General features: G+C 26.8%; 50 protein-coding genes, 1 pseudogene and 2 CRISPR repeat arrays (2 of these 53 only partly in view). Of the genes and pseudogenes, 8 read left to right on the plus strand and 43 right to left on the minus strand.

The features are described 5' to 3' along the window. On the minus strand, positions 1 to 481 hold the 5' portion of the coding sequence (locus BTM21_RS07075) for an endonuclease/exonuclease/phosphatase family protein (RefSeq protein ID WP_079481280.1). 308 nt of this gene lie to the left of the window's left edge; the window shows 481 of its 789 coding nt (coding positions 1–481); it begins with the start codon at positions 479 to 481; its stop codon lies off the left edge, out of view. A gap of 155 nt (positions 482 to 636) precedes the next feature. On the opposite strand from BTM21_RS07075, the gene BTM21_RS07080 reads away from it, so the two are divergent. Next, on the plus strand, positions 637 to 1,767 hold the full coding sequence (locus BTM21_RS07080; RefSeq protein WP_021875400.1) for a DUF4139 domain-containing protein: 1,131 nt from the start codon (positions 637 to 639) through the stop codon (positions 1,765 to 1,767). 57 nt (positions 1,768 to 1,824) lie between these two features. Here BTM21_RS07080 and BTM21_RS07085 read toward each other — a convergent pair whose 3' ends face one another. The 21 genes and pseudogenes from BTM21_RS07085 to BTM21_RS07185 form a co-directional block, all read right to left on the minus strand. Next, positions 1,825 to 2,700, minus strand: coding sequence for a TcaA 3rd/4th domain-containing protein (locus BTM21_RS07085; RefSeq protein ID WP_079481279.1), 876 nt, complete (start codon positions 2,698 to 2,700; stop codon positions 1,825 to 1,827). A gap of 213 nt (positions 2,701 to 2,913) precedes the next feature. After that, the gene (locus tag BTM21_RS07090; protein WP_021875398.1) at positions 2,914 to 4,695 is read right to left on the minus strand and encodes a DUF4091 domain-containing protein; all 1,782 of its coding nucleotides are present in this window, start codon (positions 4,693 to 4,695) and stop codon (positions 2,914 to 2,916) included. Positions 4,696 to 4,729: 34 nt separating this feature from the next. Beyond that, positions 4,730 to 5,377 (minus strand): hypothetical protein, encoded by a 648-nt coding sequence (locus tag BTM21_RS07095; protein WP_021875397.1) that lies wholly within the window; start codon positions 5,375 to 5,377, stop codon positions 4,730 to 4,732. Between the two features lie 172 nt (positions 5,378 to 5,549). Then, positions 5,550 to 6,086 carry a DUF4825 domain-containing protein gene (locus tag BTM21_RS07100; RefSeq protein WP_096145388.1) on the minus strand — a complete coding sequence of 179 codons (537 nt, stop codon included), beginning with the start codon at positions 6,084 to 6,086 and terminating at the stop codon, positions 5,550 to 5,552. A gap of 302 nt (positions 6,087 to 6,388) precedes the next feature. Continuing rightward, complete coding sequence (locus BTM21_RS07105) at positions 6,389 to 6,628, minus strand: hypothetical protein (protein ID WP_079481277.1); 240 nt, start codon at positions 6,626 to 6,628, stop codon at positions 6,389 to 6,391. Positions 6,629 to 6,829: 201 nt separating this feature from the next. Continuing rightward, positions 6,830 to 7,212: pseudogene (locus BTM21_RS13930) on the minus strand (IS3 family transposase); the annotation flags it as partial. Positions 7,213 to 7,373: 161 nt separating this feature from the next. Then, a CRISPR array of direct repeats spans positions 7,374 to 8,063; the repeat unit is 30 nt; unit sequence ATTTAAATACATCTCATGTTAATGTTAATC. Positions 8,064 to 8,279: 216 nt separating this feature from the next. Continuing rightward, on the minus strand, positions 8,280 to 9,506 hold the full coding sequence (locus BTM21_RS07115) for an IS256 family transposase (protein ID WP_172000993.1): 1,227 nt from the start codon (positions 9,504 to 9,506) through the stop codon (positions 8,280 to 8,282). 120 nt (positions 9,507 to 9,626) lie between these two features. Then, a CRISPR array of direct repeats spans positions 9,627 to 11,824; the repeat unit is 30 nt; unit sequence ATTTAAATACATCTCATGTTAATGTTAATC. 167 nt (positions 11,825 to 11,991) lie between these two features. Further along, positions 11,992 to 12,282: a CRISPR-associated endonuclease Cas2 gene (gene cas2 / locus BTM21_RS07120; RefSeq protein WP_079481275.1), complete on the minus strand. Its 291-nt coding sequence runs from the start codon at positions 12,280 to 12,282 to the stop codon at positions 11,992 to 11,994. Between the two features lies 1 nt (position 12,283). Continuing rightward, positions 12,284 to 13,282, minus strand: coding sequence for a type I-B CRISPR-associated endonuclease Cas1b (gene cas1b / locus BTM21_RS07125; RefSeq protein WP_021875392.1), 999 nt, complete (start codon positions 13,280 to 13,282; stop codon positions 12,284 to 12,286). A gap of 9 nt (positions 13,283 to 13,291) precedes the next feature. Continuing rightward, positions 13,292 to 13,780 (minus strand): CRISPR-associated protein Cas4, encoded by a 489-nt coding sequence (gene cas4, locus BTM21_RS07130; protein ID WP_079481815.1) that lies wholly within the window; start codon positions 13,778 to 13,780, stop codon positions 13,292 to 13,294. Positions 13,781 to 13,782: 2 nt separating this feature from the next. After that, complete coding sequence (locus tag BTM21_RS07135; protein ID WP_096145389.1) at positions 13,783 to 14,115, minus strand: hypothetical protein; 333 nt, start codon at positions 14,113 to 14,115, stop codon at positions 13,783 to 13,785. 62 nt (positions 14,116 to 14,177) lie between these two features. After that, the gene (locus tag BTM21_RS07140; protein ID WP_096145390.1) at positions 14,178 to 15,053 is read right to left on the minus strand and encodes a helicase-related protein; all 876 of its coding nucleotides are present in this window, start codon (positions 15,051 to 15,053) and stop codon (positions 14,178 to 14,180) included. Between the two features lie 23 nt (positions 15,054 to 15,076). Further along, positions 15,077 to 16,345: a CRISPR-associated endonuclease Cas3'' gene (locus BTM21_RS07145; protein ID WP_096145391.1), complete on the minus strand. Its 1,269-nt coding sequence runs from the start codon at positions 16,343 to 16,345 to the stop codon at positions 15,077 to 15,079. A 46-nt stretch (positions 16,346 to 16,391) separates the two neighbouring features. Then, complete coding sequence (cas5b, locus tag BTM21_RS07150; protein ID WP_021875388.1) at positions 16,392 to 17,171, minus strand: type I-B CRISPR-associated protein Cas5b; 780 nt, start codon at positions 17,169 to 17,171, stop codon at positions 16,392 to 16,394. A 2-nt stretch (positions 17,172 to 17,173) separates the two neighbouring features. After that, entirely contained in the window at positions 17,174 to 18,121 is a 948-nt protein-coding gene (locus tag BTM21_RS07155; RefSeq protein WP_021875387.1) for a type I CRISPR-associated protein Cas7, read from the minus strand. A 2-nt stretch (positions 18,122 to 18,123) separates the two neighbouring features. Continuing rightward, on the minus strand, positions 18,124 to 19,857 hold the full coding sequence (locus BTM21_RS07160) for a hypothetical protein (protein WP_021875386.1): 1,734 nt from the start codon (positions 19,855 to 19,857) through the stop codon (positions 18,124 to 18,126). A 15-nt stretch (positions 19,858 to 19,872) separates the two neighbouring features. Next, positions 19,873 to 20,565 carry a CRISPR-associated endoribonuclease Cas6 gene (gene cas6, locus BTM21_RS07165; RefSeq protein ID WP_079481274.1) on the minus strand — a complete coding sequence of 231 codons (693 nt, stop codon included), beginning with the start codon at positions 20,563 to 20,565 and terminating at the stop codon, positions 19,873 to 19,875. A gap of 44 nt (positions 20,566 to 20,609) precedes the next feature. Then, the gene (locus BTM21_RS07170) at positions 20,610 to 20,810 is read right to left on the minus strand and encodes an HTH domain-containing protein (protein ID WP_021875384.1); all 201 of its coding nucleotides are present in this window, start codon (positions 20,808 to 20,810) and stop codon (positions 20,610 to 20,612) included. Between the two features lie 264 nt (positions 20,811 to 21,074). Further along, entirely contained in the window at positions 21,075 to 22,295 is a 1,221-nt protein-coding gene (gene pepT, locus BTM21_RS07175; protein ID WP_021875383.1) for a peptidase T, read from the minus strand. A 107-nt stretch (positions 22,296 to 22,402) separates the two neighbouring features. Continuing rightward, positions 22,403 to 23,116, minus strand: coding sequence for a polysaccharide deacetylase family protein (locus tag BTM21_RS07180; protein WP_096145392.1), 714 nt, complete (start codon positions 23,114 to 23,116; stop codon positions 22,403 to 22,405). 86 nt (positions 23,117 to 23,202) lie between these two features. Then, positions 23,203 to 23,424 carry a hypothetical protein gene (locus tag BTM21_RS07185; RefSeq protein WP_096145393.1) on the minus strand — a complete coding sequence of 74 codons (222 nt, stop codon included), beginning with the start codon at positions 23,422 to 23,424 and terminating at the stop codon, positions 23,203 to 23,205. A gap of 174 nt (positions 23,425 to 23,598) precedes the next feature. Here BTM21_RS07185 and BTM21_RS07190 point away from each other — a divergent pair, with 174 nt between their 5' ends. From BTM21_RS07190 to BTM21_RS07205, 3 genes are all read left to right on the plus strand, one after another. Next, positions 23,599 to 24,261 (plus strand): response regulator transcription factor, encoded by a 663-nt coding sequence (locus BTM21_RS07190; protein ID WP_021875381.1) that lies wholly within the window; start codon positions 23,599 to 23,601, stop codon positions 24,259 to 24,261. A gap of 696 nt (positions 24,262 to 24,957) precedes the next feature. After that, positions 24,958 to 25,680, plus strand: a complete 723-nt coding sequence (locus tag BTM21_RS07200) for a sensor histidine kinase (RefSeq protein WP_096145395.1) — start codon at positions 24,958 to 24,960, stop codon at positions 25,678 to 25,680. A gap of 152 nt (positions 25,681 to 25,832) precedes the next feature. Then, positions 25,833 to 26,300, plus strand: a complete 468-nt coding sequence (locus BTM21_RS07205) for a hypothetical protein (RefSeq protein ID WP_021875379.1) — start codon at positions 25,833 to 25,835, stop codon at positions 26,298 to 26,300. Positions 26,301 to 26,455: 155 nt separating this feature from the next. On the opposite strand, the gene BTM21_RS13685 is transcribed toward BTM21_RS07205, so the two are convergent. After that, positions 26,456 to 26,620 (minus strand): hypothetical protein, encoded by a 165-nt coding sequence (locus tag BTM21_RS13685; RefSeq protein WP_161493088.1) that lies wholly within the window; start codon positions 26,618 to 26,620, stop codon positions 26,456 to 26,458. A gap of 362 nt (positions 26,621 to 26,982) precedes the next feature. Between BTM21_RS13685 and BTM21_RS07210 the strand changes: the two genes are divergently transcribed. Then, positions 26,983 to 27,534, plus strand: a complete 552-nt coding sequence (locus BTM21_RS07210; RefSeq protein ID WP_021875377.1) for a hypothetical protein — start codon at positions 26,983 to 26,985, stop codon at positions 27,532 to 27,534. Between the two features lie 121 nt (positions 27,535 to 27,655). On the opposite strand, the gene BTM21_RS14085 is transcribed toward BTM21_RS07210, so the two are convergent. After that, positions 27,656 to 27,781: a hypothetical protein gene (locus BTM21_RS14085; protein WP_259678978.1), complete on the minus strand. Its 126-nt coding sequence runs from the start codon at positions 27,779 to 27,781 to the stop codon at positions 27,656 to 27,658. A 2-nt stretch (positions 27,782 to 27,783) separates the two neighbouring features. Further along, positions 27,784 to 28,554, minus strand: a complete 771-nt coding sequence (locus BTM21_RS07215; protein WP_021875375.1) for a DUF2087 domain-containing protein — start codon at positions 28,552 to 28,554, stop codon at positions 27,784 to 27,786. A 178-nt stretch (positions 28,555 to 28,732) separates the two neighbouring features. Between BTM21_RS07215 and BTM21_RS07220 the strand changes: the two genes are divergently transcribed. Next, entirely contained in the window at positions 28,733 to 29,947 is a 1,215-nt protein-coding gene (locus tag BTM21_RS07220) for a DDE-type integrase/transposase/recombinase (protein ID WP_079481077.1), read from the plus strand. Between the two features lie 329 nt (positions 29,948 to 30,276). Here the strand turns inward: BTM21_RS07220 and BTM21_RS07225 are convergent, their stop codons facing one another. The 10 genes from BTM21_RS07225 to BTM21_RS07270 all read right to left on the minus strand — a co-directional run bounded on the left by BTM21_RS07225 (position 30,277) and on the right by BTM21_RS07270 (position 48,464). Beyond that, positions 30,277 to 33,225 carry a collagenase gene (locus BTM21_RS07225; protein ID WP_021875374.1) on the minus strand — a complete coding sequence of 983 codons (2,949 nt, stop codon included), beginning with the start codon at positions 33,223 to 33,225 and terminating at the stop codon, positions 30,277 to 30,279. A 267-nt stretch (positions 33,226 to 33,492) separates the two neighbouring features. Further along, positions 33,493 to 37,392: a sialidase domain-containing protein gene (locus tag BTM21_RS07230; RefSeq protein WP_079481270.1), complete on the minus strand. Its 3,900-nt coding sequence runs from the start codon at positions 37,390 to 37,392 to the stop codon at positions 33,493 to 33,495. 237 nt (positions 37,393 to 37,629) lie between these two features. Beyond that, on the minus strand, positions 37,630 to 38,877 hold the full coding sequence (purD, locus tag BTM21_RS07235) for a phosphoribosylamine--glycine ligase (RefSeq protein ID WP_021875372.1): 1,248 nt from the start codon (positions 38,875 to 38,877) through the stop codon (positions 37,630 to 37,632). 34 nt (positions 38,878 to 38,911) lie between these two features. Beyond that, positions 38,912 to 40,414, minus strand: a complete 1,503-nt coding sequence (purH, locus tag BTM21_RS07240; protein WP_021875371.1) for a bifunctional phosphoribosylaminoimidazolecarboxamide formyltransferase/IMP cyclohydrolase — start codon at positions 40,412 to 40,414, stop codon at positions 38,912 to 38,914. A 17-nt stretch (positions 40,415 to 40,431) separates the two neighbouring features. Beyond that, a complete protein-coding gene (purN, locus tag BTM21_RS07245) occupies positions 40,432 to 41,043 on the minus strand; it encodes a phosphoribosylglycinamide formyltransferase (RefSeq protein ID WP_079481269.1) in 612 nt (203 codons plus the stop codon). Then, positions 41,031 to 42,032, minus strand: coding sequence for a phosphoribosylformylglycinamidine cyclo-ligase (purM, locus tag BTM21_RS07250; RefSeq protein WP_021875369.1), 1,002 nt, complete (start codon positions 42,030 to 42,032; stop codon positions 41,031 to 41,033). The genes purN and purM overlap by 13 nt, the downstream gene beginning before the upstream one ends. Before the next feature lie 9 nt (positions 42,033 to 42,041). Further along, the gene (gene purF, locus BTM21_RS07255; RefSeq protein ID WP_021875368.1) at positions 42,042 to 43,469 is read right to left on the minus strand and encodes an amidophosphoribosyltransferase; all 1,428 of its coding nucleotides are present in this window, start codon (positions 43,467 to 43,469) and stop codon (positions 42,042 to 42,044) included. 52 nt (positions 43,470 to 43,521) lie between these two features. Then, complete coding sequence (purC, locus tag BTM21_RS07260; protein ID WP_021875367.1) at positions 43,522 to 44,226, minus strand: phosphoribosylaminoimidazolesuccinocarboxamide synthase; 705 nt, start codon at positions 44,224 to 44,226, stop codon at positions 43,522 to 43,524. Beyond that, on the minus strand, positions 44,226 to 44,705 hold the full coding sequence (gene purE, locus BTM21_RS07265) for a 5-(carboxyamino)imidazole ribonucleotide mutase (protein WP_021875366.1): 480 nt from the start codon (positions 44,703 to 44,705) through the stop codon (positions 44,226 to 44,228). The genes purC and purE overlap by 1 nt, the downstream gene beginning before the upstream one ends. 12 nt (positions 44,706 to 44,717) lie before the next feature. After that, positions 44,718 to 48,464, minus strand: coding sequence for a phosphoribosylformylglycinamidine synthase (locus tag BTM21_RS07270; protein WP_021875365.1), 3,747 nt, complete (start codon positions 48,462 to 48,464; stop codon positions 44,718 to 44,720). A gap of 348 nt (positions 48,465 to 48,812) precedes the next feature. Between BTM21_RS07270 and BTM21_RS07275 the strand changes: the two genes are divergently transcribed. Continuing rightward, positions 48,813 to 49,439, plus strand: coding sequence for a hypothetical protein (locus BTM21_RS07275; protein ID WP_021875364.1), 627 nt, complete (start codon positions 48,813 to 48,815; stop codon positions 49,437 to 49,439). A 233-nt stretch (positions 49,440 to 49,672) separates the two neighbouring features. Here BTM21_RS07275 and BTM21_RS07280 read toward each other — a convergent pair whose 3' ends face one another. From BTM21_RS07280 to BTM21_RS07300, 5 genes are all read right to left on the minus strand, one after another. Beyond that, positions 49,673 to 49,828 carry a zinc-ribbon domain-containing protein gene (locus tag BTM21_RS07280; RefSeq protein WP_021875363.1) on the minus strand — a complete coding sequence of 52 codons (156 nt, stop codon included), beginning with the start codon at positions 49,826 to 49,828 and terminating at the stop codon, positions 49,673 to 49,675. 304 nt (positions 49,829 to 50,132) lie between these two features. Further along, positions 50,133 to 50,288, minus strand: a complete 156-nt coding sequence (locus BTM21_RS07285; protein WP_008677523.1) for a zinc-ribbon domain-containing protein — start codon at positions 50,286 to 50,288, stop codon at positions 50,133 to 50,135. A gap of 289 nt (positions 50,289 to 50,577) precedes the next feature. Beyond that, positions 50,578 to 50,988: a hypothetical protein gene (locus BTM21_RS07290; protein WP_079481268.1), complete on the minus strand. Its 411-nt coding sequence runs from the start codon at positions 50,986 to 50,988 to the stop codon at positions 50,578 to 50,580. Positions 50,989 to 51,053: 65 nt separating this feature from the next. Further along, positions 51,054 to 51,992 (minus strand): SPFH domain-containing protein, encoded by a 939-nt coding sequence (locus BTM21_RS07295; RefSeq protein WP_021875361.1) that lies wholly within the window; start codon positions 51,990 to 51,992, stop codon positions 51,054 to 51,056. Position 51,993: 1 nt separating this feature from the next. Beyond that, positions 51,994 to 52,425 carry an NfeD family protein gene (locus tag BTM21_RS07300; protein ID WP_021875360.1) on the minus strand — a complete coding sequence of 144 codons (432 nt, stop codon included), beginning with the start codon at positions 52,423 to 52,425 and terminating at the stop codon, positions 51,994 to 51,996. Between the two features lie 311 nt (positions 52,426 to 52,736). On the opposite strand from BTM21_RS07300, the gene BTM21_RS07305 reads away from it, so the two are divergent. Beyond that, positions 52,737 to 54,641 (plus strand): NAD(+) synthase, encoded by a 1,905-nt coding sequence (locus tag BTM21_RS07305; protein ID WP_079481267.1) that lies wholly within the window; start codon positions 52,737 to 52,739, stop codon positions 54,639 to 54,641. Between the two features lie 39 nt (positions 54,642 to 54,680). On the opposite strand, the gene BTM21_RS07310 is transcribed toward BTM21_RS07305, so the two are convergent. The 3 genes from BTM21_RS07310 to BTM21_RS07320 all read right to left on the minus strand — a co-directional run. Continuing rightward, the gene (locus tag BTM21_RS07310) at positions 54,681 to 55,334 is read right to left on the minus strand and encodes a deoxynucleoside kinase (RefSeq protein WP_021875358.1); all 654 of its coding nucleotides are present in this window, start codon (positions 55,332 to 55,334) and stop codon (positions 54,681 to 54,683) included. Between the two features lie 205 nt (positions 55,335 to 55,539). Further along, entirely contained in the window at positions 55,540 to 56,520 is a 981-nt protein-coding gene (locus BTM21_RS07315; RefSeq protein WP_079481266.1) for a diaminopimelate dehydrogenase, read from the minus strand. A 110-nt stretch (positions 56,521 to 56,630) separates the two neighbouring features. Then, a protein-coding gene (locus BTM21_RS07320) for an HIRAN domain-containing protein (RefSeq protein WP_021875356.1) crosses the window boundary here: on the minus strand, positions 56,631 to 57,671 show its 3' portion. It continues 903 nt past the right edge of the window; the window shows 1,041 of its 1,944 coding nt (coding positions 904–1,944); the start codon falls outside the window, past its right edge — the gene reads right to left on this strand; it ends in the stop codon at positions 56,631 to 56,633.

Here is a 57,671-nt window from a genome sequence, read left to right on the forward strand (position 1 = left end):
CATACTTTTCCTTAGCAAAGTCTAATATAACCTTAATTCCTTCTTCCCTTGCTAAGTCACTAGCATTATCTAGATGAGTGTTATATATTCTAAAAATATTTCCATATTGCTTTTCTTTAAAAACTCCCCAAGTACAAATTCTTTTGCAGCCACTCTTCCAACTTATACTTCCTTTTATATTAGGAGTTTCAGATAACCAAAATTGACCGTTTTCTATAAGCTCTAATGCTTCACGCTTATAAAATATTGCATTAAACTCTCCCTCTTCATTACCTTCTCTACCTTCTCCAAACCAAGAATATTCTTCTAATAACTCATTAATATCTTTAAGCATGTGTATAAGTCCTTCTTGAGTTCCAAAACATATAGGGTTATTTTCTTTAATTACTGTTACAATTCTTTTTGCTCTGTCTTCCCATCTATTTTCCTTATCATCTGTAAAATCATACTTTAAATTAAATGTCATAAAATTATTTTTCATAAATTCCAACCCCATTCCAAATAGTATTCTCATATTAATTATATATTAAGTAATACGCACTCTCAATTGTATTAATTGTAAAAACATTAGAAATTTTTCACTATATATTTTTTATAATCTATACTGTAATATAACAATTTTAATTGAGGAGTTTTATGTTTATAAAATCTTATAATAGTCAAACCAAAGAACTTACTTTAAGCATCTATAATAATGATGTGGCTTTAATAAATGAAGTTAGAGATATATCTAAAGCAAAATTAAATAGCACTATTGAATACTCTGATATAAGTAAACTTATTTATGAAAATTCAGTAATAATTCAAGGTGCTGAAGTTTCTCAAATTAATTTTAACTATAAATGTTATAATGATAATAACTCCAAAAATAAAGAAACTATTTGTAGTAAATGCTTAAATACCTTTATAGATGCTATTACTATAGAAGCCAAAAGTATAAATTCTACTGATATTAGATTATATTATTTATCAGGTGGTATTAAATGGACTAGTAGCTATACACTTATATTAAAAAGTCAAAAATTAGATTTAGAAGCTTGGATTAATATTTCAAATAAATCTGGTATATCTTATAATCATGCAAATTTAAAATGTATAGCTGGAGATGTTAATATAAGTTCTTCTACCTCTACTCCCTATTCTAAAACCTCTTATGTAGCTTCTTCTTCAAGTGAAAATACATCCTTAGAAAATCTGGAGGACTATTATATTTATAATTTAAAGGGACTTTATAACCTTGAAAATAATTCCACTAAAAGAATTAAAAGTTTTCTAGCTGAAGATATTAGCTATTCTACCTTATATGACTTTGGATATTATAATAATAGTGCAGATATATTAATTGAATTTGAAAATACACAAAGTAATAATTTAGGAACTCCCATGCCTTCTGGAGTTATAAATGTTTATACTACTTCTGGTAAAACCTTAGCTTTTTTAGGAAGTGACAGTATAAAAAATACTTCTATAGATGAAAACTTAAGTTTGAATATAGGAAAGGCCTTTGATATTACTTGTGAACGGAAAATTATAGATTATCAAAAATATGACACCTACGAATTTAAAGAAATTGAGCTTATAATTAGTAATGCTAAAAATGAAGAAGTTCCAATAAAAATTTGTTATCCTATTTTTGCTCCTTGGGAAAGTACTTCCTCTACTGAAAATTATTCTAAAGATAATAATGGTAATCCTTGTTTTATGGTTAATGTTAGTGCTAATGATAAAAAAAGTATATTCTTTACCTACAAAGTAAAGATTTCTTAAAAATATATAAGACAGTAAGAAACTCCCTTTCCCCTATCTTTCTTACTGTCTTTTTTCTTAACTATTTTTTAGCTCTCCAAAATATATATAATCATTATCTCCAACTACTTCTTCATCTGTAATAACTTCTTTTCCATCTACCATCATTTTTAATTGTACTTTTGTATCTTTATTTACTGGTGATAAAATTTTATTTATTTCTTTAACAGTTTTTCCTGTATCTTTCCCATTAACTATAATTTCAGCTGTTTCTAAATGAGTATATAAAATTACCTTTTTTATATCTTTGAACATAGTATAATTACTTCTATCATTAAATTTTTTTATTCTGTCTATAGTTACCTTGTCTTGTGTTTCTATATAATCTGTTGAATATTTTGCACTTATATCATACTTACCTGGCATAAGTGGTCCAAACTCTTGAGTTTCATCTTTATTTATAGTGCATTGCTTTTTATCATTAATAAAAATTTCAGTATTATTTATTTTTGAAGATACCTTTATAAAAATTGGATTTATAATTACTTTATGTTTTCCAAGTAATCTACTAAAACCTGTTTCTTTATCTAAATAAATTGGATTTTCTCTTTTATTTCTTAAATTCTTATTGTTTAAACTATTACAAATTGAAGTTAACTCATCTTTATTTTCTTTAAAATAATTTATTAATACCTTTACATTTTCATCGTTAACTTCTACTCTCTTATCATAAACCTTAATTACATTCTTTACTCCCTCTACATCTTCATTAACCATAGCTGCTCTAAAATCTTCTACTATTTTTTCTGGTGGATAAACTACCTTTTGAATTACTTTTAAAGTTGTAAAAACAACTATCACGCCAAGAATTATTGCTAATAATATTTGTAAATTAGTTTTTGGCTCCTTTTTTATTTCTTTAAGTTCCCTTACTCTTGATAGATTATTATTCATCATTATCCCCCATTTCTCTTTTAGTTTTATATTTTACTTATTTAATATTATAATAACACATTTTCAATATAATCCCAATTAAGGATTTATTTTAATTAAATTTAAAATTATGTTATATATTACAAACAAAAATACTTTTACTTTTTATAAGGATTTTGATTTTTAATATTTACTCTATCTTTAATAGTAACTTTAGAACTTAAAGCTTCATTTTCATTTAGATTTTATATATTGTTTTGCAAGTTTATTTACTCCATCACGTATTCTCTTAACTTCATTATTAGTTAATTCACGATCCATCTCTGTTGCTGCTACCGCTGAACCATAACTGTTATTACCTTTGTTAGGTCTTCTTAAAGATTGTACTAAAGTTTCAACTTGTCTCTTTAACTCTAATGAGTTTTCCATAAGGTATTTAGCTTTATTTATATCTCTAATACCTTCTTTTAATCTTTCATATCTAGGAGTAGAATAAAAAGTTTTTGAATCACTATTCTTTTCTGCTGGATATATAAACCATGGGTCTCCAGGTTCCCAATACTTATATGATACATTTTCTAATGGATTCTCAACCCATCCATCCCAAGACCAACGCATAAATCCATCTGTATTTTGTGAAAGTGAATACCACATTGTCCACGCACTTTCTGATGAATCACTAATTGTAAAGCTACTTGGGTAATCCCCTGTACATGTATATATAGTAGTTAACAACCCCCTTTCTTGTCTATGCTTAGCCATATTCCTCATATCTTCTAAATCATGATTTATATGGGATAGTCCTATTGATATATCATCTATTCTATCTAAGAATGAGTAATCACTTCCACTTTGATAATTCATAGCTGAAGATATTTTAAAAGACTCTCCATTAGTATTTTTTATACTTTCAATTAATTCAACACTTGCTCTTAAATCATTCATATTTCTTTCATCCATAGATATATATGTGATCTTAAACCACCCTTTTTCTTCAAGATGCTTCATGAAATCTCTTAAAAATTCAGTCCATGGTATTCTCCATTCAGATGTTCCTGGTGTTGGGCTTATAGATTCTTTACTTCCTGTTACTTCATTATAATATTCAATTCTATTATTCCAAGGAACTATACTATAACACTTAATTTGTCCAACTCCATCTTTAGGATTTATTACTCCTAAATCAATGTTAAATTGAATCCATCTATCAAAATCAGTATAGTCAAATTTAAAATTTCCATTTGATTTTTTAGTCCATTTTACCATTGATGGATCACTATCATAAGATTGATGATTCCATGCCTCTTCAACTATATGAGCAATAACTCCTTTCCCCCCCATATCACGATACTCTTCTAAACTTTCTCTTAAATAATTGAAATGTCTTTCTGTAAATAACTCTTCCTTTGGAATATCATAATATCTAGCAACCGCATATGGATGTTGCCAAATTTCTATTTGAGTATTAGTTTCCTTTGGTAATGGTTGTATAAGATTTAATACCTCAAAAGAATAATCAAATACATAAGGTGCCTCTAACCCTTCTGCATTGACTGTAATTGTTCCATTATATATACCAGTATTTATATCTCTTGGAATTGATATATTAACCCATGCTGATGAAACTTTATTTGCTTCTATATTTAAAGATCCTGATTTATGAATTATATCTGGGAATAATTCAACTGGTGCTGATGAATTTCCACGACCTATGTTTGCTAAAGTTTCCTTAAGCCATGAAATCTCTACATTGTTAGAATTTATAATATCTCCATTTTTATTAACAAAATCACTTGAAGCTATAGTTACATTACTAACTGGAGAATTTTTTGTCCATGTTACTATTTTAGAGTTAAGTTCATCTCCAATCCATGCAGTATCATGCCATGTTGTTTTATTTAATAATTTTATTTCATTATAGTTTTTTTGAAGATAATGAAAATCTGTAGAACCAATAGATGCTCCTAAATATACATCTTTGACTATTAAATCTTCAACTGTATTTTGAAATTTCATTTTTAGTCTTCCCTCCTACTGAGTCTCTATTTTTTTAATTTTTTAAGTTTACCTTAAATTGATTTTTTAACTTAAAATTTAATAAAATAATTGACATTATCTCAACTATTAAAGCATCATACAGATTTATGTTATATAAATATTTATTAAAATACAGTATTATAAATACAATTAGAATAGACGGTAAACTATTTATTAGACTCTTAAAGCCTAAAACAATACTAGTCCACTCATCAAATTTATCTGAGGTTGATTTTTCAGTTTTATTATTAAACATAAAACTAATATTATTAAAAGCTATTGTTAATATAGATAAAATTAAACTTTCAAAATAGAATTCATAGGATAAAGTGGCTCTAGTTATTATAAATTCTAGTAAGAAAACTATAAAAACTAAACTTATAACTAAAAGAAGTGTAACTATATTTTTTGATATAATATATTTTAAAGTTGCCTTATATTTTTTTAGGTAAATATAATCTTCTTTTACTATATGTTCTGAAACAAAATTATATCTTCCAATCATAGAAATTGTAATTAAAATAGCTATCATATATCCATCAATAAACTCTGGGTTATCTAATCTTGTAAGTAAAAAAATTAATGTTAATCCTCCTGATAATGCTAGAAATTCTTTAATCTTATAATCAAAAATTTGTTTTATATTTTTTATTAAATACATAGTAAAAACTCCAATACAATATAATCTTTTTTGAATAAATTATACCATAAATTTCTAATTAATCTAAAAAAAATCAAGATAGTTTTTAATAAATATATTATTATTTGGCTAAACTATTATAAATATAGAAACAAAAAACCACAGCAATAACTGTGGCTTTAGATATCTTGATTTAGTTTTTATTAGTTTTAATAAAGTTCTCCAATGACGATTTATCTTTTGTTATTTCTTTTAAGTCATTTCCAAAAGCATCTTTATTATCATTTATTAAATCAGTTCCTTCATAAGTAATAATAGTTCCATCATCTATATTAAAATTCACTATATCAACGTTCTTAACAAGTGATAATAGTATCAAAGCATTGTTTTTCATTATTTGCGACAAAGATGATGATATAAATGAGCCATCTTCAAATCTAATATCAAGATCTTCAAAATATTTATATTGAATAGTTATCTCATAAGACTTTGATGTGGTTTGTAGTTCTACACCCTCTTTATATATATTGGCTGGTAGATTATTAATTATATTTACTATAGCAGAGTTATCTCCAACATAAGAACCCTTATATTTAAGGACTTTAGTCAAATTTACTTTTGATTCATTAATAGCCTCTTTTTGTTCTATATATTTACCACATCCAACCATTCCTAATAACACCATAAAAACTGCCAATATCACCAACCTCTTAAAGTTACTAATTCTCACTGAATCTCCCCCTTTATTAATGTGTAGCAATATCAAAAATTAGATTAATTCATAGTTATAATATAATTTTTAAAGCTTTATATTATAATTATACATAATTTACAGATTATAACTCCATCATTTGTAAAAATAAAGTTTAAATTAATGTTTCTATCACTAGAAATTCATATATATTAACATATTATTTTAAAATTGCTTGTTGGTGGATTCCTCAAACCCTTTAGAAAATTAAAAAGTTGGTAAACTTATATCATTAAGAAAAGAATTTAAAAGAGTAATATATAGAAGATTTCACCAAGGAATTAACAGTCTAACAGAAACTTATTACTATAATTCTTACCATTGATAGTTAATGTAACTTCTATTTGACCAGTAGCATCTGTTTTAGGGACCTCAGCTACGTAATGAATTTCCCTCGTTTCTGATGGATTTATTAAAGCATTACCTTCTAAATCGGTATTATCAGAATTTTCCGATACAGAAAAGCAAGGATACTCAGTACTTTTAATTTTTATATTTGCAGTAATTAAGTCGCCTGTCAATTTAGCTTCATTATTTAAATTCTTAACATCTATAATTACATCTACATAAACATTATTGGAGTGCTCTGAGTAGATTAGACATATAGAACATACGATTTTTTTCTAATTTTCTTAGGATTACTCCATTTCACGCATTTCTATATATTTGTAACTTTTTGTAATTTCAGTATATGTTTTATACAAGTACCACATAATTAAATTTTAAGCAGCTTTATTTAAATTATTATAATAATTTTTTCTATACTCCCTTGGTGACTTATACCCTAAGGTAGAGTGTAATCTTTTTGCATTATAAAATAATTCAATATATTCAACTATAGCTTGTTTTGATTCCGCTCTCGTTTTAAATTTTCTTCCATAAAGAAAGTGCTTCTTTAAAGATAAGAAGAATAATTCTGCACAAGCATTATCATAACAACATCCTTTAATACAGCTGTATTAAAGGCATCTATAACTAGTCTTCTAGTCATAGTAGAATCCATTGCCCAACCTGTAATACGTCTATCAAATAAGTCAATTACAGTAGCTAAATACAACTAGCCTTCTTCAGTACTTATATAGGTAATATCACCAACATAAACCTTTTTACCTTGTTCTGTTACTAGCCTAATTATTTCTTCTTTATATTCTTTAGTAAATCTTCTTTGGTTTCCCATTTAATAAACACATCCTTCTTAATTATTATTATACGTACTTTCTATGTGTCTATCAAATTGGGTATACTCAAGTACTCAAATTGCCTTGTATTTAAATACATCTCATGTTAATGTTAATCTATATATACTCATCATCATAGTCAAAACTATAAATCATTTAAATACATCTCATGTTAATGTTAATCCTTTAGTATAAGTTCCAACAAATATATTGCCTACCATATTTAAATACATCTCATGTTAATGTTAATCGAATTGCAATCAGTTGCTTTTGAAAGTTAAATATGTATTTAACTACATCTCATGTTAATGTTAATCTGGAATGGTATAACTGGTATGGGCAGATGGATAAGATTTAAATACATCTCATGTTAATGTTAATCTTCAATCTCTTATAATCAATTAACCATTCCATCAATATTTAAATACATCTCATGTTAATGTTAATCCTAGCTTTGAAGAAACACAAGACTATCCTAAGCAGATATTTAAATACATCTCATGTTAATGTTAATCTACAAGCCAAAGATTAATAGAAGAGTGGTATTTTAATTTAAATACATCTCATGTTAATGTTAATCGCAGAGTTTAAGCAAAAGGTATATTTTACCAAGTGCCATTTAAATACATCTCATGTTAATGTTAATCTAATTTATCTAAAAAATACGGAACAAGAAATCCTTTATTTAAATACATCTCATGTTAATGTTAATCAAGAAAAAAAGAATCAGTGATACTAGTTTCAATTAATTTAAATACATCTCATGTTAATGTTAATCAAGGGGAATAAGAGATAATACTTAATTGTTAGGATATTTGAGAGAATAGATAATTCTGTGTAATTATCATTTTTATTATTTTAATATTACTGGAAATTTTCATTTCCAGTAATATTTTTTTATATTTAAGAAATACTAATAATGTTTTTTATTACCTTTTTTAGTATTTCAAAAAAATCTAATAGTATGCATATAATTTATAAAAAGTACAAGCTTTTAAGCTAATTCATCTTTTAATTGATCTTCAAATATTATTGATAGCTCCGCTAGCGTAGCACCCCAATTATGTATAGGTTGAGTCCATTTTTCTAGTATCTCCATTGTTGCTAAGTAAACACACTTATTTAAAGATTCATCAGTTGGGAATATGACTCTAACTTTAGTGAATTTACGTATTTGACGATTAAAACCTTCTAAGATATTTGTAGTATAAATCATCTTTCTTATAGTTGGAGAGAAGTCAAAAAATGTTGAAAGGTTACTCCAATTGTTATACCAGGAATCTATTACTATTCCATATTTATCTCCCCATATCTCCTTTAAATTATCTAGCTGTGCTAACGCAAGTTCCTCTGTTGTAGCCTTATAAACCTCCTTCAAATCTTTCATAAATGCTTTTTTATCTTTTGAAGCTATGTATTTTATTGAATTTCTTATTTGATGAACAATACATGTTTGAATATTTACTGATGGAAATACTGTTTTTATAGCTTGTGGAATACCTTTTAATCCATCCATACAAGCAATTAAAATTTCTTTTACACCTCTATTTTTTAAATCATTGCAAATTCCTAACCAGAATTTAGCACCTTCAGCTTCATCAACCCATATACCTAAAATATCTTTATATCCTTCCATAGTGTATCCTAAGCATATATAGACAGCCTTGTTAACTATCTTTCCATTACTTCTAACTTTAAAGTACATAGCATCTAAATAAACTATTGGATATATTTTATCTAATACTCTATTTTGCCATTCGGCGGCGCTAGCAAGCACTTTATCAGTTATTTTAGATACCATCGATGGTGATATAGTTATTCCATATAAGTCTTCAATTTCAGCCTGAATATCAGATGTTGACATACCTTTAGCATATAAAGATATAATCTTTTTATCTAACTCAGTACACACGGTTTCATATTTTTTTATAATTTGTGGCTCAAATTCAGCATTTCTATCACGGGGTACGTCTAGGTCGACGTCACCGAAGGAACTTCTTAAATTCTTGCGACTATAACCATTCCTGTAGTTCTTCTTAGTTTGATCAACTGCTTCTACACGTTCATATTTATTTCTTCCTAGATGTTCTTCCATTTCACCTTCTAATATATTTTCAAGAACATCTTTAACTAATCTTTGTATTAATCCGTTTTTACCCATTACATCATCGATTGTTTTGCATCTTTTAATTTCCTCATTGTAATCAAAGTTGGTATCAATTTTTCTTGTCAGAATAATTTCTCCTAATTTATATAGTATATTATTCCAAAACTTCCAACTGTTAATACAAAAAACAGTAGATAGTTTTGTTTTTACACAAAACTATCTACTGTCTCGGATATTTAAATACATCTCATGTTAATGTTAATCTAAAAACAATATTTTATTTCATCATTATTTTCTACCATTTAAATACATCTCATGTTAATGTTAATCTTCATTTTACCAATTATACTGTTGTACATTTCCTTAATTTAAATACATCTCATGTTAATGTTAATCTCCAATTGGTCCTTGATTCCCATCAGCTCCTTTTATTTAAATACATCTCATGTTAATGTTAATCAGCCGGTGTTGGGAAAGGTCTCACTTGATTTACAATATTTAAATACATCTCATGTTAATGTTAATCTCATCGTACTCTTTATTAGAATTCCTAGCCTTTCTGATTTAAATACATCTCATGTTAATGTTAATCAGAGATAGTTAAATATAGAGATAAAAGCAAAGAATATTTAAATACATCTCATGTTAATGTTAATCATACCATATCGGGTGTTATGAGGAAAACCCTAAGTAATTTAAATACATCTCATGTTAATGTTAATCTCATTATTTTTTGATGTACTATATTCTTCTTGCTCATTTAAATACATCTCATGTTAATGTTAATCATAAAAAAATAGGCATATTAATACACCTCTTTCAAAATTTAAATACATCTCATGTTAATGTTAATCCAGGGAAAATATGGACGTAGCTAACCGAAACTTTAAATTTAAATACATCTCATGTTAATGTTAATCACCCCGCTTATTTTGTTAGCTAGTTCGTAAGTTGTATTTAAATACATCTCATGTTAATGTTAATCTTAAATGTTTTATAGCTCTCTTTATCCTCCTACTTACATTTAAATACATCTCATGTTAATGTTAATCTGATACGGGAATGTTAGATTTAGCTGAAATAATATAATTTAAATACATCTCATGTTAATGTTAATCTTCCTTTCCACTATTCTTTATTCTTGCACTTGTACATTTAAATACATCTCATGTTAATGTTAATCGTTAAACAGTAAAAGCTTTTATGCTCATTCAATCTAATTTAAATACATCTCATGTTAATGTTAATCAACTTCTCTTCATCATTTAACTTCTTCAAAGCATCATTTAAATACATCTCATGTTAATGTTAATCGTATTCTCGTTATCAAGGATTGGGATATGTTAAAAGATTTAAATACATCTCATGTTAATGTTAATCTTTAATATACCCATTTAAATTATCCCTCCAAATTTATTTAAATACATCTCATGTTAATGTTAATCAATTATATGCGATTTGCAAATACAGAAAGCTAACAAATTTAAATACATCTCATGTTAATGTTAATCTGTTTTAAAAAATAATAAGCTTGGGAGGAAAGTCCAATTTAAATACATCTCATGTTAATGTTAATCAATGCTTTTGGATTAATCCACACATAAACTGACTTATTTAAATACATCTCATGTTAATGTTAATCCTTATTTTCTTTCTAATTTCCTTTTCTTTTTCACTATTTAAATACATCTCATGTTAATGTTAATCTTGTATAAAAGTTCCTTGTGGGTGAAAATTTTTAACATTTAAATACATCTCATGTTAATGTTAATCCACAACTTATAGCAAATGTTATATCATCAGAAGGATTTAAATACATCTCATGTTAATGTTAATCTGTAAATCTCTAGTTCTATTTTATTAGTGTCAGATGATTTAAATACATCTCATGTTAATGTTAATCGAACTTGCACTTGCTATATCTATAGTATTGCACAAAATTTAAATACATCTCATGTTAATGTTAATCAATTGTTATATCAACATTGTCCTCACCAGATTCAGCATTTAAATACATCTCATGTTAATGTTAATCTGTAATTTTCCAGCAGGGTCACTACCTAGCTTATCTATTTAAATACATCTCATGTTAATGTTAATCCATTAAAAGATTCATTCTTATCATCTTTAGGAGAATATTTAAATACATCTCATGTTAATGTTAATCAAATATTTTTTTATCAACTCTATATATTTCTCCTTTATTTAAATACATCTCATGTTAATGTTAATCTCATATTCATGTATTTCATCAAATACAACGACTCCTGATTTAAATACATCTCATGTTAATGTTAATCTATATAAGGGAATTTTGCACCCGGCGGAACACAATTTATTTAAATACATCTCATGTTAATGTTAATCCTTCTTCTATAGGTTTTATTCTCCAGTTGTTATCTATTTAAATACATCTCATGTTAATGTTAATCCTTAGAAAAATGAGAGTTCTTTTATAACTATATATCTATGCAACGCCCATTTTATAATGTTTATATAAATATATTACCAGCTTTTTATTATAAATAAAAGTTAAATACAAAAATAACTTATACCGTAGTATTTTAAAGCTCTAACCTATATTATTAGGTTGGTAATTTTATATTATTAAACTTTCTCCTGTTGTTTGCCCTTGAACTCCTATTATTTCCTCTCCAAAAACATCCCCATTTAAAAGTTTAATAATACATATAAAATCTTCTTCTTTTTCTATAACTTTATTTAAATCTTTTTTCAATAAAATTAATTTTGAAGGAGTTATTCCTCCTCTGAATACTGATTTTTGAAAATGTGATAAATATTTTTTACATACTTTAAATACTTTATTTACACGTTCTTCCTTTATATCATAAAATATAAATACGTAATTATAATTAATTTGTTTTTTCAATTTACATCCCATCCTTTAAGTTAAATGGTAAAAAGGTTTTATCTTCCATAATGAATTTAATCAATTTATAACAATCTAATTTTATAGCTGTTCTATATGTTACTTTTCTTTTAAGCTTTGGATGTAAAAATACTGATTCTAATCTATCTTCAAATGCTTTAATAAATATATTTCTTCCATCCTCATTAAGAAGACAATAATTAACACTTTTATCAAAGTGCTTTGATACCTGTATTCTTCTATTGTTTACAAGTTCAAAAATAGTTTTAAATACAATTATAGGTTTAAATACTTCACTAATATCTAAACTTAAAGAAAATCTCCCCTCAGAAGGTTCATGTAAATAACTAATTCTTTGATCTAAATGAGTTTTATATATAGCAGATATAGTCTTTGTATAAAGCAATGAATTTCCAAAGGAAATCATTGCATTTATAGGATTATCTGGCGGTCTTTTTACTCTTTTATTCATTATAAAGTCTTCTGGTAAAATATTCTTAAATTCCGAATAAAATCTTTGCCATACCTCTCCTTCTAATGCCATTAAACTATTTATATTTTCAATATAGTCAACTTTCTTTAAAAAATCTTTTTTTATCCAATCTATAGTTTCTTTAACTTCTTTTTTATTATGTTTATAATAATGGTATAATACCTCCATAATATTTATACCAATTCCTCTTACTATACTTCTTGCAATAATTATTCTATTCCTTTCAAAAGTTTTTACTTGATTTATTAATAATTTTCCGCTATTATATTTGTTTTTAGGATAAAATGTTCCACTATATCCTTCATAATAATTAAAAAAATGTACTGTTATATTATTCCTAGATATAAAATCTAATAGCTTAGTATTTATACTTATTTCATTTAGACAGTATATTTCACTAGTTCCTTCAACTGGAATATATACATTTTTTCCATCTTTTCTAAAACACAAAGAATTATCTTTTCTTGTTAACTCTCCCATAGAAGTAATATATTTAGTACTTCCCATAAAAACCTCCTAGATATAACAATATTCGTAATAAGCACATCTTTTACATTTGCTTTTATTTAAGATATCAGGCACATTATTAGAATTTATTAATATTTTTATATCTCTTATATGTTTTTCTAGTTCTTTAATAAGTTCACTATTTAATTCTACATATATTATTTTATTTTTAGTTTTATTTTTTTCTATAAATTCTAATTTCCCTTTTCTTCTAATCCCTTTATCATTTAGTGCATTTAAATAAAAAATCAATTGCCATTTTGCAGCTTCAGGATCTGCATCAGATTTTTTTATTTCTGTTAAATAATCTTTTGTAAGTTTATCTATCTTAATATTATCTATCTCTATCTCTGTATTTTTATTTTCTTTAATCTCATGTAGTGCTTTACCTATTTTAACATTTTCACTATTGTCCTCAAAATTCAATCTGTTTCCATGTAAATAACATTGTCTTTTGCAATGAAAGTAATAATTTATTAACGTTCCATTTATTTTCATACTCATATAAACTCACCTACAGTAGACTCAAATCTTTTTTTATCTAACTTCCCATCTATAAAATAATCCTCTCCATTATCTATATAAATAATATCTCCAACTCTATCGTTATAAGAAAAGTTTTCTTTTGTTTTTATTCTATATATAAAATAATTCATATTTGCTCTTACTTCTGATAGTTTTACTGCTTGTTCTGCAAAACTTAATTTATTATCTTTAAGTAATGTTTTATAATTATTCCATACTTCTTCTCCTAAAATCTCCTTTCCATTTTTATTTACTTTATAATTTATAAATATTGATATATCATTTTTATCATCATTTATCAATTTCATTCTATCTTCTATATTTTTAAATTTTAAATTCCCTACTTCATTCTTAAAAAATATCTCTTTATTTAATTTACTAAACTTTTCTGAGTTTTTTTAAGCCTTTTTAGAACTTCTTCATAATAACTTGTAAAAGACTTATCTATTAAACATTGTCTTATATTTTTATTCTCTATTGTTAAGTCCTCATGACTTCTAACATCTTCTTTATATATTCCTTTTATATCGTCTAATTTAAAGAAATATACTAAAGAATTTTCTTTTAAACATGATCTATTTATCCTTCCTAAAAATTGTTCTTCACTATGAAAAATAGATATACTCTTAAATCCTATATCCATATCTATATCAACCCCAGCCTCTATAACTTGAGTTGATATTAAAAGTATATTATTCAAAGTTCTAATTTCATTTAAAATATTTTCTCTTTCTATTGTATTATCATCACCTGTTAAAAGTCTTATATCAAATTCTAACTCTCCTAATTCTTTTCTTTCTATTAAATAACTATAAAAATCATACGCACTTTTTTTGCTTATAAATTCAACTAATATTTTTTTATTTTTATGTTTATTTATCATTTCATATAAATCTTCTATTATATTTTTTGAATCTAATAATCTAAAATCTATCTTTACTCTTTCTTTAAAAATTCTATTTTCAAAATATTTCTTTCTATCTTCTATAAGATTAACTGATCTAGTATCTGACTCTAATAATAAATCTAAATCAGGTAATGTTGCTGACATTATTATTATTTTAATATTTAATATTTCTGCATAGTCATGTAAAAATTCAATTATTTCTCCCCAAATTTTATTTTTATAGCTTTGAATTTCATCCAAAACTATTATACTATTTGCTAGTTGAAAAACCGGAAAAACATCTTCTTTGTTTACTCCAAATAAATACCTAAATATTGATACATGAGTAGTTAAAATCATTGGATAATTTAAGAATTGTCTATTTAATAATGATTTTTCATATTCTTCAAATTTAATTTCTTCTTCATTTTAACTAATACCCTTTTTATTGGATATAGTGAATTAATAATAGCTATTTTATCTAAAACATTTGGTGTTTTTTCATATATATTTTTAAAGTTTTTTATATTTTGTTCTACAAGAGAATTGAATGGATAGACATAAAAGATTTTTCTTTTATTTTCTTCTAATAATTTAAAAGCTAAATTATTAGCTACATTACTTTTTCCACTTCCAGTTGGTGCTTCTAGATAAAATATATTACTATTTCTACTTTTCATTAGACTTTTTTCTGCATCTAAAAACATTTCATTTCTTAAAATATTTATATCATCTATATTAGTAAAATCATTAATTTTACCATAATTGTTTTTCTCATAATTTCTTATTGAATTATATATTACTCCGCCTTCATAAGCTTTTCTAAAAATATTACAGTCCTCTATAGAACCTAAATCTATTATTTCTATATTATTCATAAATTCCGATGTAGAATAATAGTCACAAGCTATAAGTATTGATAATAAAAGTCTTTCGTATATATAAATTGTATTTATCTTTCTTATACAATCTTCACTTTCTTTAAGTTTAGTCATATACAGTTTAAAATAATCATATATGCTATTTATTTTTTTATCTGTTAATTTAATTTCTCTGCTATATGCATATTTATATAGTTCAATATATTTATCCAATAATGGTAATACACTTCTTAAATCTTTACATATTTTCATTTGATATTCTTCTAAGTCTGTAATAAATCCTCCATGATGTCTTGATATAATATAAGAATTTAATATCATAAAAGTAAGTATTCCAGTTCTCTCTTTTTTACTTTTTATATTTTTACATACCTTTTGAAAATAAATATCTAGATATATTATTGAAGAAATTATAGAATGATTAGAATCATTTCTTGTTTTGAGATGTTCTATATTTAAATTATTATTCATTTTTTTCTTTTGAAAAACACCATTTAATTTCCCCATATCATGTAAAGTAATAGTAGAAACCAACATTTCTCTATATATTTTTCTAGCTTCTTCTGAATAATCCTCTAGCATTATATTTTCTACTTTTAAAAATATATCCTCTAAATTTTTATCTTTCACTATTCTCTTTAAATATTTTTTGCATAAATCTATATGCTCTTTTAAAGTTTCTTTTTTATTTTCATTTATATGTGCATATATCTTATAATCTTTATTTATTAGTTCATCTATATTAATTTCTTCTAAATATTCTATATACATATAACTCCCTTCTATAGATAAAGGAGGGATACCCCCTCCTTTATCTCTATATAAATGTTAAAATTTTACCTTCTATCTCATAAACTTCACAATTCAATCGTTTTTCTATTGGTTTATTAGTATATACTAGCCCTTCTAACTTATATCTATTAGTTTGTAAATCTAATCCTACAGGTAACATTTCTTCGTACTTAAATATTAACTCTTCATCCGTTACATTATCATCATCTAAATCATCTAAATCATCTAAATCATCTAAATCATCTAAATCTAATTCCTTATATTTAAATTCATTCTTTTTAAAAAAACTATCTATTTTTATGAATCTATCTATAGTTTTTATATTATTTATTCTTTTAATATTTGTAATTTCTGCTAAATGATCATTTTTACCTAGATATGGTAAGTATATATATGTTCTATCCATTAAAGCATTTGCTATTTTTTGGCTTTCATCATCATTTAAAAGTAAATATATTTCCCAAGAAGGATTTTCTAACCATTGCTCTTTTATTATTAGATTTCCTCCTTTTTCTTGTGAAGCATAACCCACTGAATTATTAAATATATTTATTTTTTTATCTATAATTCCATTTTTATTGTTAGGTACTATTGATATCTTTATATCTTTTAGCTTTTGATAAAACTCTGGATATTGATCATCTTTTTTCATTTGATTATATCCTTTATATCCAAGAATAGCTCCAAAAATACCAACTAACGCCACTTTATGAATGTGTCCATAAGTAAAATATAAATACGAATTAACTTCTGGTTTTTTAAAAAAGGCTGTTCTTCCTCTTAAAGTAAATTTAATGGCTTCCATTACTACACCTCTTTTTTAGTAATGATATTATAATATTTAGCTCCCTCTATATCAGCTTCTACTATTGTTGTGTACGGATTATAATAAATTTCTATATTAGATATCTTTTCTTTTACTTCATTTAATATATTTGTTGCTTTAAATCTTATTATATTTTGATCTTCACTCTTTTCAAATGAAATATAGTTATCTAAATTAGGTAAATATAATGTTTGTTCTGTTTCTATAAATATACAAAATTCATTTTCACATCCAACTTTTGAATTAGTTGCAAAAGCTGTAGCTGAATTTAAAGCAACCTCTTTAAATTTAATATAGTCTTTTTCTGTATATCCTTCAGTAACTCCTAAATCTATATAATCTTTATATGATAATGGATTTATTGTAAAGGGATAGCAATAATGAGCCTCATCCGTTACAATTTTTGTTCCTAATGTTGAATTTTTTGCTTCCTCTTTATCTTCTTTTCCTGGTTTTATACTTGCATCTCTAAAAGGTGATAGTATTTGTTGTTCATCAGCTACAGTTTCATCATATAAATTAAAGCCTTGACCTATTTGAACTGCACCTGTTATTGATATATTGTTTCCTTCTTCTGCAAATGTAGCCCCAAAATTCTTAACATCGACTGCATCAAATAGATTTTTTAGTACGGTTTCAGTATTTTTTTCTTTCTTTAAATCTTCAATTCCAAAAATATATTCATATCTTTCCTTTAAAGATCTAGGCACTAATACAACACTATCTTTAGTTTTGGAAAGTTTCATAGATTTAATATATAAAACTTTTTCACCTGAATTATCCCATAGCTTTTTCATAGGATATTTTAAAGCTTTATCACTACCAAAAATTTCTCCTTTTGAAGTGGTCTTTGGATATCCAGAAAAATCTGCATTCCAATTAGCCATCTTTGATGATATCCCAATTAATCCATATACTCTCTTATTCATTATTAATCCTCCTTCTTTTCAAAAAGCAAACTACTACTTAAATATCCTGCAATTATTAAATCTTCATTTATTTTACCTTCAACTTGATATGCTAATACCATATAATACATGTTTTTAAATTTTATAAAAGAACTATTAATATCATAATTATATTTCTTATATAAAGATTTTAACTTTTCTTTTATTATATTATCTTTTTTAGCATTAATAATTGGATTAGCAAGAGATAACGGTTTATTTTTCCCCTTACTTCTAGTAATAAAGAAATTTGCCAATTGTCCTATTGCAAAAAAATATTCATTGTCATTTGATATACTACTATCTCTAACTTCTATTTTTTCTCTTAAATCATTCTTTACCTTTGACAATATATCTGCCATTTTTTCTTCTCCTCCTTCAAAATATAACTTTAAAGAATATCTTAAATTAAATTGATTCATAGCCTTTATAGAATATCCACTTTCTATTGATGATTTCATTAAATCTCTAGATACTTTATTTAATAAAGGCCAAATATTATAATCATTCCCTTTATAAAACCAATCAAATAACTTTGCTCTTGATAATAATATACTTCTTTTTAATACATTCTCTTTTATAGATATATCTTCTGAAAAATAATTTGTCTTTAAATAATTATTAAATATTATACTATTTATTAATTCTTGCATTTCCTTTCTAGTATCTATAAACCCATATTCCCAATTTATTTTTTTATTTAAATAAAGTGTTTCATAATTAATGCCTAAAACATTAATAAATTCAAATGGATTTATTAGCATAGGGTTATACTTTGAAATAACATCAAAATTATGAATTTCAGCTTCTTTTCCCTTTTTAAGCCTTATATAATATCCATTAAAATCCCTATTTAGTGTCTCATTATCTTTTAATGGAATAACCTCATCCCCTATATAAATATTATAGAAACCTTGAGCCGATTGATTTAATAGATAATCAAAAACTTTTTTTTGAAATAATGCTTCCTCTTGTGTTATTAAATGTGGAATTTTCACCTTTCTAGTTTTATTTTCTAAATAAGGTTTCTTTGAATTTAGTCCCATATTATCATTAGGAAGTCCTAATATTTCGTTGTCTACTTTAATATTAAAATCATTATTATTATATATGTTAGGTATTAAATAACGCTTGCTTTCTTTTATAAAGTCATCTTCATCATATATAAAAAATATTTTTAAATAATCTTTTTTTTCTATATCTTCTTCCACTTTATATATATTTTCTTTAATCCATTCTTTAATTTTAAATATTCTATCCTTATTTACTTCTCCCAATTCTCTTTCAATTTCTATATATAACTCTTTAGCTTTACTTTTCTTTTCATATTTACTTATGGGATTAAGTAAAACATTATAATAATTTTCTATAATCTCATTAGTTAACTTTCCATTTTTCAAACTTTCTTTTTTTACAAAAAAGCTTAAATAGTTATTACTATGAATTATTTTTTTAGAATCTATAGGCTTATTCATATCAGTTAATTTACTATAGTAATCGGCTTTAGCTAATAAGCTAAAATTATTTATCGTTCTATCAACATCTTTTGTTTTCTTATTTAATTTTATTTCTTCTTTTTGTATAACTTTTAAATTATTATGTTCATCTTCCTTTAAAAAAATATATGTTCCATCAGTTGGTACATAACTTCCTAAAATAGCCTCATCTAAATTATCCTTAAAAACTCTTTTAAAGCTATCTATAATTTCAGATAACAAAAAATTCCCTCCTTTCTATAACCATCTATAGTTTACATAACCATATCCTCTGGCATTTATTTCTCCTAGTCCACTTCCAATAGCTAAATTAGCTATTTTTTGTGATAGTTCGTCATCAGCTATTTTTAATGATATTTTATCGCCAAGCAAGGTTTTTCCTTTAAATTTAATTGCTATTGGTTTTTTATTCTTTAATTCTAAAGCTACAAATAAAGGAAACTTCTCATCTATTTTTTCACCAGTAATTTGATTGTATTTTTTAATTAAGTTTTCTTTTATCCTTCTTTCGAAATCTTCTAAAGATATCAAGCCTTTCCAATATCCATTATCAGTTTTTATAACTAATGGAGTAATTGAAAATATTTTATCTATATGTTTTATTGGTATCTTTCTAATATCTACCTTTAAAATTTTAATTGAATTTGAAAAAGCATTTTTTAAGTTAATACTTAAATATTCTGCTAACTCTATATTATTCGTTCTAATTTGAAATGAATATATATTGTCTTCTTTATAAACTTTGTCTCTCTCCAATGGATATAGAGAATTGAAACAATAATTTTTAAAATAGTTCTCTTTATGAAAATTTAAATAATCACAGTTTTCAGCTAATACTCTATCGAGTATAGCTGAAATTTCTTGTTGACAATCCTCTTGTAAAATATCTTTTGTCAAATAAACTTTAACAGTTATTTCAAAATTATTCAAAAAACACACCTCCTAATGATAATTTTACCATATAATCTTTAATATTACATATAATAAAATTTTTTTAATATATATCCTCCATATGGACCTCTTGTAGATTCTATTTCAACACCAAAATCTTTAAAACTATTTATATATCTTCTTATAGTTGATGATGGTATTTCACTTTTATATGATAATTCCTCTAAAGTATGAATCTTCTTATCTGATAAAATTCTTAATATAATTAGTACTCTTCCTGTCATGTTCATATCTCCTTATAATATTTACTTATTGATTTAGTTTTTTTCTTAAACTAAATTATCTAATATATAATACATTTATATATTAGATAATTTACATCTCATGTTATGGTTAATAGCTAAACAAAATAATATTTGCTTATATTTAAATACATCTACTGTTAAAGTTAATATTTATAATTTAATTATACCCTTAATTAAGCTCAATTATTATATATAAATGAAAAAACTTCTAAATTTAATTTTAATTTAGAAGTTTTTTTATCTTTATCTTTCTGAATAAATTCTAATAATATTTAAAATTACATCTACAGCCTTCTCCATTGATTCTACTGGTACATATTCATACTTACCATGAAAATTTTCTCCACCTGCAAATAGGTTTGGTGTTGGTAGTCCCATATATGAAAGTCTTGCTCCATCTGTACCACCTCTAATTGGTTTAACTTTTGGAGCTACTCCTGCTTCTTCCATTGCTTTTTTGGCTGTTTCAACTATATGCATTATTGGTTCTATTTTTTCTTTCATATTTCTATATTGTTCTTTTATATTTACTTTTACTACGCCTTCACCATAAACTTCATTTAGTTCTTTTTCTATTGCTTTAAATTTTTCTTTTCTATCTTCAAAGCCATCTGCAAAGAAATCTCTTATTATAAAGTCTAAAGTTGTTTTTTCTATAGTTCCTTTTATATCTGTAAGGTGTGAGAAGCCTTCGTATTTTTCTGTTTTTTCTGGCACTTCATTTAGTGGTAGTTTATTTATAAATTCATGGGCTACCATAATTGAATTTATCATTTTATTTTTGGCATAGCCTGGATGAACGTTAACTCCATTAATTTCAACCTTTACTCCAGCTGCATTAAAGTTTTCAAACTCAAGCTCTCCTATTGCTCCTCCATCTAGTGTATAAGCAAAATCTGCTTTAAAGCCTTCTACATCAAAATGATCTGCTCCTTCTCCTATTTCTTCATCTGGTGTAAACCCTATTTTAATATCACCGTGCTTTATTTCTTTATTGTTTAATAAATATTCAATAGCTGTCATTATTTCTGCTATACCAGCTTTGTCATCAGCTCCTAAAAGAGTATTTCCATCTGTAGTTATAAGAGTTTTTCCTATATAGTTTTTAAGTTCTGGTGAAAATTTAGGTGATAGTGTTACTTCACTATTTAACTTTATATCTCCTCCATCATAATTTTTAACTATTTGTGGATTAACATTTGAGCCACAGTAATCTGGCGCTGTGTCCATATGTGCTATAAATCCTATTGTAGGTATGTCTTTATTACAGTTTTTTTCTACTGTTGCATATACATATCCATGTTCACTTATTTCTACTTTATCTACACCTATTTCTTTAAGTTCCTTTGCAAGAATTTCTGCTAGTTTTAATTGTCCTTTTGTACTTGGAGTTAGTCCTGTGTTTTCATCTGATTTAGTATCTATTTTTATATACTCTAAAAATCTTTCTTCTACTTTTTTCATATTTCATACTCCATTCTATATATATTTCATTAATAATATTATACATTAAAATATTTTTCTATACTATATATATAGAATTTAGTAAAATTAAGTTGTTTAAAATATATTTACTTTATAGTTCTAAATTGATAACCTTGAGATTTAAAATAATTAATTATTTCTGGTAATGCTTCTACTGTTTTTTCTTTACCATATGCATCATGCATTAAAACTATTGATTGATTAACATCTTTACTACCTTCTTTAACTTTATTAACCATCTCTTCAACTGTATAATCTTTTCCTTCAGCATCTCCATTTAATGTGTTCCAATCTATACTAAAAATACCTTCTAAATTTAACCTATCATCAAATGCTTTCAATGACGCATCTTTATAATATTTTCTGCTTATATATCCCCCTGGCATTCTTAAAACTTTCGTGTTAAAATTTTCTCCAAGGATTTTTTTGATTAACTCATTTGTTTTATTAACTTCCTCCATAAAGTAATCTATATTAATACTATTTTGTGGATATAATTTTGAAAAATTATGTGTATATGTATGATTTGCTATAGCATTTCCTTCTTTTATAATTCTCTTCAAAGTTTCTTGCGCTTTCGCTGATTCCTCTATTCTATTTCCAACTACAAAAAATGTTGCTTTAACATTATTTTCTTTTAAAATATCTAATACCTTTTCTGTATTAGGGCTTGGACCATCATCAAAAGTTAAGAAAACATATTTCTTTAATCCTGGATATGTACCATAAATCATGGATTGTACTTCACTAGCATCCATTGCATAGGTCATTCCTTCATATGTAACGTTACTATTAGGCATTATTTCACGTGGATGTGTTTTCTTTATTTCTTTTTTTTCTTTTTGCTTAAATTCTGTATCTTTTTTATCATTAAAATTTGTTGTTACTATATTATTTTTTCATTTCTATAATTACCTATATTATTTATTATTACTATTAACATAATGGTAAATAGGCTAATCATTACAAGTTTAAATATAATTTTATTCCTTAACTTTCTTATCTTTCTCTGCTTCTTTAATTTATTTATATTAGAGTGTTTAGTTTTACATTTCTTTATTTTCTCTTTATATTTTCTATTATAAGACTTTCTCTCTATGTTATTCATTATTTTCTCTCCTCATATGTTAAATAAGAATTATATTTAAATAATTCTAAAGCTTCTTTATATTAAAGATAACATAAAGTTGTAATAAAGTTGTAAATTTTTTATTTCTATTGTTAATTAAAAGTTTTTAAATTATTATAATTTATAGTGAAATTTCTATATGGAAGGTGACTTATGGCAAATATATTAATTGTAGATGATGAAAAATCAATACGTGATTTAATTGTACTTACACTAGAACTTGAAAATTATACAACTATGGAGGCTTCAAATGGAGAAATTGCTCTTAATTTAATTAATAAATTTAATTTTGACTTAATTCTTTTAGATATAATGCTTCCTAAGATGGATGGCATTAAATTATTCCAAGAAATAAAACATAAAAAAATTCCAGTAATATTTTTAACTGCTAAATGTAGTCTACAGGATAAAATTTTAGGTCTTAAATTAGGAGCTGAAGATTATATAACAAAACCCTTTGAACCACTAGAACTTTTAGCAAGAATAGAAGTTATTTTAAGGCGAAAAAACAATTATTATTCTGATAATAATATACTAAAATTTAAGAATATAACTATTTTAACTAATGAAAGAATTGTTAAAAATAATGATAATGAAGTTTCTTTAACTGTTAAAGAATATAATCTACTTGTAGAATTTATTAAGAATACCAATATAGTTCTTAGTAGAGAATGTTTGCTAGACAAAGTATGGGGGTACGATTTTTATGGAGAAACTAGAACTGTAGATATGCATGTAAAACAGTTACGTGAAAAGCTTAATTTAAAAAACAATCTTATAACTGTTTATAAAATAGGTTATAAACTAAAGGAGTAGCTTTATGAAATTAAAAAATAAGTTATTTATAAATTTTGGTATTCTTTTTTTCTTACTTTAAATATTTTAGGCTGTTTTTTAATTAAATCAACATTTAATACTTCTATAAAGAAAGCTATTGATGAAAGTTTTAGAGAGTATGCTGTAATATATTCAAACATTAAAAGTGGTGAAAATTTAAATAATTTATTTTTAACAACTGAAGAAATTATATCTATTAAAAGCGAGAATTATTTAAGCATTATACAAAATCCATCTATTAATTTAGAGTTTAGAACTAAAGATAACAATATAATTTATTCTTCTAATTCTAGTAAATTTAATTTACCAAATGAATTATTTTCTTTCGATAATAAAAAAGCTAATTATATTATATCAAATTTAAATAATACTAGTAATTTAATTATAAGTAAAGAAATTTCATTTAATAACCAAGATTTTAGTTTTACCTATATAAATAATATAGATTCTTTATATACTACACAAAATAATAATATTATTATTTTATTAGAATTAAATTTTCTTTTTATTTTAGTATTTTTATTTATAATATATTTAATTTCCTTTGATATAACTAAACCTTTATCTATTCTGAGTGATAATATAGATGAAATAATAAGAGGAAACTTCAACAAGAAACTTTCATATTCTAGTAACATTGAAGAACTTAATACTATTTCTACTAATTTTAATATAATGAGTGAAGAAATTAAAAATAAAATATTATTATTAAGTAGAGAAAATTTATCAAAACAGCGTTTTATTAATAATCTTACTCATGAAATTAAAACTCCATTAACATCTATTATAGGATATTCTAGTCTCATGGTTAATAAAAAAATTAATGATATTGACTTAATACATAAATCTTTTGAAACAATTTATAATGATGGAAAAAGAATAGAGTCTTTAACAACAAATTTAATAAAGCTTATAACACTTGATAAAATAAATCTAGATATAGAAGATGTATCTATAATTTCTGTGTTAGAAGATATTAAAAATACTATTAAAATCAAACTTATAGAAAATAATATAAATCTTTCTATACATGGATTTGATTTTGTATTAAAAACAGATAGGTATTTACTAACTACCTTATTATCTAATTTTATAGATAACTCAATTAAAGCATTATCTAATAATAGTGTTTTAGAAAAAAATATTATTATCGTTCTTAATAAAAATTCTTTAGTAATAAAAGATTCTGGTATAGGTATTCCCAAAGAAGACTTGGACAAAATATTCGAACCTTTCTATATGGTTAATAAATCTAGAGTACATTCTATTGGAGGGTTTGGTTTAGGACTTACAATTTGTTTAAAGATTATTGAAATATTAGATATTAAATTTTATATTTCTAGCACTCCAAATAAAGGTACTACTATAAAATTACATTTTAAAGGAGATTTTATATGAAAGTTTTAAAGTATTCTATTAGTTTATTTTTTATTTGCTTAATATTATTACTCTTTTATAACTATTCTCCCATAAAAACTGACGTTATTTATACAAAAGAAATTACCGCCCCTAATTATACTTCTAATACCAAATTAACAGAGATCAGTAAATTGAAACTTATAAATAAATCACATGAACTATTAACTATACTCTTTGGTAGTGATTTTAATATATCCGATTATATACCTGACGTTAACTTTTATACAATATCAAATAAAGATAATCTAGCTGATATATCCTTTATAAAAAAAGATAATTCCTCATTACGCTATGTAGTTTCTTTTAATATAAAAACATCTTGTCCTTATTATATTGACTGTTATAATTTTAAGGATACAAATTATGAAAATATACAAGAATTATCTTCTGATGAATTAAAATCTTCTGCCTTAGATTATTTCGATAAAATACCTATAAATAATAAAATTTATTTTAAATTTTCTAATTCCTATATTGGAGATAATTATACAGCTTATTTTAAAGATGATTCATCAAAAACTTCACTTTCAATTACATTAAATAAATTTAATGGTAAATTTATTTCATATTATTTAAACTATAATTTAACATATCCTTGATAAAATTCTATAAATTTATTTACTTATAACTCATTCTAAGAAACTAAAATAAATCAGCAACAACATAAATTTGCTGATTTATTATTTTAATTATTAAATATTAATATAATTCTATTTTTTCGGGCCAAGGCTCATTAGTGCATATACTCCAAGTTTTATCTATATATTGATGTGTATAATGTTGCTGCACTTGCTCCAAAACCTAAATATGAATCTCTAGTTATTGATGAATATTTAGGAATATCCTTTTCACCAAAGGTCCATAATGAAGTCCTCTTAAGTTTTAATTCTCTACTTATATCCTCTAACACCTTTAACAACTTCTTTTTCTCATTACTTTTTGTAGGTTCACTTCTATTATTAGCATAAGAGAAATCTATAAAAGGATATGTTGATACTTGAGTTGCTCCAGCTTGAAAAGCAAGTTTAAAATCTTCTATTAAATTCTCTCTAGTTTGTCCTTTTATTCCAAATATTAAATCTACATCTATAACCTTTTTATATACTTATTAAATATTAAAAACACTATAATTATTACTATTTATACTTAATTATACATTAAATGTATAAAAAGTTTTTACATAATTATTAATTTAAGAACATTTTATTTTACATATCATATTATATTGTATAACTAAAAAATAATATTTAAACGTCAGATAAAATTAAGGAGGATTTTTTTATGAACTTTGATAACTATTGTAATCATGATCATCATCACCACAAGGATTGTCCTGGATATTTCGTTCCACCTAAAATTCAAATTCCTAGACCTGTAGGACCTCAAGGGCCTCAAGGACCTCAGGGACCTCAAGGTGATCCTGGAACACCTGGCATACCTGGTGGTTTATTAGGTTATGTAGATTTCTATAATACTACAGAACAAAAAGATATTGCTCCAAATGGATTTATTAAGTTTGATAAGACAGCTGTTTCTGGTGGAAATACTATTAAAGCTAATTCTGCTAATGATACTTTTGATTTACAAAAAAAAGCAAAATATTTAGTTTTATTTCAAATTAGTGCTAAAGGTAGTCCTAAAATAGGCTTATCTTTAAACGGTACACTTATAACCTATTCAGTTGTTTCAAATGCTGGTAACTCTGATACAATTGGATTTTCTATGATAGAAACTACAGATACTAAATATCAATTATCTGTTCAAAATGCTGATACTAATAAATTAAGCGTTAATGCAGATCCTTCTCATCTTATTATATTACAACTAGCTTAAATTTTTAAATTATAATAAAAATAACTATTATTTAATACTCTTAAAAGCATTAAATAATTTAAAATAAATTAAACCTCTAATTACTTAAAATACCCTAAGTAATTAGAGGTTGTTATTTTACCTAATATATAATATCATTATCTTTTTTCACCATAAAAAAATAATTTTTATCATTTGCTTTATTTATATATTCTTCTATATCACTTAAATAACAAAAGGTTCCATGAGGCATGTCACATTTCACCATTTTTATTCCTTTACCCAATAGCTACTACAGTCATTAGCTCTCTCAATAAAACCATACTCTACTAATGCTCTTCTTAAGGTAACATAGTCTTCATATATTCTTTTTAAAATCCTATTAACTTCCTTTTCAGAATACTTCTTACCTTTCGAAAAATTTTTAGATATTTCTGCTAGTACAATTATCTTTTTCTTTTCCTTTGCTGGATAACTCTTTAAAGCTCCTGTATCATCCATATAAATTTTAATAACTAATTCCATTTCTTTATCTGTTGTATTGTATCTATCATCTATAGTAGTTGCTGTTTTATGTGCGTCATTTAATGTCTCTTTTTCTAATTTATTTATTTTTTTATTTGTATTTGTTGAAAGTAATTCCATCATAGCTAAAAATAATTTTGCTTGTTTTTCTTTTTCTCTTAGCTTATAACGATGATTTCTAATAGTTGACTGTGCAACCCCTAATTTTAACGCTACCTCTTTATCAGATAATCCGCTAGCTATTAATTGTAATAAACTTCTTTGAGCTTCTGATATACCTGTAAAACTATTATTCATTCCTAATAAATACTCAAGAGTTGAACCATGTTTTTCTTCTATATGAAGTTCTATTGTTTTCTTAGCATCATAAAGCTTTGAATCTATTTCATATATTCTCCCCTTTGTAAAAATTTCATCACAAATTATACACTTATAACTATCATCCTTTTCTATATATCCTTTTTTTACCTCTTCAATAGTTGCTTCCCAAAATACTTCTTTATTTTCTTTACTCATTTTTATTACCCCTTTATAAAATTGTTAGTGTAAAGTTTTTTACCCTACTTTTCTTTTTAAATCTTTATATATCAAGGTTTCGCCAGTTTTTTTGTATAAAAAAATAACGACCCCCTAATTTCATGTTAAAATTGAATCTCTCACCAAACAAAATCACACATGAAAGGATATCGTTATTATAGATTCAATTATAACTTATTTAATTACTTATAATCAATATTTAATTGCCATTATCGGTCAATTACTTTTATTCATCTCACAACATATTCCACTTAACCAGATGATATTTGATGATTCTAATAGCCCAGAATACCAAAAATTCAAAGTAGATAAGCTACCCACAATTATTAGATTTGAAAAAGTAGACTATATATTACTTTTAGCTTATTACAAACATAAATATAACAAGACCGTAAAACCCGCCCAAAGACGGAACGGGAAGTCTATCCCTAAAAAAACTAAATGTCCTAAGTGTGGTGCACCACATGAATATATATACGATAACAATGGCAGTAAAGGACAGTTTCAATGTAAAGTTTGTGGTCTTACATTTAAAGAAACTAATTACACAACTAAACCAATAGTATTTATATGTCCTTATTGCGGTGCTACGCTTACGGAACAAAAGCAACGCAAGCACTTTAAAATACATAAATGTAATAATTCTAAATGCTTATACTATCAAAGAAATCTTAAGAATCTTCCAAAGAATATTGATCCTTGTGATAAATACAAGTATAAGCTTCATTACATATATCGTGAATTTAATATTAACTTCTTAAAACTAAATCCAATATCAAAACATGCTACCGGATTTAGTTTTAAGAAGTTTAGCCCGCATATAATGGGACTATGCTTGACTTATCACGTTAATTGTAAAATGTCTATTCTAGGTTATCAAGTATCTGATACAAGAGCTACTGACCCTTGTATACTAACAATGCGTATGGCTTTTGATAAGTTTAAAGACTTCTCTGGAAAAGCTTTAAACTTTGTTGCCGATGGTTACAGTTCATATCCGTTAGCGAAGCAACAATTTGAATTAGAAAAAAATAAAGAATTTAATCTAACTCAAGTTATCGGACTTACTAACGATGATCCAGTATCTGAAGAATTTCGTTGGGTTGAGCAAGTTGTAGAGCGTTTAAACCGTACCTTTAAATCTTCCTACAGGGGTACCTGTGGTTATGGAAGTGATGAAGGTGCTCTTTATGGCTTCTCCCTTTGGGTTGCTTATTACAATTTCTTACGCCCGCATCCTTACAATTACTGGCGTCCTTTAAACGAATTAAAGCAACTAGATGGTATTGACAATATGCCTGCAAAGTGGCAAATTCTTATCAGTCTCGGTCAACAAACCATATTACATATGCAAGAATCACAAACTTCTTGATAAATCATAAAATCAAATATTGATTAAGTTTTTGCCTCCGTTACCGAAGGTCTTTTTAGCATATTCAATTTTAAAATTTTCTTAGATATTGCAAAGATATTTTTAACTATTATTCCAAATTAGCTGTAAGCTATTTTTTCATACGAAACTTTACACTATCATAAAATTCAATCACTTACTTATATTTTATAGACTTTTTTATATTTTGTCTAGTATTATATAAACTTTTACTGTATAGGTTTATCGAAGTATCCATTTCTCCTTTTGTAAAATAGCTGAAAAAATAAGCACCACCTAATTAGGTGGCACTTTTTATTCAATGAAAAAATCTATTTTCTATTTATATTTAATTTATAATTTCCCTTTGAATCTTTGTTGTACTTATATACAGCTACATAATATTTACCTGGTTTTGCCATATAAGTACTTTGTAAATTCATATTTTCTCTCTTTGCATAATCTACATAATTTGTTAAATTACTTGATGAATAAAGAAGCCAATTAACATCTAAGTTCTCATTATTTTCTAGAACTATATTTAATTCTGTCTCTTTATCTAAGTTTATTTCATATATATCAATATCATCTTCTTTATCAAGACTTGCTGATATCTTTTTAATATTATCTATATTCATTGCTGTTTCGTAGGTATTATTATTTTCACTTTCTTTTATTATACCTCCATTTATATCTCCAGTAAGAGTTAAAGTATAATTTCCTTTTTCTTCTTCTTTACTATATTTATAGGCTTGTATATAGTATCTTCCTGGGTTTAAATGTGCTTTTCCTTGTAAAATCTTCTTTTCCATCTTAGGATAAGTAATAAACTCTGAACTTCCTTCTTTATATAAAATCCATGACATTCCAATTTCATTTGGGTTTTCTAGTTTTATATTAACATCTCCAGCTTCCTCTACATCAAAATAGAATTTTTCTTGATAATTTACATCTGTTATATCAGTAACTATAGCTTCACCTAAGTTGATAGTTTTATCTTTTTGCTCTACAGTACTATTTTCTTTTTCTTCTACTTTTTCTTGTTGCTTTTCTTCTTCTTTATTTTGATTTTTATCAACTGTTGATTCATCATGATTTTTAATTTCATCAGTTAAAACACCATGTATTACAACATCATACTCGTAATTTCCATCATTATTTACTCTATAATTAGTAAAGTATGCTGTAAGTGTTTTATATCCATCCCATTCTTTATTTGAAAGTTCCTTTAAAACTTCATTTAGCTTTTCATTCATTTTATTCCAATCACTTGATTCTCCATTAGATTTTTCTCCAACAAAGTTTCCTCTTAAATCAAAAGTTTTAAAGAATTGTGATGATGTTTCGTTTACTTTTATATCTTTTAAATTAGCAGTATCTTTTATTTCATCATAAACTTCTTTTGAATTTTTATAAGAATGTTCTTTTATATAATCATCTGATACTAATGGTACATTAAGTTTATCTACATTATTTAATAAATCATCCATATTATTTTGGTATCTTTTATTTAAATCAACATTACTACTAAGAGCTTTTATATAATCTTTATATCCTTGTAAATTATTTGTCTTTATATTATTAGTAATATTTTTAAACATATCTATATTATGACTATACATATAATTTGAAAAAGCAAAGCCGTAATAATAGAAACTCCAATCCCCATAACCTACATGAAGTAGTGAATTTAAATCCATTCTATCATCTTCATTATAAGCTATATTTTTCACAATAGATTTTCTTGGTTTTATTCCCTCTGTTCTAGTTGATCCTGCAAAGAATTCTGCTGTTCCTTCTTCATACCAAGTTAGTAAATTATCTTTATAGAAATCTCCTCTTCTCCACATGCCAGGAACTACATATCTTCCTTGTAAGTAATGAGTAAATTCATGACGGAATAATTCTTCTAATGTGTATATACTTTCTTGTTCTGTTCTTTCATAAGTAAAGAATGTTCCTATGTTTTCTATGTATATTCCCCCATTATCTACACTATAGCCATAAAACTTTTGGTTTAATTTATATTCCTTTGGAGAGTTATATATAACAACATTTAAAATATTATCTGGATTCCCTTGTTCTAAAGGTTTATCATTTTGAACAACTCTCATATATTGAGCTTGTACCTCTTTAGCTGCCCAATAAAGTCTTTGAATTTTTTCTTCTGAAACTTTATCTCCTGCTTTAACTATAAATTTACCATCATCAAAAGTATATGTCTTTGATAAATACTTCTTTTTACCTTCTTCTTTTATATCAGACATCTTTATAACATTACCATCAAAGTCTTCTCCTTTGAAATTAGTAATTAATGCTATTGCAGCTTCTACATATTGGTATGATAAATAAGGATATAGCTTCATTGCATCTGTTAATGCTCTTTGAGAATATCTCTTGTCACTTCTAAACTTACTAAGTCTTCCTGTGAAATATATAGCATTATTAACTATGTACTCATTATCTTCTTCTATGTTATTTCCTAATAAACATAAATTTTCTACTTCTTCTATAAAAGTATCTATATTACTGTAGAATTGTGTATTTTCTGACTTTTCATCTTTTGCTGTTGCCAATATAGTACTTGTATGATATTCTATCCCTTTCATTAATTCATATGCAGAAGTTAGTTTATAATAGTCGTTTTTATATGTATCAAAATTTTCTCTAACGTCTTTTAACACTTTAGCCGTATTATTAATTACTTCACTATCTGCTGAAGCATTTCCTATAAATGTTCCTAATGCTTTAACCACTTTATCTTGTTCAATTGTACCTAGTCCAAAATTCTTATTATTTTCTATAGCTTTCAATGCTGGTAAACATTTATTTTTATAATCTAAATCATTTAAGTAAGATAGCTCTTTATTATAAAATCCTAAATAAAATCCTGCTCTTAAAACTTCAAATAATTCAGGTATCCCCTTATTATCATCCTTTGTATATTCACGCCCACTTTCTTCTAATGCATTTATCAATGCTTGAATACGATTTCTATCATTGTAAAATTTAGATGTATCTTGATTAAAATCAAAAATTCCTTTTATATCTCCAAAGTTTGAATTTTTAATTACTGAAACTAGTTCATCATAACTTAAAGTATTTAAATAACTAATTTCATAGTTAGGTTTTTGTTGCTGACTTACAACTTCATTTAAAGTATTAATATCTGCAAATACAGGTACTGAAGTATTAGCAGTTACAAAAGCCATTAAAGCTAATGCTGCACCTCCTCTTCTTATTAGTTTTTCTCTTTTAATCTTTTGTGATTTTGGATTCATATATATCCCCCTTATAATATAAAATTTAATTTATATAAAAATAAAGATATTTTTATTTTATATTTAAGCAAATAATTGTTTTCGATATAAAATTTCCTTATTTTTATATTATACACTTATATTATATCATAATTCAGATTTTTTCAAATATATTTTTTATATTTTTTAAATATTTTTAAATTTTATATTAAACTAAATTCCACTATTAATATAAAGAGCAACTAATAAGGCTAAAAATCCTATTAGTTGCTCTTTTTCTATAATATTTTATTTTTTCTTTTTAGAAATTATAGTACCTACTGCTGTTGTAACTACTCCGAATAATCCTATTGCAGCAGCTGGAACTCCTCCTGTTCTTGGTAATGTTTTACCCTTTCCAATACTTGTATTATTCTTTCCTGATGTAGTAGTATTGTTTGATGAAGCTCCATTGCTTGATGATCCTCCACCACTTGATGAACCTCCATTTCCATTATCTTTAGCTATAAGTTTATCAACAGCTCCTCGTAACTCTTTTTCAGCCTCTTTTACTTCCCTTGCAGTAGCTTCCTCATTGTTACTTACTTCTTTAGCTTTTAACAATGCAACCTCTACAACCTTCCATGTTTTTTCGGTGTATTTACTTGAGTCACGACTTTCAGTATCTTTTATTAGTTCATTTAAAGCATCTCTATTTGGTTTTAATCTGATTTCCGCATAAGCTCTAACTAATTCCTCAAAGGTTTCTTTTACCTCTTCCTCCATAGTATTTTCATTACTTAATACTTTATTAGAATTTTCAAGTGAACCTTCTAATTTAGTCCAAGTTGATGGTATATATAGATTTTTATCTAATGCTTCTATCTTATCTATCATATTTCTAAGTTCAGTTTTATCTCCTTGCTTAAATTCAAGCATATGAATTACTTTCATTAGTTCATCAAATGCTAAATCAACTTCTTCAGTTGTAGCATTAATATTTTCATAAACTTCTTTTGCTTCTTTTAATTCTTTATGGAATTTATCAACAACTACAGGTACTACACCTTCAAGACCACCATCTTGATTTAATTTTTCAGCATAATCTATAGCTATTTTAAGATGTCTTTTTTCTATTTCTTGATTTTCCTTTTTAACTAGACTATCTATTGCACTTTCTAGTGTAGTCTTAGCATTGTTTACTTCTTCTTGGGTTGCATCTTCCTTTGCTAAAACTAATTTACCATTGTTTAAAGCATCTTCATATACCCTCCAGCTTTCTTCTGTATAATCTTCTTTATTTAAATTAGTTGTAGTATTTATTACATCTTGTAAAGCACTTTTATCTACCTCTACTACATCTTGTCCAATTTGTATAGTTAACCCTGTATCTTTATCCTCACTTATATTAGTTACTTTATCGATTATATTAACTACTTTTAATCCAGTTTTTCCTTTTAGAGTTATACCATATTTACCACCTTTTATATCTGATGGTATTGTTCCTTCAAAGGAATATTCACTACCACTTTCTTTACCAACTAAGGTTAATGTAACATCTTTCCCTCCAATATCTAAAGTTAAAGTTCTATCTCCTATAAGAGATACTGCTTGATCAAAAGTTATATTTAAATTTATTTTATCTCCTGGATTATAATTTTCACTAGTTGTTTTATACGATATTATATTAGCTGCTGGTGCATCTTGTAGCAAATCAGATTTTAAATAATCCACATTCATTCTAGTAAAGGACATTTCTTGACTTCCTGTACCCTCATAAAATAATCCAATTTCTCCATTAGGCATTTCTGATAAACAAGAATATGCATAAGTTCCTGGAGCTACTACTTTACTATATTTCCACTCAATGTCATAACGTGGTTCACCATTGTCATAATTTCCATTTTCTGTTATTAAACCTATCCTAACAGTTCCATTACTTCTATTTCCTGCATCAGGATTTGCAAATATTAATGCATCTTTTCCATCTATTTTTTGACTGTAATTAATAACACTTAGTTGACAATATGGTTCTCTTATATTTTCATCTCTTACTACATCATCATCCCAAGTAGCTCCCCCATCAAAGCTAGTAGCTATTCTTACATAACTACTATTTCCACCAGTGTTTCTCATAAACATTTTTAATTGTCCATTTGGCATTTCAACAACTTGACACTCAGTTAACTGACCTACCCCTCCACTTGTAGATGTTGTTATTGTTTCAGCATTAGCTTTTTCTCCATTACTCATTAATCTACCATCAGTAGCTGTTTCTCCCATATTCCAAGTAGCACCATTATCATCACTATATATAACTGTACTTGATTGGAAACCTGATGAATTAGTTAAATACACTGGAAATACTAATCTTCCTGCATAGTTTCCTGTTTTAATTTGATGACCTCTTCCTGGTCCTGTTCCTAAAAATCTCATCCAATCTGATTTCACTTGTTTATTTAAATCTATAGGATCACTCCAAGTTTCTCCTTCATCATCACTATAAATTAATGATAAGAAGGATGTTCCCATTACTTTTAATGGAGAATTACTTAATAAAATATTTCCTACACGTGTTTCATTTTCATAAAGTTCATTTTGCTCATCTACTTTATAGTTTGTAGCCTCCCCATTACTATCATATACAATTCCATTTTCTCTTACTGTATAAATAGAATTATTAGCTCCTAATAACTTAAGGTATCTTTGTCCTTCTATTTCAACATATCCACTTCCTGTTGTAGAATTAGGGAATCCATATCCTTCTGCAAAATGAGTAACTAATAAGAATATTCTTCCTGTTTCTTCATCTTGAATCATTGATGTATCTATTGCTGATGATGCTCCTGGATAATCAAGTATTACTTTTCCTTCATCCCAAGTTACCCCACCATCTATACTTCTCTTTATTCCTGTATCTATATTATTAGGTGAATCATGACCTCCACCTTTTCTAACATCTATAGATGCTAAAACATTTCCATTTTTAGTTGTATATAAAGCTGGAATTCTAAAATTATTACTATCTAATTCTCCTGGTGCAAATAAATCGATAGGTTCTGTTTTTAACACACCTTCTGGAAGTGGTAATTCTTTCGCTGTAGTTTCACCTGTTATTTCCTTCAAATACCTATCTGCTAATGGTTGTGAATATAACTCAAAGAAATCTATTTCTCCTGTAAAATTATATTCATTACTACCAGAAGCTCTATCTGTCTTTCCTAAACTTAAAGTATTTAACCCTTCTAATGTTGATAAGAATGTAGCAGAAGTAACAGCTTTATCTAATATCTTTTCTCCATTTAAATAAATAGAATATCCTGTATTTTTTTCTGCTCTAAATGCAAGAGTATTTATACCTGCATTTAATGCTTTATTTACAGTTCCTGTAGATAAATTTCCACTTTGCTTTCTTAACTCATACCCAATAGTTCCACCATTTAAATAAACATGAAAATGTTCATTTGCTCTAGTATTATTACTAATACTAAATAAGCTTTGTATTCCACTTCCCTTATTAATAAATCTAATAATTGCAGTTCCTTCTTCTAAAGTTTTAACTTCATCTATATTACCTTCATAGCTTCCACCATTTCCACTATTAATAACCTTATTGCTAGCTTCAACTAATTTAACTATTTCTGAATTTGATGCTTCATATACTTCTACTTCAGCTATACTTGCATACTTATTGTTAGTATCTCCTGCAGTAGATATTGCTTCAATTCTTATATTATCCGTTGATACTGGTTCATTAAAAATTACATATTTAGTACTTGCATCTGTCTTCCAAGTTCCCTCTGCCATTACTTTATCTCCCGCATAAATTTTGTATTCTTTTATCATTCCGTTATTCCCCTGTTGTCTTGGTGTTACGTGAATTGATGAAATATTCCTAGTTTTCCCAAGGTTTAATGTTAAACTTTGAGGATTACTTCCTATATCTACCCCTCCCCACGGTGTATGCCAAAGAGTTGATGTATTATTGTCTATTGCTTTATCAGCTCCTTCTCCTGGTTGTGATGAAGTAGCTGTTGCTGTTATCTCCGATTTTGGAACTAACTTTTCTGAAATAGGTTTAGACCCACGTTGCTGTTCATACTGATTAATGTATGCCCTATCATTGATATCAGCATAAATTATAGTATTCGATAAGTTTGCAATAAATAAGCTAGACATTATAATAGCCATAATCTTCTTTTTACACATTCGCTTACCACCTTTTTACATATTTTATATTCCATGTAAATTTTACCATGTAAACGATGTTAAACTAACAATAATATTGCTTTTTTTATATAGCTAAATTGCTTTTTTATGTCAAGTTATCTACATAACTATTTATAACTTCTGTATTTTTTATTTATACTCTAAAATTTCCACAAAATATTTTATTGCATCAAAAAAGAGTAGACATATAAAATCTACTCCTTCTATAAAACGCCCTTAAGCTAACCCAATATCATTTCTATAATACTTTTCTATAAATTCAACACTTTCTATGTTTTTATATGCTTCTTTTCTTGCTTCTTCTATTGTTTCACCCAAACCTATTACAGATAAAACTCTTCCTCCATTGGTTTTAAGTACTCTATCTTCTAGTTTTGCTCCAGCGATAAATACTTTATCTTTTATTTCTTCTTTTATATTTATTTCATATCCTTTTTTAAAAACTCCTGGATATCCTTTAGATGCTAATACTACATTAACACAGGTTCCAGCGTTCCATTTAACTTCTTGATTTTCTAGATTTTCATCTAATGCTGCTTCTATTAATTCTAATAAGTCACTTTCCATTAAATATAGTACTGATTGAGTTTCTGGATCTCCCATTCTAACGTTATATTCTAAAAGATAAGTTCCTTTTTTATTTATCATAAGACCAAAAAATATTATTCCTTTAAAATCAAAACCTTCTTTTTTTATTCCCTCTAAGGTTCTATTCATTATATTTTCTTCAAAATCTTTTTGAACTTCATCTGTAACATACGGATTTGGCGCTAAAACTCCCATTCCCCCTGTATTTGGACCTTTTCCTCCATCAAAGATTTGCTTATGATCTTTTGCTGATAAAAATGGTATTATTGTTTTTCCATCTGTTATTGATAATATCGAAGCCTCTACCCCTTCAAGAAATTCTTCTATTACAACTTTGTTTCCAGCTCCTGAAAATACATCATCTATCATAAAGGATTTTATAGTATCCTTTGCATCTTTTTTTGTTTCACAAATACAAACTCCCTTACCAGCTGCTAATCCATCAGCTTTAATAACTATTGGATAACTGCAATTTTCAAGGTACTTTAAAGCTTTATCTGAATCATAAAAAACTTCATACTCAGCAGTTTTAACACCGTATTTTTTCATAAAATCCTTTGAATAACTTTTACTTCCTTCAAGTTTTGCCCCGTTTTTATCTGGTCCAAAAATTCTAAGCCCTTCTTTTTTAAACAAATCAACTATTCCTTTAGTTAGAGGATCTTCAGGCCCAACAATTGTTAAATCTATATTATTTTCTTTAGCAAAAACTATTAAATCGTTTATATCTATTATATCTATATTTTCACATTTATCTAAAATTGCAGTTCCACCATTACCAGGAGAGACAAATATTTTACTAACCTTTTCACTTTTAGCTAACTTCCACGCAAGAGCATGTTCTCTTCCACCAGATCCTATTAATAATAATTTCATAACAAACCTCCAAAGTTTAACTTTTTAGCTATAATTAGTGTTTAAAATGTCTTATTCCTGTAAATACCATTGCAATGTCATGTTCATTACATGCATCTATTGATTCTTGATCTCTCATTGAACCACCTGGTTGAATTATTGCTTTTACTCCATATTTAGCACAAGTATCCACTACATCTCTAAATGGGAAGAATGCATCTGAAGCTAAAATTGTAGCTCCTTTTCCTCTTCTTAAAGCATCTTCTGTAGGCCAGATTCTATTAACTTGTCCTCCACCTATTCCTACTGCTACTCCATCTTTTATTGTAACTATCGCATTAGATTTTACATATTTTACTACCTTCATACCAAAGATTAAATCTTTCATTTCTTCTTCTGTTGGTGCTTTTTCTGTTACTACTTTTATTTCTTCAACTAATTTCTTATCTTCCTCTTGTACTAGCATACCACCATCTACTGTTACCATAAATTTTTCATCTTTAGGAGCATTATTGCATTTAATTACTCTTAAATTCTTTTTAGTTTTTAATACTTCTAAAGCATCTTCATCAAACTCTGGGGCTATTACTACCTCCAAGAATATTTTAACCATTTCCTCTGCTGTAGCCTTATCTATTTTTCTATTTATTGCAACTATTCCACCAAATATTGATGTAGGATCTGCATTGTAAGCCTTAGTATAAACTTCAAATGGAGTTTCTCCTATTGCTACTCCACAAGGAGTATTATGTTTAAGTCCACAACAAGCTGTTTCTTCAAATTCACAAGCTACCTTCCAAGCTATATCTAAATCTTTTATATTATTATAAGAAAGTTCTTTACCATTTAAAATTTCAAAACTATTCATTGCCCCATTTACTTCTGTTCTTCCATAATATGCAGCACTCTGATGTGGATTTTCTCCATATCTTAAGTTTTGCATCTTCTTATATGAAACTGAAAGATATTCTGGATATTCTTCATCTCCTAATAAGAAATTTGAAATTGCAGCATCATAGGCACTCATTAAATTAAATACTTTTCCTGCTAGTTTTTTTCTAAGCTTTAAAGTAACTTCTCCTAATGATTGAATTTCTTCCATTACTAACTTATAATCGTCTTTATCTGATATAACCACTACATCTTTAAAGTTTTTAGCTGCTGCTCTAAGCATTGTAGGCCCACCAATATCTATAAACTCAACTTTTTCATCAAAGGATAAGTCTTCTCTAACCTTCTTAAAAAATGGATAAAGATTAACTATAACCATATCTATAGGCTCTATATTTCTTTCTTTAATTGTATTCATATGTTCTTCATTATCTCTAATTGCTAGTATTCCAGCATGTAGTATCGGATGCAGGGTCTTAACTCTTCCATCTAACATTTCTGGAAAATTTGTCACCTCATTTACTTCTGTAACCTTAACTCCATTTTCTTTTAGATGTTTAAAAGTACCTCCAGTTGAGATTATTTCTACTCCCTTGCCAGATAGAAAGTTTGAAAAATCTAGTATTCCTTCTTTATCAAATACACTTATTAAAGCTCTTTTAATCATTGTTTAAAACCCTCCATTTATTCTACTATCTTAACTCTACCATTAATTATTTTTATATTACCTTTAACTATTAAATCTATAGCTCTTGGTAATAATCTATGTTCTAAAACTAAAACCTTTTTTTGAATCTCTTCTTTAGTATCATAAAAATCAATTTTTACAGTTTCTTGTAGAATTATTGCTCCACCATCTACTTCTTCATTTACAAAATGAACAGTACATCCTGTAACCTTAACCCCTGACTTTAAAACTGCTTCATGAACCTTTATTCCGTACATATTGGATCCACAAAATGATGGTATAAGAGATGGATGAATATTTATAATTCTATCTTTAAACTCTTTTAAAATATCTCCTTGTAATATTGAAAGATATCCAGCTAAAACTATTAAGTCAACTTTACTTTTTGTTAACTCTAGTATTTTATCTGATGTCTTATTTCCATATTCTTTTTTTGAAACTATATAAGTTTCAATATTATTTGCCTTAGCCCTATCTAATGCAAATATCCCTTCTTTGCTTCCTATAACCATTTCTATTTTACAATTTAATCTTTTGCTTTCTATAGCATCTATAATTGCTTGAAGATTTGAACCAGAACCTGATGCTAATACTGCTATTTTAAACAACAGCCCTCACCTCCAGCTGTTACATATCCTATTTCATAAGCTTTTTCTCCAAGTTCAATTAATCTTTTTATTATATCTTCTACATCTGATTCTTTAACGCAAAGTACAAAACCTATCCCCATATTAAAGGTGTTGTACATATGATTCTTGTCTACACCTTTTTCTATTATTTTCTCAAAAATAGCTGGTAGTGGATAACTATCCTTTTTAATTACTGCTGTTAAATTATTGCCATTAAACATTCTTGGAACATTTTCTATAAAGCCTCCACCTGTAATATGTGCCATACCTTTTATTTCAAAGTTATTTAAAAGTTCTAAAATTGGTTTTACATATATTTTAGTTGGAGTTATTAAAGTTTTCCAAACCTCTTCTCCATTTAAATCTTCATTTAAATCAGTAAATATTTTTCTAACTAATGAATACCCATTTGAGTGTAGTCCAGAAGATGAAATTCCAATCAGTTTATCTCCTTCTTTAATATTTTTACCATTTATTATTTTATCTTTATCAACGATACCTACAGCAAAGCCAGCCATATCATATTCTCCATCTCTATAGAAGCCAGGCATCTCTGCTGTTTCTCCACCTACTAAAGCACAATCACCTTGAACACATCCTTCTGAAACTCCTTTAACTAAATCAGCTGCCACTTCAGCCTCTAGTTTTCCACAAGCAATATAATCTAAGAAAAATAATGGTTTTGCTCCATGACATAAAATATCATTTACACACATTGCAACGCAATCAATCCCAACAGTATCATACTTTTTAGTTTTAAAAGCTATATCAAGTTTAGTTCCAACTCCATCTGTACCTGAAACTAAAACTGGCTTTTTATATCCTTCTGGAAGTTCTACCATTCCTGCAAAACTCCCAAGTCCATTTAAAACATACTCACTCATGGTTCTACTTGCATATTCTTTTATAAGTTTTACTGATTTATATCCTTCTTCTATATTAACTCCAGCCTCTTTGTAAGTTATCATTATTAAACACTACCTTTCAAGATGATCTTTTGATGTTTCTATTGGTGTTGCTACTGGATATACTCCATTAAAGCATCCTACACAATATCCACTATTTTCTTTGAAACATTTATACATATTTTCTATATCTAAATATCCTAAGGTATCGCAACCTATCATTTCTCTTATTTCATCTACACTTCCCTTTGTGCCAATAAGTTCACTTCTATATGGAGTATCTATTCCAAAATAACAAGGGAATTTAACTATTGGTGAAGCTACTAAAAAGTGAACTTCTTTAGCTCCAGCTCTTTTTAATGAATCAACTAAATGTTTTGAAGTTGTTCCTCTAACTATAGAATCATCTATTAATACAACCTTTTTACCTTTTATGTTAACCTTTAGTGGATTTAGTTTAACTGCTACAGCTCTTTCTCTTATTTCTTGAGATGGTGTAATGAAAGTTCTTCCCACATATCTATTTTTTACAAATCCTGTATCATATGGTATTCCTGAAGCCTTTGCATATCCAACCGCTGCTGGTATCCCTGAATCTGGTACTGCAACTACTACATCTGCCTCTATTGGATATTGTTTAAATAACTCTTGTCCCGCCTTAACTCTTGATTCATGTACATCTAATCCATCAATAGTTGAATCTGGTCTTGCAAAGTATATATACTCAAAAGCACAAGTTTGACATTGTGTATTTTCTGAATATCTATAAGAGCTTATCCCACTTTCATCTATAACTACAATTTCACCTGGATCTATATCTCGAACTAACTCTGCACCTATAGCATCTAAGGCACAACTTTCTGAGGAAAGAATATATCCATCTTCAAATTTTCCAAGGCATAAAGGTCTAATTCCATGGGGATCTCTAACGCCAATTAGTTTATTTTCTGTAAGAATAACCATTGCAAAAGATCCTCTTACTGCTTGTATAGCATCTAAAACAGCTCGTTGAATCCCCTTTTTAGCTCCTCTTGCAATTAAGTTAGCTATAACTTCTGAATCTATTGAAGTATGGAAGACATGACCACCATCTTCTAGTAACTCTCTTATAACTTCAGCATTTACTAATGTACCATTATGTGCCATAGCTATAGAACCTAACTTAGTTTTACTAAGTAATGGTTGTGCATTTTCTATTCTTGTATCTCCTGAAGTTGAATATCTTACATGTCCTATTGCAGAATTCCCTTGTAGCTTGCTTAAATCATCTTGAGAAAAGGCTTCTGTTATAAGCCCCATACCCTTATGAAGGTTTACCATATTTCCATTTGCTACTGCAATACCTGCACTTTCTTGTCCTCTATGCTGAAGTGCATACAGCCCATAATAAGTCATAGAAGCTACATCCATTTCTCTATTTGCATATACCCCAAAAACACCACATTCATCTTTAAATTTATCATTACTTGGATCTAAAATTAGCTCTAAGCTTGAATTCATCTTTCTAAAACACCCCTCATTTTATTAATTGAAAATTGAGCTATATGTTTCTTTACTTTGAAATTCTATTTAAGATTTCAACATATGCATCTTTAACATTTCCAAGGTCTCTTCTAAATCTATCCTTATCTAACTTTTCACCTGTTTTTGCATCCCAAAATCTACATGTATCTGGTGAAATTTCATCTGCTAATACTATTTCTCCATTATATCTACCAAACTCTAGCTTAAAATCTATAAGTCTTATATTTTGCTCTTTAAAGAATTTCTTTAATAATTCATTTATTTTAGCAGTCATATCATATATTTTTTGTAATTCTTCAAAGGTTGTTGCCCCAATACCTACAGCATGATAATCATTGATTAGTGGATCTCCAAGAAAATCATCCTTATATGATAATTCAAACACTGTAGTTTTAAGTTCAAAACCTTCTTCTAAACCTAATCTCTTAGCCATTGAACCCGCCGCTACATTTCTTACTATTACTTCTAATGGTACTATTTCAACCTTTTTACAAAGTTGCTCTCTATCGCTTAATTTTTTAACAAAGTGAGTTTTTATACCTTTTTTATTTAACATTTCAAACAACATTGATGTAATAGCATTATTTAAAACACCCTTATCTTCTATTTCACCCTTCTTTTCCCCATTAAAAGCTGTTGCATCATCTTTGTAATAAACTATTACTTCATCTTTACTTTCTGTAGCATATATCTTTTTAGCTTTACCTTCATACATCATTTCTAATTTTTCCATTATAAATCCACTCCCTCTGCATTTTCTTCAATAAACTTTTCTTTCATATTTTCTCTAAATTTATTTAATTTTTCTCTTATAGCCTTATCTTTTACTGCAAGGATTTGTACTGCTAACATACCTGCATTATAACTATTATTTATACCAACTGTTGCTACTGGAATTGATTTTGGCATTTGTACTATCGAGAATAGTGCATCTAATCCTTCAACTGATCCCTTTATTGGAACTCCTATAACTGGCATAATTGTTTGAGATGCTATAACTCCTGGTAAGTGTGCTGCAAGTCCAGCTCCTGCAATTACAACTTCACACCCTGACTTTTCAGCATTTTTCAAAGTTTCAGTCAATTTCTCTGGAACTCTATGAGCTGATAATATATAAGCTTCATAGGAAACTCCAAATTCTTTTAAACAATTTGCTGCACCTCTCATAACATCTGTATCTGATTTACTTCCAAAAAATATTGCTACTTTCATTGAAAATCCCCCTTATTTATAGTAATTAACCCCTGATTTAAATATCTTTTGATCAAAATCTCCTGGTATATTCTTATATAGATTTTCTCCAATTCTCTCTGAATGTCCCATTTTACCAAGGATTCTTCCATCTTCACTTGTTATACCTTCTATTCCAAGAACTGATCCATTTGGATTATATGGCATATCCATTGATATATCTCCATTTAAATCAACATATTGCGTTGCTATTTGTCCATTTTCTCTTAGCTTACTTATAAGTTTTTCTGAAGCTACAAATCTTCCTTCTCCATGAGAAATAGCTATTGTGTGAATATCTCCTGGTGTTACTTCACTAAACCATGGTGATTTATTTGAAACTACCTTAGTCCTTACCATTGCACTCATATGTCTATTTATTTCATTATAAGTAAGAGTTGCCATATCTTCTTCTATATCAACTATTTCACCATAGGGTACAAGACCTAATTTAATTAAAGCTTGGAAGCCATTACATATACCTAACATTAATCCATCTCTATTTTTAAGAAGATCCATTACAGCATCCTTTATTCTTTCATTTCTAAATACTGTTGCTATAAATTTACCTGACCCGTCTGGTTCATCTCCTGCTGAGAACCCTCCTGGTAACATTATTATTTGACTTTCTCTTATTGTCTTTTCCATCTTTAAAATAGACTCCTTAAGAGAATCTTTATTAAGATTGTTTAAAACTAATTCAGAAACATCTGCCCCTTCATTTCTAAAAGCTCTAGCACAATCATATTCACAGTTTGTACCTGGGAATACTGGTATGAATACTCTAGGTTTTGCTACTTTAATTCCTGGTGATTTTATAGTTCCCTCTTTATATAAAACTGTTTCTACTTTTTCATTTTTATCTTCTGTTTTTATTTTAAATACTTTAGATAACTTTTCTTCTAATACATCTGAAAGTTTTTCTATTTTAAAATTAATATCGTATTCTTTTGATATTATTGCCCCACTATTTATGGTATTACCTATTGCCTTATAAGCGCATCCTTCAAATTCATCTTTAATATTTACCCCTAATTTAACTTCTAAAACTAAACTTCCGTAATTTAGTCCAAATAATTCTTCCTTAGTTAAATTTTTAAATTCTACCCCAATTCTATTACCTAAAGCCATTTTAGTTAAAGCTTCACTTACTCCACCAAATTTAATTGCTGATGCTGATATAACCTTACCTTCTAAAATAAGCTTATATAAAACTTCTAAATTCTTTTTATAACTTTCTATATCTAATGTCATATCTTCTTTTCTTTGCCCCATTAAGAAGATAATTTCTGAACCTACTTCTTTAAATTCTGATGAAATTATATTGGCTGCTTTTTCAACCCCAACTGCAAAAGCTACCAATGATGGAGGTACATCTATATTTCCAAAGCTTCCTGACATAGAATCCTTACCACCTATAGCCGGAATTCCAAGTTCCATTTGAGCTTTATATGCTCCAAGTAAAGCTGCAAATGGTTTTCCCCATTTTTCTTTATTAGTTCCAAGTTTTTCAAAATATTCTTGAAGAGTAAGTCTAGCTTTCTTATAATTTCCACCCATAGCTGCAAGTTTTGTAACTGCTTCAATTACTGAGTAATAAGCCATATGATACGGACTCCATGTTCCTAGATAAGGGTTAAATCCATAGCTCATTAATGTTGCATCCTTACTTTCACCATTTAATACTGGAATTTTAGCTGCCATACCTTCTGCTTCCGTATTTTGATATTTACCTCCAAAAGGCATAAGGACTGTTCCTGTTCCTATAGTAGAATCAAATCTTTCAACTAATCCCTTTTGAGATGCTACATTTAAGTTCTTTAATACATTTATCCATTTTTCTTTTACATCTATATCCTTAACTTCAAAGGGATAGTTAGTTGGTGCTTTAACTTCTACTTCTGTAGTTTGTCTTGCTCCATTTGTATCTAAAAATTCTCTTTTTAAATCTACTATCTTATTTCCTTTAAAGTACATTCTAAGTCTTTCTTTATCTGTAACCTTAGCTACTACTACAGCTTCTAAATTTTCTTCCTTTGATAAAGCTATAAATCTATCAGCATTTTCTTTTTCAACAACTACCGCCATTCTTTCTTGTGATTCTGAAATTGCAAGCTCTGTTCCATCTAAACCTTCGTATTTTTTAGGTACCCTATCTAAATCTATATCTAAACCTCTTGTTAACTCTCCAATTGCTACCGAAACTCCACCTGCCCCAAAATCATTACATCTTTTTATCATTTGACAGACTTCTTTATTTCTAAATAATCTTTGAATCTTTCTTTCTGTTGGTGCATTCCCTTTTTGAACTTCTGCTCCACATTCATTTATTGAATCTTCTGTATGTTCTTTAGATGAACCTGTAGCTCCACCTAATCCATCTCTTCCAGTTCTTCCACCTAATAATATAACTACATCTCCAGCCTTAGGTTCTTCTCTTACTACATTTTCCTTAGGTGCTGCTGCTATAACAGCTCCAACTTCCATTCTTTTTGCTACATAATTTGGATGATAAACTTCTGAAACTTGACCTGTAGCTAAACCTATTTGATTTCCATAAGAGCTATATCCATGAGCTGCCCCTAATGTTATAGTTCTTTGTGGTAACTTACCTTTTATAGTTTCTTCTACTGGAGTTGTTGGATCTGCTGAGCCTGTAACCCTCATAGCTTGATATACATAAGTTCTGCCTGATAACGGGTCTCTAATAGCCCCACCAAGACATGTAGCAGCCCCACCGAAAGGTTCTATTTCAGTTGGATGGTTATGAGTTTCATTTTTAAACATAACAAGATATTCTTCTATACCATTATTTGTTTCTATATTAACTTTAATTGAACAAGCATTTATTTCTTCTGAAACATCAAGGTCTTCTAACATACCTCTTTTTCTCATTTCCTTCATAGTAATTACTGCTATATCCATCAAAGTTTCATCTCTATTTGTTTTTCCATAAACATAATCTCTTGATTTTAAATAAGCTTCATATGCCTTAGAAACAGGCTTTGAATACAACCCCTCTTCAATATTAACCTTTTCTATTGCTGTAGAAAAAGTTGTATGTCTACAGTGATCTGACCAATACGTATCTATTACTTTTATCTCTGTAATACTTGGATCTCTTTCTTCTTTTTTAAAGAAATCCCTTATTATTTTTATATCTTCTAAACTCATGGCTAACCCCAACTCTTTATGAAAAGCCTCAAGTTCTTTATTATCCTTATTTATAAATCCAGTTAAAAACTCAACTTCTTTAGGTTCTGTGAAAAAGGAAGTTAACTCCATAGAATCTAAACTTACTTCTCTTGAATCTACAGGATTAATATAATAATCTTTTATTTTATTTATCTCTTCATCATTTATAGTCCCATTTAAAATAATTACCTTTGCTGATTTAACTTCTACTTTATCTTCAGCTGTTAATATTTGATAGCATTCTGCTGCTGAATCTGCTCTTTGATCATATTGCCCTGGTAAATATTCTACTGCAAAAGCAATTTCTCCATCTTTAAGCTCTAAATTATTTTCATACACATTATCTACTGTTTTTTCTGAAAAAATAGTATAAAGTGCTTTTTTATAAAACTCTTCATTTATTTCTCCTAAAGTGTATTTGTTAATAAGTCTAACACTTTCTAGTCCACTAACGCCTAAATTGCTTTTAAAGTCTTGAAGTAAGCTTTTTGCTTCAACATTAAAGCCTTTCTTCTTTTCTACGAATATACATCTTGTCCCTAACATGTTTCCCCTCCAAAATTCAATTCTAGGTTATCCCCTATAATAAGAAGTTTTATACACGAACATTAAATACATTATTTTTATTTTTCTTCGCCTTTTCTAACTTCAGCTTATCATTTTAGTATAAAATTGTCAACTTTAAAAGTTAATTTTATTTTAATATTCGTATTATGACGAACATTATAGCTTTTATTATTTCCTATTATACGAATAACTATAATGTATATGAATTTTCCTCTTGAAATATTATTAATTTTTATTTATATTTTTGTTAACTAAAATAGCTTTAAATGGTAATTTTCCTCTTATTTATGTTATAATATTTTTAATATTAATTTTGGGAGGAGTATTATGAATTTTGCTACCAAAAGAGAAACTATAACCTTTTTGACAATTTTAATATTATTTATTTTATTAAGTTTCTTTAATAACTACACTACATTTTTTCATTATATTATTGATTTTATAACTATACTCATAATAATTTATATTCTTTATGCATCTATCTTTAAAAGACTTTGCATTAAAAAGAAACGTAAAAAATTTTTAGGAAATCATAGATATTCTTTTAAACCTACTCCTTGTTATTCAACTCTATTTGTAATTTTTATTCTTATTTTTAATTTTTTCTCCTCATCACTTAACAATTACTTTACCGGAACCTCAACTTCTGTGGAGGTATTAAACTTAGTATCAGTTTTAATCGCTTTACTTTTTTCATTTATTTACGATTTTAAAAACGAAACTGCTTTCTATGAAAATGGAATATTAACTTGTGATGGCGAAGCTATAAATTATGATGATATATTAAAAATCGAAAAATTTACTTTTTCTACAACAATAAAATATAAGATTAAAGTTAAAAATTATTATAATAAATTAGAATTACTTATGTATATAGAGGATATAGATATAGTTAATAATCTATTTAACGAAAAATTCCCAAACTATGTAGATCTGGAAAAACTCAATAAGTAGCTTTAACATTATTGATACAAAATACTAAGTATTTTAAGATAAGACAACCAATTTTATTACATAATAATTGGAATTATGATCCATACTATGTACAATAAAATAATAGTTGTTGCTTTATAGGAGAGTGAAATTTATAAACTAAAATAATGATAAAAAGAAAAAACATATTAACCTTTAATATTAATAAAAAAAACAAAAGCCTATAGATAAATCTATAGGCTTTATTAACAAAACTATCTTCTGTTGTTTTGAGCTTTTCTTGCTCTTCTGCAATCGATGCATCTTACTGGTTCGTTATCGAATCCTTTTTCTTTGTAGAATTCTTGTTCTCCTACTGTGAATACGAACTCATTACCGCAATCTTTACATATTATCTTCTTATCTTCCATTTTAAATCCTCCATCTCTAAAGATTAATATTTACAAACCAATCTCTTTAACGGAGAATGCTAATATCTTATTAAATCTTTAAACAATATTTTTTTGTGTCTCTCGACTACTTATTTATAATAACACAAAAATATTAATAATGCTACTCTTTTTTTATTTTTTATTTTTTTAATAGGTAATAAATTAATGCTAAATATACTATTTCCTATAGCACTATTAATTTTTTGAAGGCAAACTATTCTACAACTGCATCGAATAAAAAAAAGCCATAAGAGTTTAACTCTTATGGCTCTATTTAACAAAACTATCTTCTGTTGTTTTGTGCTTTTCTTGCTCTTCTGCAATCGATGCATCTTACTGGTTCGTTATCGAATCCTTTTTCTTTGTAGAATTCTTGTTCTCCTACTGTGAATACGAATTCCTTACCGCAATCTTTACATATGATCTTCTTATCTTCCATTTTAAATCCTCCATCTCTAAAGATTAATATTTACCAACCAATCTCTATAACGGAGAATGTGACTATCTATTAAATCTTTAAACAATATTTTTACCTTTCGGTTATATTAATAATAACATACTTACATATTTAAAACAAGTTTTTTTACTAAATACTTTACAAATTAAAAATAAAAAAGGCCTGCATTATTTCCATTATAATACAGACCTTTTTCTAAGAAACCTACGTAACCCTTAGGGTTATTATTATTTTATACTATTATTTATATTTTTATTCATAAATTTTAATTTTATTTATTCTCTAAAAGTAATTCATTATTCTTTGTAGTTTTATATAATTTATAATAGCTTATTATAGAAAATCCCGGTATAAATAACCCAAGAATCACCCAAACATAACTAACTTTAAATTCCTTACATATCTTAACTGCCATAATAGTAAGGTAAATTCCAATAGTAAATGCAATTACGCTTGAAATTAAGCCTGTTGTAAAGAAAAATGGGATATATAAAAGTAATGCCCACGGAATCCCTTTCCCATATTTAATTACTACATAATCTTGTGCTATAGGAATCCATGAAAGCCAGGATTTGTTAAATCCATCTTTTTTAGCTATATTATACATAGCTAGTCCTACAAATATATATGTTAAAAAAGATAATCCTAAGAAAATATACGATATGTTTTCTAATAATGTCAATTTTATTGCCCCCTATATTAAAATTAGCTAGCCTAAAAAGGCTAGCTAAAAATATATTTTAAAACTTATTTTTCACCTTTTAGCATTTCGCCTATTGCTGCTATACTACCTAAAGAAGATAAAGTTTCATTTGGAAGTATAAGCTTATTAGCTGGATTATTAGCCATTTCTTTAAGAGCTTCAACTTGCTTTAATGCTATAACAGTTTCATTTGTACCTGATTGAATTATAGCTTCATTTACTTTTCTTATTGCTTCTGCTTCTGCTTCTGCAATTTTAGCAATGGCCTTAGCTTTACCTTCAGCTTCTAATAATTGAGACTCTTTTAAACCTTCAGCTCTTCTAATATTAGCTTGTTTTTCAGCTTCAGCTCTTAATATTTGAGATTGCTTTTCCCCTTCAGCTTTTTCAATTTCAGATTGTCTTAATCCTTCTGCTTGTAAAATCATAGCTCTCTTATCTCTTTCAGCCTTCATTTGTTTTTCCATAGCTTCTTGAATTTCTTCTGGTGGAACTATATTTTTAATTTCTACTGAAAGAATTTTAATACCATAAGCATCTGTAACTTCATCTATTATACTTAAAAGATCTTGATTTATTTTATCTCTACCTGATAAAACTTCATCTAAAGTCATATTACCAATAATATTTCTCATATTTGTTGTAGCGGAGTAAACAATACCTGCTTTATAATCTTCAATATTATATACAGCATCTCTTGCATTTAACAACTTGTAGAATATTACGTTATCTACTGAAATCTTAACATTGTCCTTAGTTATAACTGTTTGTGGTGGTACATCTAATATTTGTTGTTTTGTTGAAATTCTTTTTCTTACAAAATCAACAAAAGGAATTAAAAAGTGCCAGCCTGGTTCTAATATCCTGTGATATTGACCAAACCTTTCTACTACGTATAAATATCCAGTATTTACGATTTTAATTGTTGATAGTACTATGAATAGTAAAAATACTAAAAGTACTCCCATAAGAATCATTCCCATATTATTTTTCCTCCTCTTTATTTACAATTATTTTATTACCTTCTATACCTACTATTTTAAAATTAGTACCTTTTTTTATAGTATCACCATTATTTTGTATGGCCCAATATATTCCGTCAATTTTCACTCTTGCTTTTTTCTCAATATCAGCTTCTGCCTTCATAATTCTACCGATATAAGTTTCTTCCATTAACGGCGTATGTTTTACTGAAGTTTTAAATTTCTTTCTAGCCCATGGATAACCTATTGATATAGTAATAATACTTACTACTAAAAAGATTATAATTTGAATACCTACTGTAGCTCCTAATAAATCTGCAATCATAGCTGCAAAAGCACCTACTGCAAACCAAACAAATAAAAAGCTACTTGTTAAAATGTCTAAAAGAGTTACTGCAATAGCAACTATAATCCAAAAAACCATTGAAAGCATCTTACCTCCCCCTTTTTAATAATTATAACATATTTTGTTAACAAAAAATACATTTAAGTTACCCTGTGATTAAATTATATACTATTCTTTACATTATTGCAATGTTTTATTTATCTTTTTATATAGTTTTTTATAACCTTTAATAGGTTTTGTTTTAATTTTCTATTGTTGTGATTGATTTTCTAAGGTTTTCCTTTTATTATTTATTTATAGGTATTTTATTTATATTATTAATAAATACTAATAATATTAGATTTGTTACCCTAATATTATTAATTTATTTTAAACTACAAATGATAGGAGTAGATATTATGGATTTTATTAAAGTAGCAGCTGCGTGTCCTATTACACGTGTAGCTGATATTGATTATAATTTAGAAAATATTAATATATGTATAGATAAAGCTATAGAAAATGGAGCTAAATCTATTGTTTTTCCTGAATTATGTATGACTTCTTACAGCTGTGGAGATTTATTTTTGCAATCTTCTCTTCTTGAAAAGTCAATGGAAGCTATAGAAAAGCTTGTTTATAGAAGTGAACAAATTGACATGTTAATTACAGTTGGAGCTCCCCTTTATCTTAATAACGTTTTATATAATTGTGCTTATGTAATATTTAAAGGAAAAATATTAGGAATAGTTCCTAAATCTTATATACCAAATTATACTGAGTTTTATGAAAAACGTTGGTTTAGTGAAGGACTTGGAATTATAGATAAAAAAGTTAATCTTAGCTTCCAAAAAGATATTCCTTTTGGTTGCAATTTAATTTTTAGCTCAAAAGATTTTAAATTTGCTTTTGAAATATGTGAAGACCTTTGGGTTACTATCCCACCAAGTTCATACCTTTCATTAATGGGTGCAAATATAATAGGTAATCTATCTGCTTCTAATGAATTAGTTAGTAAAATGGATTATAGAAGAAGTTTAGTTTCAAATCAAAGTGCACGATGTATGACTTCATATTTATATGCTTCAGCTGGAGTTCATGAATCTACTACTGATTTGCTATTTAGTGGACATTTATTAATATCTGAAAACGGAACTATACTTAATGAAAATGAAAGATTCCAAAGAGATAATGAGGTTATTTTCTCTTGTATCGATATATTTAGATTAAAAAGTGAACGACTTAAAAATATTAGCTTTAGAGACGCTCAAAAAATTATACCTTATCCAGCTAATTATATAGAGTTTAATTTCTCTGATACTGAAATAAAAGGTTTTGATAGATTTGTAGATAAACATCCCTTTGTTCCTTCAGATTCTAAGTCTCGTGAAAAAAGATGCAAGGAAATATTCAATATACAAGCAGCTGCTCTTGCAAAAAGAATGGAGCATACAGGTCTTAAAAAAGCTGTAATTGGTATTTCTGGTGGTCTTGACTCTACTTTAGCTCTTTTAGTTGTAGTTAAAACCTTTAAGTTATTAGGTATCGATAACAAAAATATAGTTACTATTACAATGCCTGGCTTTGGAACAACTGATAGAACTTATAATAACGCTTTAACTTTATGTAGAGAACTTGGTTGTGATTTAAGAGAAATAAATATTGTAAAGGCTGCCCTTCAACATTTTGAAGATATAGGCCACAATAAAGATATTCATGATGTTACTTATGAAAATGTTCAAGCAAGAGAAAGAACTCAAATTCTTATGGATCTAGCTAATAAAGAAGGGGGCTTACTAATTGGTACAGGTGATCTTTCAGAACTTGCTTTAGGTTGGTGTACATATAATGGTGATCATATGAGTATGTATTCAGTAAATCCTTCTATTCCTAAAACATTAGTTAGATATTTAGTGCGATACGTTGCTGAAAAAGAATCTTTTAAAAATGTTTCTGAAACTTTATTAGATATTTTAGATACTCCTGTTAGCCCTGAATTACTTCCAAAAAGTGATAAAGGAGAAATAGTTCAAAAAACTGAAGACATAGTAGGACCTTATGAATTACATGACTTCTTCTTATATCACTTTATAAAGAATGGTTCATCTAAAGAAAGAATTCAATTTCTAGCAGAGTATGCTTTTAAAAATGATTATAGTAAAGAAGAGATTAAAAAATGGTTAGATAAATTTATATATAGATTCTTTACCCAACAATTTAAAAGAAGTGCTCTTCCAGATGGTCCAAAGGTAGGTAGTATTTCTCTTAGTCCTAGAGGCGATTTTAGAATGCCATCTGATGCATCTTTTAATTCATTTAAATAAAAAAATAGCCGTTTTGCTATAAAGCAAAATGGCTATTTTTTATAAAGCTCTTACTTCTTTAAGCTTTTCTTCTACCATCTCAATTAATTTAACTTTATCTCTTTCATTATTTACTACATCCATAATATCCATATCTATAACTATAACTTCTGAAGCTTTATAATAATTCTTTACCCACGCATCATAATCTTTCCATAAAAATTCATAATATTCTCTTAAGCTATCATCTACTTCAAATTCTCTCCCTCTTAAAGCAATTCTCTTTAAAACTGTTTCAAAAGAACCTTTTAAGTAAACCATTATATCTGGTGCCTTCTTTGGTAATTCATCAAGTTCTTCAAGCATATTGTTTAGAAGATCTTCATATATTTTCATTTCTAATTCATTAATTCTACCAAGTTCCATATTTTTTTTAGCAAAATACCAATCTTCATAAATTGATCTATCTAATACATTATTGTTATGTACTAAAGCTTCTTTTATGCTTTTAAATCTTGTATTTAAAAAATATAATTGTAATAAAAAAGGATACCTTCTTTTTTGTATTTCTTCTTCTGTTTCACTATAAAATAAAGGTAGTATAGGATTGTCATCTACACTTTCATAAAATACGTCTGTTTTAAAATGTTCTCCTAATATACTAGCAACTGAACTTTTCCCTAATCCAATCATTCCACCAACAACTATCAACATGCGTCACCTATCCTTTATGTTTTGTCTTTTTTTATCTTACAGAAAATTTTTTTAAGTTTCAAGTCTTGACATTTTCAAAAACAACACAACATATAGTAACGTTTTTATTTTTCATACTATATATTGTATATATTAATATATACAATAAAAAAGTTGTTTATTAATGGTAATTTAATCATCAATAAACAACTACTAAATATCTCTTCTATAATATACTTCTTCTTAATTCATCTTCATTTTTAGGTGAAAGATAAGCAAATGGTATATCTAACACTGTTAATGTTCCTGTCTTTCCTTCCTTTGCTAATCTGTAAATTGCTCTAGCATATGCTATTAAAACACTAGATGTGAATTCTGGATTACTTCCTAAATCTAAAGAAAATTCAACTCTTTGCTTTGTTCCATCTCCTGTTATACCAGTACGTATTACAAATCCACCATGAGGCATTCCTTTATGATTTTTTTCTAATTCTTCTTCTGATATAAAGTTTACTGTTGTATCATAATCAGCAAAATAACTTGGCATGGTCTTAATTTCATTTTCTATTTTCTTTATATCTGCACCTTCTTCTGGCACTATATAACATACACGAGTATGTTTTTCTCTAACTGTAAGTTCTGGATTTAACCCTAATCTTACTTGTTCTAAAGCACTTTCTACTGGAACTGTATATTGTATTCCATTTTTCACGCCTTCTATTCTTCTTATAGCATCTGAATGTCCTTGACTTACACCTGTTCCCCAAAATGTATAATCTGTTCCTTGTGGTAAAGCTACTTGTCCCATCAATCTATTAAGAGAAAATAATCCTGGATCCCAACCTACTGAAATTGCACTTAAAGTCCCTGCTGCCTTAGATACTTCATTCATCTTTGAAAAGTGCTCTGGAATCTTTGGATGATTATCAAAACTATCAACTAAATTAAACATTTCTGCTACCATAGGCCCTTGCACTCTTAAATCTGTTGCTGATCCTCCGCACATTATCATTACATCTATAAGTCCTTTATAGTTTTGTATGTTGTTTATACTTTCAACTTCTGCTCCAAAAGTTTTAACTGTATCTACATCTCTCCTTGTAAACACTTTTACTAATTCAACATCATCATTTTGAGCTACTGCTTTTTCTACACCTCTTCCAAGATTTCCATAACCAACTACCCCAATTTTTATTTTATTGCTCATTGTATTCTCCTCCTTTTTATACCACATTCAAACGCTACAAAAAATTTTTATGATACATATATAGTAGCATGATTATGCACTATTGTGAATATTTATTATTATCAGAATTATCAATTAATTACTTTAACCCCACCACTTAACATCATTTTTAATATACTATTAATCTCTTCTTCTATATCTCTATAACTAACATATATAGAGATAACTATATTTTTATAATTCTCATCAATTTCCTTTATCAATCCGTAAAGCTTCTTTCCTTCTACTAAAAGGTTCTTTAATATAACATTATCTTTTCTTGGAATATAACCTATATGATATCCATTATTATTTATTACCATAATAGCATTTTCATCAAAAGGATTTTTCTTTTCTTCCTTTAAAAAAACTATATCTTCTAAAAGTAACGATTTAGCTGCCTTTCTTATATCTAAATACTCTGTTCCCGCTACCTTTAAAGTTATAAGATAATTATCCTTTGAATGATCTTCTATCTCTATATCCTTTATATCTATTTTTTCAGCTATTCTACTTTCTAAACTATAATTAATAAATCTCATTAATTCTCTTGCAAACTCTAAGTCATCTTCTGAATCAGCTATAGATTTTATAGTTTCAAAATTCTCTTTGCTTAAAATATCTTTATTTTCTTTTAGATTTTTAAGCGCTTCTTTTTTAGTAGGATTATATCTTGCCCCTAAAGCTTTTATATTTAAATTAATAAATTCATTAGCTAAATCTCGCATTTCTTTTATTACAATATATAAACATTGATCTTCATCACTTTTATCTTCTTTACTATAAGTTATATCTTTTGCATCAAATACGTTAGTATTTTTCAAAACCTCATCTATAAAACTTATAATTTTTCTTCTACTATTTTTATTGCTATTAAAGAGAATATATCTATATATCATGCTATTGAAGTTATCTTTTTCTAAGATACTATATAGGTCATCAAAAGTAAGTTTTTGTTTTAATAAAAATGCTACTTCTAATATCTCATCTACTTTAATTTTTTCCTTTAAAAGCTCATCTTTTATAATATTTATCCACTTACTATCTGAGAATATAACTTCAATATCATTTAATATAATTTTCGTTTCCTTTATAGCCTCTTTATAAGAATTTCTTCCTTTTAGTAAAGAATT

This window comes from Clostridium chauvoei (assembly GCF_002327185.1).
Lineage (GTDB): Bacteria > Bacillota > Clostridia > Clostridiales > Clostridiaceae > Clostridium > Clostridium chauvoei.

Bases quoted from the DNA above. Each gene is read 5' to 3' on its own strand.
- BTM21_RS07170 (WP_021875384.1), bottom strand. From the start codon at position 20,810: ATGACAGGAAGAGTACTAATTATATTAAGAATTTTATCAGATAAGAAG.
- BTM21_RS07280 (WP_021875363.1), bottom strand. From the start codon at position 49,828: ATGGAAGATAAGAAGATAATATGTAAAGATTGCGGTAATGAGTTCGTA.
- BTM21_RS07140 (WP_096145390.1), bottom strand. From the start codon at position 15,053: ATGATTTTAACTACTCATGTATCAATATTTAGGTATTTATTTGGAGTA.
- BTM21_RS07305 (WP_079481267.1), top strand. From the start codon at position 52,737: ATGGATTTTATTAAAGTAGCAGCTGCGTGTCCTATTACACGTGTAGCT.
- BTM21_RS07155 (WP_021875387.1), bottom strand. From the start codon at position 18,121: ATGAATAAGAGAGTATATGGATTAATTGGGATATCATCAAAGATGGCT.
- purH (WP_021875371.1), bottom strand. From the start codon at position 40,414: ATGATTAAAAGAGCTTTAATAAGTGTATTTGATAAAGAAGGAATACTA.
- BTM21_RS07295 (WP_021875361.1), bottom strand. From the start codon at position 51,992: ATGGGAATGATTCTTATGGGAGTACTTTTAGTATTTTTACTATTCATA.
- BTM21_RS07315 (WP_079481266.1), bottom strand. From the start codon at position 56,520: ATGAGCAATAAAATAAAAATTGGGGTAGTTGGTTATGGAAATCTTGGA.
- BTM21_RS07270 (WP_021875365.1), bottom strand. From the start codon at position 48,464: ATGTTAGGGACAAGATGTATATTCGTAGAAAAGAAGAAAGGCTTTAAT.
- purD (WP_021875372.1), bottom strand. From the start codon at position 38,877: ATGAAATTATTATTAATAGGATCTGGTGGAAGAGAACATGCTCTTGCG.
- BTM21_RS14085 (WP_259678978.1), bottom strand. From the start codon at position 27,781: ATGGTGAAATGTGACATGCCTCATGGAACCTTTTGTTATTTAAGTGAT.
- cas4 (WP_079481815.1), bottom strand. From the start codon at position 13,780: ATGAAAATAAATGGAACGTTAATAAATTATTACTTTCATTGCAAAAGA.
- BTM21_RS07190 (WP_021875381.1), top strand. From the start codon at position 23,599: ATGGCAAATATATTAATTGTAGATGATGAAAAATCAATACGTGATTTA.
- purC (WP_021875367.1), bottom strand. From the start codon at position 44,226: ATGGAAAAATTAGAAATGATGTATGAAGGTAAAGCTAAAAAGATATAT.
- BTM21_RS07090 (WP_021875398.1), bottom strand. From the start codon at position 4,695: ATGAAATTTCAAAATACAGTTGAAGATTTAATAGTCAAAGATGTATAT.
- BTM21_RS07135 (WP_096145389.1), bottom strand. From the start codon at position 14,115: ATGAAATTGATAAATGATGATAAAAATGATATATCAATATTTATAAAT.
- BTM21_RS07080 (WP_021875400.1), top strand. From the start codon at position 637: ATGTTTATAAAATCTTATAATAGTCAAACCAAAGAACTTACTTTAAGC.
- BTM21_RS07185 (WP_096145393.1), bottom strand. From the start codon at position 23,424: ATGAATAACATAGAGAGAAAGTCTTATAATAGAAAATATAAAGAGAAA.
- BTM21_RS07225 (WP_021875374.1), bottom strand. From the start codon at position 33,225: ATGAATCCAAAATCACAAAAGATTAAAAGAGAAAAACTAATAAGAAGA.
- BTM21_RS07275 (WP_021875364.1), top strand. From the start codon at position 48,813: ATGAATTTTGCTACCAAAAGAGAAACTATAACCTTTTTGACAATTTTA.
- BTM21_RS07210 (WP_021875377.1), top strand. From the start codon at position 26,983: ATGAACTTTGATAACTATTGTAATCATGATCATCATCACCACAAGGAT.
- purF (WP_021875368.1), bottom strand. From the start codon at position 43,469: ATGAATTCAAGCTTAGAGCTAATTTTAGATCCAAGTAATGATAAATTT.
- BTM21_RS07085 (WP_079481279.1), bottom strand. From the start codon at position 2,700: ATGAATAATAATCTATCAAGAGTAAGGGAACTTAAAGAAATAAAAAAG.
- BTM21_RS07180 (WP_096145392.1), bottom strand. From the start codon at position 23,116: ATGCCTAATAGTAACGTTACATATGAAGGAATGACCTATGCAATGGAT.
- cas1b (WP_021875392.1), bottom strand. From the start codon at position 13,282: ATGGGAAGTACTAAATATATTACTTCTATGGGAGAGTTAACAAGAAAA.
- BTM21_RS07215 (WP_021875375.1), bottom strand. From the start codon at position 28,554: ATGAGTAAAGAAAATAAAGAAGTATTTTGGGAAGCAACTATTGAAGAG.
- BTM21_RS07200 (WP_096145395.1), top strand. From the start codon at position 24,958: ATGAGTGAAGAAATTAAAAATAAAATATTATTATTAAGTAGAGAAAAT.
- BTM21_RS07310 (WP_021875358.1), bottom strand. From the start codon at position 55,334: ATGTTGATAGTTGTTGGTGGAATGATTGGATTAGGGAAAAGTTCAGTT.
- cas5b (WP_021875388.1), bottom strand. From the start codon at position 17,171: ATGGAAGCCATTAAATTTACTTTAAGAGGAAGAACAGCCTTTTTTAAA.
- purE (WP_021875366.1), bottom strand. From the start codon at position 44,705: ATGAAAGTAGCAATATTTTTTGGAAGTAAATCAGATACAGATGTTATG.
- BTM21_RS07095 (WP_021875397.1), bottom strand. From the start codon at position 5,377: ATGTATTTAATAAAAAATATAAAACAAATTTTTGATTATAAGATTAAA.
- BTM21_RS07285 (WP_008677523.1), bottom strand. From the start codon at position 50,288: ATGGAAGATAAGAAGATCATATGTAAAGATTGCGGTAAGGAATTCGTA.
- BTM21_RS07300 (WP_021875360.1), bottom strand. From the start codon at position 52,425: ATGCTTTCAATGGTTTTTTGGATTATAGTTGCTATTGCAGTAACTCTT.
- pepT (WP_021875383.1), bottom strand. From the start codon at position 22,295: ATGAAAAAAGTAGAAGAAAGATTTTTAGAGTATATAAAAATAGATACT.
- BTM21_RS07230 (WP_079481270.1), bottom strand. From the start codon at position 37,392: ATGTGTAAAAAGAAGATTATGGCTATTATAATGTCTAGCTTATTTATT.
- BTM21_RS07145 (WP_096145391.1), bottom strand. From the start codon at position 16,345: ATGTATATAGAATATTTAGAAGAAATTAATATAGATGAACTAATAAAT.
- purM (WP_021875369.1), bottom strand. From the start codon at position 42,032: ATGATAACTTACAAAGAGGCTGGAGTTAATATAGAAGAAGGATATAAA.